This is a genomic window from Streptomyces sp. NPDC001750, assembly GCF_042892615.1.
Classification (GTDB): Bacteria; Actinomycetota; Actinomycetes; order Streptomycetales; family Streptomycetaceae; genus Streptomyces.
Window position 1 is genome coordinate 52,787 of the sequence record NZ_JBIAUE010000021.1, and the last position, 54,960, is coordinate 107,746.

Sequence of the window (54,960 nt, forward strand, 5' to 3'; positions counted from 1 at the left end):
CAGCGGCCTGAAGGTCAACCCCGACGCCGAGACCACCGCGGCCTGACCCCCGGCCAAGGGGGCACCGCAGGCAGCGCGGTGCCCCCTTGGCCACCTAAGCCCCGTTCAGGCAGCCACACCACCAACCCCACGAAAGGCACCCATGCACATCCCCAGCGGCATCTACGACGTCCTCACCGACCCCCGCACGGTCATCACCGGCGACCGGGTTCAGATCCCGTTCGAGCTCGACCGCGCCCTGTACGAGCGGCTGAACAACATGCTCAGGGAGCTCGGCGGCCGGTGGGACGGCCGCAACGCGGTCCGCGCCCATGTCTTCCCGTTCCCAGTGGAGGAGTTCATGCGGGCGTGCCTTGCCACCCGCGAGTTCCCCAGCCGGTACGAGCAGGGCTGGTACCCGACGCCGCCGCGCATCGTGCACGACATCCTGGAGCACGCAGGCATCAGAGAGGGCATGAGCGTGCTTGAGCCCTCTGCCGGTACCGGCTCCATCGTGGGCCCGGCAGCCGGGCGCGGCGCGGTCGTCGACTGCGTGGAGATCGACCAGCGACGTGCGCACGTCCTCCGCGAGCAGGGCGCCGCCCGCCACGTCGAGCACGCTGACTTCCTCGACCTCGACCCGCTCGACCTCCCCAACGGTTACCGGAGGGTGCTGATGAACCCGCCGTTCTCGACAGCTGTCCGGCACGTCACCCACGCGTTCGGGTTCCTCGACGACGACGGGACGCTCATCGCGGTCATGCCCGAGACGGTCTTGCTGTCCGGCGATCGCGCCACGATCGAGTTCCGTGAGCTGATCGCGCTTGCCGAGGGCGTGTTCACTCCGCTCCCCGACGAGTCGTTCGTGCCGTCCGGCACCAGGGTGCGCACCGTGCTCCTGGTCGTCGACGCCGAGCGCGGCGGGCCGCTGGCGACCCATGGCTGGCTCCAGCGGCAGCCCCGGCAGCTCGACCTGTTCGCGCTCGGCTGACCTCTACTTTTTGCGATTCTTTTACCAAATTGACTTGCTAAAACTGGCTAGGGCAAGTCGTTTTGGAAAGAATGAAAGCAGTTCAACCCGCCCCATCAGAAAAGGACAAGGTAATGGAAAACACCCAGGGCATCACCAACCAGACCGGCACCGAGGACCTCACCATCACCTTCACCCGGGAGGAAACGGCCCTCCTCCTTCCCTGGCTCCGGGAAACCCTCACCAACCAGGAAAAGAGGGAGGGGAACGGGGGCCTCTGCCAACTGTTCAGCAGGGTTATGAGGCTCTCCAACCGGCAGTACGGCACCGAGCCGTTCACCCCGGACCACTGCATCTGCTACGGGGACTGACACCCCACAGGGGGGCCGTCCAGGCGGCCCCCCTGTACCACCAATCACCAGAAGGACGGGAATGCAAGTCCAACTCGCTACCTGCACCTACCAGGAGTTCACACCCCCCATGGGCGCTCCGATCCGCACCACCGCGGGCGCGCCCCGCTGGCCGCTCAGCTACCAACTGGCCGGCCACGCCAGGCTCGTCACACCAACCCGCGAACTGCTCGCCGCCAACCTCCCCGAAGACGCCTACGAGTTCACCTACCGGCGCATCCTGAACGGCCACGGCATCGACCGCATCCACGCCGAACTCGCCACCCTGGCCGCCCGCACCGGCGGCGCCCGCCTCGTCCTGCTCTGCTTCGACAAGCTCGACAAGCCCGGCAACTGGTGCCACCGCACCCACCTGGCGCGCTGGTACCTGGAGCAGACCGGCGAGGAGGTCCCCGAGCTCGGCGCCACGCTGCCAGCCCCGCCGCCCTCCCTCTTCTGACACCCCTGACCAGCCCTTTCTGACGGGCGGGACGCACGACGTCCCGCCCGTCACCCATGCCCGGATGGAGTGAAAGAACCCCATGACCAACCGAAAGCCCATCGAGACCCATGACGCCCAGCCCGAGAAGAAGCCGTACGACCACGGCCGCGACGCGCTCAGGGAAGGCGTCCGCAAGGCCGGTGACATCCTCCGCGAGCTCGTCCCCAACGCCACCGCAGCCAGCCTGGTCATCGAGGACGACCACCCGCGCCTGATCTCGGTGACCGCCGACGGCGAGATCGTCTGGACGGACGACGACCAGGACAGCGGCCTGTTCGACTACGAGCGGATCGGCGGGGCGGACGCAGTCCTGCACCAGGCGCTGCGGCTCAGCACCGGCCCCGAAGCGCTCCGGGCGGCCGGATGGAAGCCCCTCGAAAACGACCGGGGCCTTGAGGCGTACGCGATCGAGTTCCCGCCCCCGCTCCCAAAGCAGTAGGCACCCCGGCCGGGCGGGCGGCGACCCCTGCCCGCCCGGCCACGCACCGACCGAACCCACAGAGAGATTCGCCATGCCCTACATCGACTCCACCACCCGCTCTTGGGCGGCAGCCTCCTCCGAGGCCAAGGCCCCCAAACGGGTCCGCGCGTACAAGCACGACGGCGGCGACCTCGGCCTCATGGACTGGTTCTGCGGCGCGGGCGGCAGCTCGCAGGGCGCCCACGCGGTTCCGTTCCTGCGCGTGGCCCGCGCAGCGAACCACTGGCGCCAGGCACTCAAGTCGCACCAGTTCAACTTCCCGGAGGTCGCGCACTACATGGGCGACATCCGCAAAGCCCCGGTCTGGGCCTGGCCGGTCTGCGACATCCACTGGGGATCGCCGGAATGCACGAACTGGTCCATCGCGAAAGGGCAGAAGCGCTCCTTCGCCAAGGCCGTGCAGGGCGACCTGCTCGACCTCTACGCGGACGTGGAGGAGGAGAAGTTCAAGACGGCCGACCAGGAGGACAACGGCCCCACCGAGGAAGAAGAGGCGTCCCGGGCGCTGATGGAGGAGATCCCGCTCTACCTCCGCGGGGTGATCGAGCGCGGCGGCCTGGTCAAGGCCGGTGTCGTTGAGAACGTGATCGACGTCCGTTCGTGGGCTGAGTGGGACCGGTGGCTCAAGGAGTTCCACAAGATGGGCTACCACACGAAGGTCATCGCGCTGAACTCGATGCACGCCGACCCGCGCAGCGTGCACCGCGCCCCGCAGTCCCGCGACCGGCTGTACGTCGCCTACTGGCACAAGAGCCTCGGCCGCCACCCCAACTGGGACAAGTGGCTCCGGCCGAACGCCTACTGCCCGTCCTGCGATGAGGTGGTGGCCGCCATCCAGGTCTTCCGCAAGCCCGGCCGCGACATGGGCCGCTACCGCCAGAGCTACGACTACCGGTGCCCGCGCAAGTCCTGCCGCTCGCTGGTCGAGCCCGACGTGCTCCCGGCCGCCGCCGCGATCGACTGGTCCATCAAGGGCACCCCGATCGGCAGCCGCCCCAAGAGCAAGGAGTGCCCCGAGGGTCTTGCCCCGGCGACGATGGCCCGCATCCGCGCCGGGGTCACCCGCTACTGGCCGCAGCCTGGCGGCCTGGTCGGGCAAGGCAGCCTGTTCGACGGCGACCAGACCGGCGACCGAGTCGCTCCGCTTCTCGTTCCGACCGGCGGCACCTGGCGCAGGGACGCGACCAGTACGGACGTCCCGATGCCGACCCGCACGACGGTCGAGAGCGATGGCCTGTTGATTCCGCCCCTGCTGATTCCCTGCGAGGGCCGTGACGGGAAGAAGGCCATGCGCGTGGACGAGCCGCTGCGCACTCAGACGGGGCGGGCCGAGACCGCCGTCGCGTACGTGCCGTTCGTGGTGCCCATGCGGGGAGGCGGCGACAAGGAGAAGGCGCGGCACATCGGCCACCCGGTCCACACCGTGTCGGCCGGAGGGAACCATCACGGCCTGGTCACCGCCCCGAGCCCGCTCCTCGTCCCCTACTACGGCAACGGCCAGGCCCGGCTGGCCAGCGAGCCGGTGGGCACCCTGCCGACCCGCGACCGGTACGCGCTGATCGACGGACACGGCAACTACGACGTCTCGAAGATCCTGTTCCGGATGCTCCAGCCCAAGGAGATCCAGCGCGCGATGGCTTTCGCGGACAGCTACCGGATCTTCGGCTCGAAGCGCGAGCAGATCAAGCAGCTTGGGAACGCCGTCACCCCGAACGCGGCGGAAGTCCTGCTGTGCGCGCTCGTCGAGTGCATCACGGGCGAGGAGATCGACCGGTACGCCCTGTCCGCCTGAGCCGACTTTCTTGGCGATTTCTTTGCCAAATCAACTTGTTAAAACTAGCTAGGGCAAACGAATTTGGACAGAATGAAAGTAGTTCAAAGCACACCAACCACACGGGAGTCCGTCATGAACACCACCACCAAGACCACCGACCTCAACAAGCTCTGCGAGGTCCTGGCCACGGCCGGCATCACCCCCATGGCCCCCGCCCCCGGCACCGAGAGCCACCGTGCGCACCTCAACGGCCTCACCTGGGACGTCAACCACACCGGCACCCCGGACCTGTGGATCCTGACCGGCCCCGGCATCAAGAACGGCATCGGCGTCCTCACCGGCGACACCGCCGCGGTCATCACCTCCCTCGCCACCATCGACCACACCTGATCAACGCCCCGGCCGGGGGCAGGCAGCGTCCCCGGCCGGCTCGTTCACCACCCCTACAGAGAGGACGGGCCTCATGACCGAGACCCTGCACACCGACCCCGCCACGGCCGCCCACTCCAAGGCATTCGAAGACGCCTACCAGGCCGCCAGTGTGGCCCGGCGCACCCTCTACTCCCACGCGGTCGCATACGCCGCCCACCTTGTCCGTACGCACCTGCCCGAAGCCGCTGCGCTCACCGTCCGCGTCCAAGGGAAGGAGCTGCATGAGGTGCTGGACGCCAACGGCAACACCCTGTGGCACGCCCCGAGCGCCGCAGGCCACGGCCTGTCCGACGGCATCGCCGACGAGGTCGACGGCCTCCTGAGCGACGCGATCTCCTTCGGCAGCCTCGCTGGAGCGGCTGGCTGGCGGATCGCCCCGCAGGGACTGCCCTTCCGCACCGTCCGCCTGCCGGAGCCCCCCGAACCCGAGGCGACCAGCCACGAGGCGTTGGCCGTGACACAGACCGCGCGCAGCTCCTTCCCCACCCTGGAGGGCCTGGTCGAGGTACACGCCGAGCTTGCGCCGGGGGAGAACACCTTCACGCTCACCGGCCCGAACCTGGAGTACGTCCGCGAGACCCGCGACCGGATCCGCGCCGCGGTCATCAACGCGGGCTACAGGCTCCCGGACGGTGCGCTGACGGTGACCGCCGACGGCCCGCCCGTCACCCCGGCCGCCGCGATCGACCTCCCCCTGGCCGTCACCGTCCTCGCGGCAGTCGGCGCCATCAGTGGGAAGGCCCTCCCGGAGAAGGTGGCGCTCATCGGCGAACTCGGCCTCGACGGCCGGGTCCGGCCCGTCGGCGACATCAACGAAGCCATCCGCACCGCCTACGCCAACGGCTACCACACCGCGGTCGTCTCCGAACCCGACCTCGACAACGTCGACGTCGCCGGCATCGGCATCTACGGCGCCAAGGACCTGCGCCAGGTCCTCGCCCTCCTCAAGGCCATCGCCTCGAAGAAGTAGCCAACCCCGCCCAGGCGGGGCGGGTGGCAGGCAGCGCCACCCGCCCCGCCTGGGCCAACACCCCAACCCGACACAACGAAGGGGGCCACAGCCCATGCCCGCCGACAAGGCTTTCTTGACCGAATTCTTCAACGACGCCTATGAGGCCGCCGCGAGGAAGAGGCGCGAGGTCATCGACCGCGGCCTGCTCCTCATCGCCCACGTGATCCGCGAGGAACTGCCCGCCGCCACCGCCATCACCGTCCAGCGCACCAGCGCCCAGCTGGCCGCCGTGCACGACGCCAAGTCCACGATCTGGAGCGCCGCCGACAAGGCCACGCACAGCAGGCTGAGCAACAGGGCTCTGCTCGACGTCGAGGACACGATTCTCGACATCCTCTACTTCACCCGGACCGCCCACCCGCTCCTCGCCGCCGACTGGAAGCGGGCGAAGGACCGGGCCGGCGCCTACCACGTCGAACTCCCCGAGAACCCCGACCGCGAGGAGCAGCCCCCCGCCCCCGCCCCGGCTGCCGACGAGCCGCACGGGACGCCGGGGGAGACTGCCGGGAACTGCGCCCAGTGCGGGCGGCTGCTCATCTGGGACGGGTCCGGGAAGCGCGTGAACGACGAGTGGGGCGAGTACCTCTGCTACGCCCCCCGCCCCGGCGGCACCCGGTCCGCCACCCACGTCCTGGCCGCACCGGACACGGCCGCGCAGAGCTGACCGTTACCCGTCCGCCAGCAGGCCGGGGGACAGGCAGCGTTCCCCGGCCCCGCCACCCACCCAGCCTGAGAGAGGCAGCCGTGAACGACTTCCCGCCCGACGTCCACCTTGTGATCTATGGACCAGGCCGTTTCCCCGCCCATCTGCCGTTTGGAGAGAACGGCTACCTGTTCACCGTCCCCGGCAGCTACGCAGCGGACACCCCGGCCGAAATGGCTGTCTACTGCACCACCGACGACTGCGACGAGTGGGAGGTCCGCGACGTCGACGGCAGCCGGCGCGTGTGGGGCACCGGCAACAGCCGACGTGAAGCGATCAGCCTCGCTTTCCTGGAGATCGCCCGCCTGCGCCGCAGCCAAGCAAACGAGATCGGCAGCGAGGCCATCGGCCCGACGGCGGAGAACCGCACGTGATCCGCGCCGACAGCAGGGGCACCCTGCGCCACGGTCTCGGCCGTTCCTGACATCGCGAGTGAGGGCCGGGGAGCAGGCAGCGCTCCCCGGCCCTCTGCTGTTCTACCGCGCCCACTCAGCGCCGACCACCACCACCCCCGACCCAGCAGCGAAAGGACGCCACAGATGGCCACAGGTTGGACGATCCGCCCGATCCGGCTCCCCGACGCCCACCTCCCGACCGGCCCCACCGAAGCAGAGTGGACGTGCCGGACATGTTCCACGCCCTGGCCGTGCGCCACGGCCGCCGAACACCTGACGGTCAACCGGTGCAGATGCGGCGCCGCCAGCTACTGGGAGAAACGCGGCCCCCGGAACTGGCACCTCGGCCCCTCCTGCTACACCGCGGCCGACGTCGTCCTCCAGCAGGCCGCCGACCTGCGCGCCTCCCAAGCCCACCCGCACTACCCGCCGAGCCACTACTACCCGCCGAAGCCACGCCGCCCGAAGTGGCCGAAGCCGACCCACCGGCACACCCCGGCCGGGCCCGGCGACATCCAGCCCGGCACCTGGACCTGGGTCAAGCCCGGCGGCCTCCACCCCGGATGGGGCGACATCCACCACCTCGCCATGGTCATCAGACCCGGCCTGCCCAAGTCCGCGGTGTGGCTGATCCTCGACGGCACCGTGCACGACGTCCGCGCCGACCACCTCATCCTGTCCGGCCAGCCCCGGAAGGACCCCGCGCACTGGTGGCGGTGGACGGTCGCCCAGCACCTCGAACACGCCCAGCCCAGCCAGCCGGCCGAGGACCGTACCGCGGACCAGCTCGACCTGTTCCCCGGCCTCAAGCCCGCCTAAGCCGTTCAACCCCCCGAGCCTCACACCACCCCAAGGCCCCGCAACGAGACAGCCACTGGCGGAACCACAGCCCCTACCAGCCGGTTCACTGCACCACCCACCACCCACAAGAGCGGCACAGCATGTACTATCCGGAGTGCTTGATCGTTTTCAGCAGCAACGCGATCACGCCGCGCGTCGGAGGTGTAACAGTCGCACGGCCCCCTTCCAGGGGGACGGACCACGTTCAAGTCGTGGCCGGCGCTCCACACGAAGGCCCCCGCCCACCCCAGGGCGGGGGCCTTCCGCATGCCCTCCCACTCTTGGAACCGGAAGAAAGCCGCAGGTCGGCTACCATCTCCGCCCGCCAAGTCAAGGAGCGGCCCATGTTCCACGGATCGATACCCGCACCCCTCCGCTCGATCATCTACGAGCACGCAGGGACCTGGCCCGAGACCGACATCTACATCGGCTGCTCCGGCAACTTCACCATCGAACGCGTACTGCACAGCAGGTTCGGCAACACGCGCCCGGTCCACGGCAACGACATCACCGCCTACAGCTGCGCGCTCGGCTGGTACCTCGCCGGAGAAGAACTGCCGTACACGCTGCGCCCCGAGTACGAAGACTCCCTGGGCTGGCTCGCCCCGTACATGGAGGACCGTGCCGACCGCCTCGCGACGCTGATGCTCGGCACCCGCTTTCTCCAGTACGTAGGGAAGGAAGGCGCCTACTACCGGCGGATGCTCGACGCCACCCAGGACCAGTGGCCGCGCATGCACGAGAAGACCGCCACAAAGCTCCGCACCCTGGAAACCCGCCTCGGCAGCTTCTACGCCGGCGACGTCCGCACGTACCTCCGCGAAGAAGTCCCCGACGGGGCGCCAGTCGTCATGTTTCCACCTTTTTATGCTGCGGACTATCAGGCCCAGTTCGCGTCCATCGACGCCGCGTTCGACTGGCCCGAGCCCGACTTCAGCGAACTCACCGAGGACGGCAAGGAAGAGATCATCGCCCAGGTCCAGGACCGCCCCCACTGGGTCCTCGGCCTGCACATCGAGCGCCCCGAGCTCCGCGACCGGCTCGCCGGTGTCGTCCAGACCGCGAACCGCGGCCTGCCGATCTACGTATACGCCGCGGCGGGCCCGCGCCGTATCGTCCGCCCCCGCCAGCCCGTCGAGCCGATCCCCATGCGGAAGATTGGCGTGGGGGAGGACCTGGGCGACACGATGACGCTCCACGTCCTCACCGGCGGCCAGTTCGCTGGCATCCGCTCCCAGTTCATGTCCAAGTCGATCAAGCCCGGGTCGCCGCTTCTCGCGTGCGGCGTCGCAGTCGACGGCGCGCTGATCGGCGCGTTCGCATACCTCCCGCCGAAGTTCGACCCGGCCACCGCCTACCTGATGTCGGACTTCCCGGTGTCATGGACGAAGTACCGGCGCCTGGCCAAGCTCATCGTCATGGCCGCCTCCACCTCCGAGGCGCAGTTGCTGCTCCAGCGGTCGCTGTCGAAGCGCCTCACCGGCTGGGCCACCACGGCGTTCACCGACCGGCCCAACAGCGCGAAGTACGGGCGCGGCATCCCCGGCGTGAAGCTCCAGAAACGCACCGAGGCGAGCAGCAAGGACCCCGGCGACGGCATCCACCGCTACCAGCTCCAGTACGGCGGCCCTCTCGGCAACTACACCCTCGCCCAGGCCCTCGACCTGTGGAAGCAGAAGCACGGCAGCGACATGAAGAAGGACGACCCCCGATGAGCGACAGCACCCCGACCCCGCCCGCGCAGACGATCCGGCCCCGCCTCGTCCGCCGCGACCCCCGCACCCTGACCCCCCTCGACATGAACGCCCGCTTCATGCGGAAAGAGGAGTGGGACCGGCTCGTCGCGAACATCGCCGCCGACGGCTGCCTCACCTCCGTACCCCTGATCTACGGCGCGGGGGAGTACGAGGAAGGCCGCGAGCTCATCCTCTCCGGGAACCACCGCACCGCGGCCGCCATCGAGGTCGGCCTGCCCGAGATCGACTGCATGCTGATCGACGACCCGCAGCAGAAGGACGAGCTCCTGGCCCGGCAGCTCTCGCACAACTCGATCGCCGGTCAGGACGACCCCGCCACCCTCAAGGCCCTGTACGACCAGATCGAGGACGTCGACTGGCGCGCGTACTCCGGCCTCGACGACGACGTCCTGGGCCTCCTCGCCGAAGTCTCCCCAGAGGGGCTCAGCGAGGCGAACCTCGACTTCGCGACCGTGTCCCTCATCTTCCTGCCCAACGAGCTGGAGGCCGCCCGCAAGGCCTTCGACGACGCCCGCCTCGGCCAGAACGAATCCTGGCTCGCCGCACGCGCCGACTACGACCAGACCCTCGACACGCTCGCCTCCACCCACGCCGCCCACAAGGTCGGCAACGTCGCCACCGCCCTCCACGCCATCCTCGGCATCGTCGAGAACCACCTGGGCGACCTCCAGACCGGCTACACCTCCCCCCAGGGCGAACCCCTCCACACCGGCCAGGTCGGACTCGAAACCGTCCTCGGCGCCCGACACCTCCCCGCCCCAGCCGCCGTCACCATCAACAAAGCCATCGCCGCAGCAGAAGGACGCGGAGAGATCGAGCAGGGGCAGGGCTGGCGCCTCCTCGAACGCCTGGCAGGTGAGTACCTGTCCGGCCCCAACCACATCCCCAGTGACCCGGCATGACCACCCGCCCACCCATCACCCTCGCCCCCAACCTGGACCCGTGGGAACGCCAGCCCAACGAGACCCCCCACAAACACGGGCAACTCGTCACCTACCGGGACCTCGGCAGAACCCGCACCCTGACCGAAGCTGCCCAAAGGCTGACTCTCGCGTACGGGCACGTGAAGAACCTCGCCGCCCAGTACCGGTGGCGAGAGCGCGTCGAGGCGTACGACAGGCACCTGGACCGCCAGTACGAGTCGATGTGGCTGGAGGAGCGCCGGAAGGCCGCCGAGACCGACGCGAAGATCCTCGGCGCGGCAATCGGGAAGCTGGCGCAGCGGCTCACCACGCTGAACGCGGCCGAGCTGAACCCGGGCGACTTCATCCGCCTCATGGACGTCGCCATGCGGCACCGCCGGGTCCTGTTCGGTGACCCCACAGAGACGATCGCCGTCACCAGCGAAGGCACCAACGCGCTCGCGCAGCACTTCGCCGACTTCGCGGAGATGAGCCCCGAGCAGCGCCGGGCCCGACTGGGTGAGCTGGCGGCGTCGGTGAACCAGCGGATCAAGGCCGTGGACGGCGACGACGACGAGACTGAGGAGGGGTAGCCGTGACGGTGGCCGTGGACGAGCTGGAGCACCTGGACGACGCCGAGGTGTACCGGCAGCTGGAGGCCGCGCGCCGGGCTATGAGCGCCGACCTGCTGCGGGACCCGGTGACGCTCGCCCGCGGCCTGGACCGCCGGTTCCGGATGCGCCCCCACCTGAAGGTGATCGGCGATGCCCTCGCGGAGGTCGGCAGGGGGGAGCAGGACCGGCTGCTGATCCTGACCCCACCGCAGGTCGGCAAGTCCACCACCGTCGCCGAGTGGTTCCCGTTCTGGTGGCTGTGCACGTACCCCATGGACAAGGTCGCGGTCACCTCGTACGGCGACGACCTGGCGCTGCGGCGCGGCAAGCGGATCCGCGCCTACGTCGAGGAGTACGGCGACGAATGGGAGCTGCGCCTGCGGGCCGGCTCCGGGGCGATGCAGCACTGGGAACTCACCCAGGGCGGCGGGGTGCGGTCCGTGTCGGTCGGGAAGGGCCTGACCGGCTTCGACGTGAACCTGCTGATCATCGACGACCCCCACAAGGACCGGGCCGACGCCGAGTCCGAAGCCGCCCGCCGCACTCTGCATGACTGGTACTCGTCGGCCGCCCTGTCGCGTCTCCAGCCGGACCGCAGCGCCGTGGTGGCGATCCAGACCAGGTGGCACCCGGACGACTTCGCCGGGCGCCGTATCCAGGAGGAGGGGCGGGTCGAGGACGGCGGCCGGTGGAAGGTGATCCACCTCCCCGCGGTTGCCCATCCGAAGTTCGGGGCGGACCCGCTCGGCCGCGAGCCGGGGGAGCCGCTGCCGCACCCGAAGATCGCCACCCGGGACACCGCCCGGTTGCGCGCCTGGTGGGACAACAAGAAGGCCACGTCGATCGTGAGGGACTGGCACGCCCTCTATCAGGGCGACCCGCAGCCCGCTGAGGGTGCTCTCGTGTCCGAGGAGCTGCTGCGCCTGCTCCGTGACACCACCACCGCGGTGGAGCCGCAGAAGATCGCCGTGTCGATCGACCCAAGCGGTGGCGGCCGGGACGTCGCCGGCGTCATCGGCGGGTTCCTCGGTGACGATGGCCGAGTCTGGGTCACCGACGACGTGTCGGCGCCGATGTCGTCGGCGGAGTGGTCCACCCAGGCGTGCCTCCTCGCGCACCGCACGAACGCGTCGATCATCTACGTCGAGTGGAACTTCGGCCGGGACATGTGCGTCCTGGCCATCCAGACGTCGTGGGAGAAGCTCCAGAACGAGGGGACGATCCCAAGAGACGTCCTGATGCCGGCGATCGCCCCGGTCCGCGCGAAGCAGGGCAAGCTGCTCAGGGCGGAGCCGATCGCGCAGCTGATGGTGCAGGACAAGGTCCGCATGCGCGGGGTGTTCACGGACATGGAGCGGGAGTGGGCGACGTGGCAGCCCACCGACCCGGACTCGCCCGGCCGTATCGACGCCTCCTGCGTCCTCACGTACGGGCTGATCCCCGAGGCGAACCAGGGCGCCATCGTCCACGCCCCGCTCCCCACGGCGCCGCAGCCGTCCAGCGGGCGGCCGGGCGGTCCGGCGTCCATGTACGGGCGGAGAATCGGGAAGTGACGTCAGCTGTTGAGTACGGCGCGGGGGACGAACAGCGTGCCGCCGTCGGCGTAGCGACCGTCCTCCTCGGGCCGGTAGAACAGCACGTGAAGGCCGTCCTCGTCCTCGACCTGTACGGAGTGGACCGTGGGAGTGGGGCGAAGGGCCGCGAGCAACTCGGCGTTGAAGGCATTGTCCATGAGCCAACGGTACGAGGGCGACGGCCCCAGCGTGGGAAACTGCCCGCATGGACCAGCCGATCACTGGACAGATCATCTGTGAGCACCTGGACGCCAACCCGGAATCGGGGCGGGCGCTGCTCCACGACCCGCAGTACGCGGCGGAGACACACCGGTTGCGGATGGTCCTCAACCACCTCGACGAGGCCCTGGCCGACGAGGGTCTGACCGGCGAGGCCCGGCACCGCGTCGGTGCCCGCCTCGCAGCCGCCTGGCTCGGCACCGACGCGGCGCACGCGCGGGTCCAGTTCGCGAAGCAGCTCATGGCCCAGGGCGAGGTCCGGGTACCGGCTGAGTTCCTGTAGCGGCACCCGGGCGGCGCGGCGTCCATGTGCGGGCGGAAGATCGGGAAGTGACGGAGGCGAGCGCCTGGCCCTGCCCCCGGTGCCCATGGTTTCCGCCCGCTCTCGGGCTGCCCCACCAGAGCATCACCAACACGAAGGAGCGGCACTCATGCCGAAGCCCCGCCCCACCGTCGACGAGCACACAACGTTCGGCCGGCGCCTTGCTGGCATCCATGCCGAGCTCGTTCACCTCAGTACCGAGCTTGCCCACCACTATCCGCAGAGCGGACGTGAGGCCGCCCCTCAGCGGCACATCGACAAGGCCCGCAAGGCTCTCCTCGACGCCTGCTACGGCCTCGAGAACCTCGCGATCGGCGAGCATGGCGACGCGATTACGACCAAGGCGTACTTCCCGTGCCCGGAACACCGGCACGTCGTCGTACCCGCGGCGCCCGATCCGGCGGCACGCCCCAGCACGGCGGGAGGATCAGGGTATGAACGCCACGGCTGACTACGATGCCGTCTCCCGGCCCGAGGACGCCCCGGCGGGATCACGGTGGAGCCTGGACGACATCGGCATGGACCGCGAGAGGGCGGTAGCCGCCCTGATCAAGCGGGCGATGCACTGGGACGAGACATCGGCGGAGCAGTGGCTGACGGAGATCCTGCAAGGCCAAGCCGACCCAGAAGTCCCGCGCCTGCTGCAGAGCTCCGAAATCCTCTGGGACGAGTCCTCAACCGTGTGTCCAGGGATGTGGTTCTGCATCGTCCAGGACGGGCAGACACCCCCCGAACCGGCCGCTGCACCGGAAGCCGGACGGTGACGCTGTGAAATGCGCCGCGCTGGACGACGCCCAGACCATCGCGAAGGGCATCCGCCTCGGCGGCTCCACCAAGATCGTCACCGCGCTGGAGGCCGCGCTCACCGAAGGGCCGCTCACGCCAGACCGCATCGAACGGCTCGCCCACCCTGACTGGGACCGCGTCCAGTTCGAGGTGCAGGGCAGCGAACTGCTATCCGAGCACGGTGAGCCGGTTGGTCTGGCATGCCTCTATGGGCCCGCGCAGGGCGGTTGGGCGGTGGCTGCTTCTTGGTACGGGCTCGGGTGGCTGGCCGGCATATACGCGAGCCGCGAGGCGGCGCTCCTCGCGTACGGGTACGTCCTCGGTGGGGAAGGCCGTGGGGGGCTGGAGGAGCTACGCGACCAGGTGTTCCACGGCGAGCGCCGCCCCATCACGCCGGCCGACCTGGTCGCCTTCGCCGAGCGTTGATACGACGCGGGGCCGGGCGCCGGTCACAGCTTCCTGACCCACCCGGTCACTGGGGGCCGCTCTCCGACCGCAGCGATGTAGGCGACCACGTCACCGATGCGCTCGGCTTCGTCGTGCTCGCCGTCCCCGTCGAGCCCGGAGAACAGCATCCCCAATGCCGTGAGGAGGTCGTACGTGATCTCGCCTGTGGCGTATAGGCGGCTGATGGGGCCCATCGCGGTGCGGCCGGAGGATGGTGCGCACGTCCTCGTCGCTCACATACGTCGTGCCGTCAGGGTAGGGACGCACGGGTGCGGGCGGCGGGGGATTCGAGGTAGTGCCGTCCGTCAGTCCCGTTGGTCCCGTGAGGCCGTGACCGCCTGCGGGTGTGCCCCTAGCTAGTGCCGCATCAGGCGCTGTATCAGGTTTGAAACAAGGACCGGACCGCAACGCCGTCGAGCGCTGCAACAAGATCAACGAGTGGCGGGGGCTCGCCACTTGCTATGACAAGGGCCCCCGCCGGCTACGTTGCCGGACTCTACTTACGCGGCGCCGTGATCTGGCTCCGCAGCCTCCGGCCCATGTGACCCCCTAGTACCACAAGTACAGGTGGTACTTGAACTTCCCGTCAGTACCCAGGCCGGGCTCGCACGTCGCTGTCCAACTCGGGTGCTGGCTCAACCAGTAGCTTCCTTGGGCCTGGCATTCCGCAAGGGTCCAGTGGCTGCTGTAGAAGTGCTTGACCGCCTGCACGCTCTGGGTGCCCACGACACCCTGAGTGCCAGCCGAAGCGACGGGTGAGGCCGAGGGAGCTGCCTGGGCAGGTGCCGCCATGAAGCCCAGTCCGACGGTGGTTCCGAGAGCGAGTCCTACGATGATCTTGCGGGTGCGCATTAGTACCCCTTTCTCCAGCGAAGGTCGTGCCCGGAGCGCCCGGCCCTCCGCACCTGTTCGGCAGCCACCACCTTGCTCACGCAACCTTGGCCAAACCTTCGAGAAAGCTTGAATTGGCTGGTCGGAGCCGTTGGACCCGGGATCTGCCGCATGATGTGGGCACCAGCAGGCCTGCCTGGCTGAGGAGCGCGGCGGCTCGGGCGTCGTTGCATCGGTAACGCCGTTCGTCAGTCCCGTTGGTCCCGCGAGGCCGTGGCCGCGTGCTGGGTGCGCCCATGGCGGCCGGGGCGCAGCGGCGGCACGATGAGTAATTGATGGAATTGCCGTGGAAAGCGCGGTCGGGAATTCGCCGTAAATCCCCTCGATTAATTCTCGAATTCGCGGGATCCAGTTGGAATTCAGACGTGAATTCGATTAGTATTAGTATTGTCAAGAACAAGAAATACTCTAACTCAACAGGGGATAGTTATGGAAATCGAATTCCAGGGCAAGATTTACTCCTTCGCCACCGATGACGACTACAACGGCCCGAAAAGCACGGCATACCAACTGACCGTGGAGGCCGTCCAGAACGCCAGGAAGTCCCGGGAACAGGGAAACACCGAGGACGCCGGCCACTGGACCTTCACAGCTGAATGGCTCCTCAAGGAATTCTGGTTCAGCAAGGAAGACGAGGAAGACGAACTGGCGGCCGTGGAGGCCGCAATCGCCCAGGTCGGCCTCGACCCCCGGTAGTAACCAGAACAAAGGCCCGCAGGGAACCTCCCTGCGGGCCTTCAGGCTGTGGGCGGATCGCTTGGCAGCGCGCAGCCGCCTTTCCGAGCGACGGGCTGAGCGGTCCGAGGCAGGCGACGAAGACGGGCAGGGGCGAGGCGCAGCAGCGGCGCGCCTGTGCCAGACCCCCGCGGGGCCACCCCGGGCCCGGCGAGGCGGTGGCGCGGATCTGACGGACAAGCGACGGCGCATTCGGCCACACTGGTCGGATGATGAAGCTGCCGCGTGTCACGTGCCCCGAGTGCGATCGGGCGGTCGCGGCCAGGCCCGTAGCCGGCACGCTGTCCAAGGGCCACGTATGGCGACACGACGCCCCCGACATGCGCGCCAAGCACCCCGACGAGCTCGTCTCCTGCGCCGGGTCTCTCGAAATCGTGGACCTGCCCGTCGGGCAGATGGAACTCCCCGTCGACGATCCGGAGGAGACGGCCCCCGCAGGGGCATCCGACAACGCCGACGGCGCGCCGACACTCTTCTGACCGGCACCCTGCCCGACGGCACGCCCCAGGGCAGGTGGCGATCCTGGTGTAGGGTCCCCCGCTCATATCGCCCCCGGAAGGACGTCAACATGAGCGGCGGCAGCTACAACTACCTCTGCGCGGCCCTGGACCTGCCCGACCTGAGCCAGCAGCAGTGGCAGCTCCAGAAGATGAGCGACCGTCTCTCCGGCCTCGGCTACGCGGCCGACGCCGCCCGGGAGACGGAGGAACTGCTCGTCCTGCTCCGGCAATGGGAGACCCGCGCCATGGTCCGGGTCGAGCGCTTGAGCGACCTGTGGAAAGCCGTGGAGTGGTGGGACTCCGGCGACACCGGCGAGGAGGCCGTCAAGGACGCGTTGGAGAAGTACCGCGGCGACAGCTGAGACGAGACGGCCTGCGCGGCACGTCGGCGCGTAGTCCAGGGAGGGCGGTCGTCGGCGGCTGGGGTTGAGCGACCCCCGCCTTCCGGACTCTGTAAGCGGCATAGCCGCCGACGACCCACCCGAAGCCACTCCTTTCCAGGGAGCGCACGCACACTCTAGCTGCGCGCCACTGCGCGCGCACTGTGCAGACAGTGGTGCGCAGTATCCTTGCCAGCCGTTCCTGACCTGGGGTTCTTCCGGAGGCGGCTCGTGATCTCTCTGACCATGCTCATACTGCTCGGCACAGCCGCGTACCGTTTGACGCAGCTCGGCGTCCACGACTCGATCCTCGACCCGCCCCGTCACCGGCTCGCCGCCTGGCACGCGAAGAACTTCGACTCCAAGCCCCGCAGCTTCCTGATGCAGCTCATCAGCTGCACCTACTGCCTCGGGTTCTGGCTGTCCGGGGCGACCCTCGGCGTCTACCTCGTCATCCACGGTGCCTGGGACAACACTTCCTGGCTCGGCCACGGCATCGAGTGGCTGGCCGTTGCCGGCGTACAGGCCCTCCTCAACCGCCTCGACGACACCTTCGGCGGGTGACGCGATGGGGCTCCGACAGCTCGTCTCGGCCGCCACCCGGTACAGCGTCCAGCTCGCCAAGAAGAGGTCGAGCAAGGTCGATGCCGGGTGGCAGGACGACGCCTGGAAGCGCTTCAAGACCGTGCCCGAGGTCCGGTTCGCCGGCACATGGGTCGGGAGCGCCATGGGCGGCGCCACCCTGATCGCCGGGCGCCGTACCGACTCCGGGGCGATCGAGCCAGCCCCCGATGACCACCTGGCGGCGCAGATCGTCCGGGAGATCGCGGGCGGCCCCGACGGGCAGTCCGCCATGCTGGAGGACTGCGGCCCGCAGCTCGTCGTCGCCGGTGAGGGCTGGATCATCATCCGCCCCGTCATCGGTAAGACGGGCGAGGTCGAAAGCTACAAATGGCTGGTCCGGTCGACACGTGAGGTCTCACAGAAGGGCGGCGGGAAACTCGTCGCCGAGATCGACGGCGAAGAGGTAGAGATCCCGCCGTACGACCCGGACGCGGAGCAGGACCCGTCCGCCCCCATCGCGATCCGTGTGTGGAAGCCGTCCCCGGACCGGCACATCGAGGCGGACAGCCCGGTCCGCGCCAGCCTCGGCCTCCTGGAGGAACTGGAACTGCTGAACGCGGCGGTCGCCGCGATCGCCCGGTCCAGGATCACCGGCCGCGGTGTCCTCCTCGTCCCCAAGGGCACAAGATTCCCGACCGCCCCGGGGCAGGCCGGTAACGCGCAGGACGACGTGCTGGAGGTGTTCCTCGAAGTCGCATCGACCGCGATCCGGGAACCCGACAGCGCCGCGGCGACCGTCCCGATCATCCTCGAAGTGGCCGCCGAGACGATCAGCGACATCAAGTGGCTCAGCTTCGAATCGAACTTCGACGAGCTCGCGCTGAAGCTCCGTGAAGAGGCCATTCGCCGCTTCGCGAACGGCCTGGAGGTCCCCGCCGAGATCCTGCTCGGCCTGTCGGACGCGAACCACTGGTCGGCGTGGGCGATCTCGGCCGAGGCGGTCCGTGTCGGTGCGGTGCCGCGCCTCCAGCTCGTCTGCCACGCCCTGACCACCCAGTGGCTGCGCCCCCTCCTGGAGGACGCGGAGGTGGAGGACGCCGACGACTGGCTGGTCTGGTACGACACCAGCCAGCTCCGCGTCCAGGCCAACCGCCCGCAGATCGCCCTCGAAGCGTTCAACTCCGGCCTCATCTCCGCCACAGCCGCGCGCCGCGAGACCGGCTTCGACGAGACCGACGCACCCGAGACGCCCACCCCCACCGAGGACGCCCCGGACCCCGACTCCGAGGACGCCCAGGACCCCGCCGACGAGGAGACACCGAGCGACGTGACTGCCCTGCCCGTAGGTGAGACGACCAGCATCCCCAACACCCTCCCCGCAGCCGCTGTTGCCCAGCACCCCGGTCTCGACGCCGTCGACGGCCTGATCTGGGCCGCGCTGCAGACGGCCGGCGAACGCCTGAGGAACAAGCCGGCCTGCCCCCGCAGCGAACGCGCCCGCGCCCGCGACATCCAGCCCGCTGAACTCCACACCGTGTACCCCGTCGAAGCGTCCATGGTCGACACCTGGCACCTCCTCGACGGGGCATGGGCCCGCGTCCCCGAAGTCGCCCGCCGCTACCAGTTCGACCCCGACTGCCTCACCGACGTCCTCGACGACTACGCGCGGGCCCTGATCGCAGCCCGCCACCCGCACACCTACGAGGACACCGGGCGGGTGCTCCTCGCCCCGTGCCTGGCCGGGGAAGCGGCATGAGCAGCCGTGAGGTCCACACCACGGTGGTCGTGGCCACCGGCATACCGCGGCCCGGCTGGTGCCCGTCCTGCAAGGCGAACAGCGCCCTCACCGCGAGTGTGTGCGCCCTGTTCCCGACCGGTGTGACGAGCCTCGGCACCGTCACCGTGTGCGAGATCTGCGACGACCCCGACACCCCGCTCCCGGCCCGAAGGACGGCCCCACATGCGTGAGATGATCGCCGACTTCCTCACCCACACCTTGCAGCGCATCCACCAGGATGCCGCCCAGGCCCTGGCCGACACCCCCGGGGCCGAAGGGGTCATCGTGCACCCGGTCCTCATCACCCCGACCGGACAGGTCCCCCTGGAGCCCATGGCGTTTGCCCGCGCCCCGGAGGCGTCCCGTGGCTGACGTGCACAGCAAGATGGCGGACGCGGAGACCGCCGTCGCCACCGAGGTCCGCACCATCCTGGACGAGGTCGCCGCCGAGACCGCGGCCGGCCTGAAGGACGCCACGGAGATCGTGGCCGCCAGGTTCTCCCTCTCCGAGATCGGCCGCCGCTGGACCGCGCGCATGCCCCGCCTCATGCGCCGCCTGCTGCGCGTCGCCGAGGACGCCGGGCAGGCCGCCGCGGACACCACCGGTACCGAACTCCCGGAAGGGTGGGACAACCTGCCCGGCCTCTACGACTGGGGAGAGCCGCTGCCCGCGTCTCTCGGCTCGTACGTCACGAGCACCGAGCACCTGCTGCGAGCCGTCGGCGACCGGCTTACCGAGGCCGCCGTCGCGGAGCTCGCGGCGGGCCTGGACGCCGGGGACGACATCGACGCCATACGGTCCCGGCTGCGGGCCCTGTTCTCCCGGGACGGCTCCCAGCTCGGCGCCACCCGGGAGGAACGCATCGCCCGGACGGAGAGCAACCGGGCGTGGAACGCCGCGACGCTCGCCGCCGCCGAGGACCTGACGGGGGAGGAGCGGCCCCTGGTCAAGCAGTGGGAGTGCCGCCGCGACCCGAAGGTGAGGGAGGCGCACGACGACGCGGACGGGCAGTTGCGGCTCCTCGATGAGGCGTTCACCGTCGGCGGGGTCGCGATGCGGTACCCCGGCGACCCTGCCGCGCCCCCCGAGCTCACCGTGAACTGCCGTTGCATCCTTCGTTTGCAGCGTGCGGAGGCGTCGGCACCCGAGCAAAGTCAGGTGTCCCCGTCGGTGGGATTTTCAGATCGAAGGAACGAGACCGCTGCGGGGGACGGGAGCCACCTCCAGGGCGGCATGATCGCGCTCCTGCCGCGCTCCGAAGACGCGGACTTCCTCGCCCTCCCCGACGGCGAGAGTTCGACGGAGCTCCACTGCACCCTGTGGTTCCTCGGCGACGACGCCTCCGACTGGACCGCCGACCAGCGCAACGAGCTGGTCGACAGCATCCGCGCCCAGGCCGCCGAACTCCCCGGCCCCATCACCGCCCGCACGTTCGGCGTGAACCACTGGAACCCCGATTCCGACTGGCCGGCCTGGGTGTGGGCCGTCGGCGACGACCGCGACAGCGACAGCCCCACCCTCCACGACGCCCGCGCCATCGCCGTCCAGGCCCTCGAAGGCACCCACGACCGGCCCGACACCCCCGCCCAGCACTCGCCGTGGGTCGCCCACATCACCGGCGCATACACCGCCGACACCCACCCCTTCGAGCCGATGTGCGAACGCCTCGGCGCGGTCGTGTTCGACCGCATCCGGGTCGCGTTCGGCGGCGACCACTACGACATCCCGATCGGCCCCGAGCAGGAGGAACCCATGGGCACGCCCGTATCCGCGGCGCAGGACACCCCGCCGCCGCCCGTCCGTACCTGGTCCACCCCCGGCATGACCGCCCTCGCGTTCGAGGACGAGCAGACCGGCGACGGCCGGGTCTTCGGCCCCAACGCCCTGTACTGGGACGGGGACGGCCCCTGGCCGCTCCAGTACGCCGAAGCGATGGGTCAAGGCCACGAGGGCGCCGAGCTGGCCGGCGCCATCCACACCATCGGCCGGGACAACCCCCGCATCACCGGGAGCGGTGTCCTCTACCTGACCCAGTCCGCCGGGTACGACGCCTGCACGCTCCTCGACCAGGGCGCACCGCTCGGCGTGAGCGTCGACCTGGACGACGCGGACGTACAGCTCGTCGACACCACCTCCAGCCCCGACGACGGGGATGGTGTGGTGCTGGAGGCGTCGTTCGCGTCCGCCAGCGCCATGCGCCTCCCCGACGGCACGTGGATGATCACCGGCCGCACCGGGGCCGACTGGACCGCGTCCGGTACCGAGATGTCGCAGTCCGCCCGCACCTTCATGATGTTCACCCGCCCCGGCGGCACCATCACCGCCGCGACCGCCCGCCACGTCTTCGGTGACCAGCTCACCGCGGCCGCCGGCGACTCCGACCCGGCCGAAGGTGTCGTCTTCCACGAGGAGCGGTCCGGGGACTTCCTCGTCCGGATCACCCGGGCCCGGCTGCGCGGCGCGACGCTCGTCGCGATGCCGGCCTACGACAGGGCCCGCATCGTCCTCGACCCGCCCGGCCAGGAACAGACCGCTGCTGCGCCGGTCGCCGCGTCCGCCAGCGACGACTACGACCAGGTCGTCACGTACATTCGCAGCTCCCCGGTCCCGGTCAGCCCCCGCGAAGCCGCCGACAGGCTGGGCCTGGCCCTGGAGGACGTCCGCGCGCACATCATGCAGGCCCTGAAGGACGGCTCCGTCCTGCGGATCGCCCGCGGCCTGTACATCGGCTCCAGCACCATCCCGGCGGGCCACGCAACAGCCGCCGCCGAGCCCCTGGGCGACCTGTACGACGAGCGCGGCGCCGAACTCATCGCGTCGGCCTGGCAGGTCATGCAGGCCGAGAAGCCGATGCCCGCCGCCTGGTTCCGCGAACCGACCCCGGAGGAACTGCCCCCGGGCAGCGGCGGCGTCCACATCGTCGACGGCCGCGCCTACGGCTGGGTCGCCCAGGCCGGCGTCCCCCACGCCGCGCACGGCCGGAAGGTCACCATCGAGAAGCTCGCCGCGCGCGGCCTTGACTACTCCCACTTCCTGCGGGCGAAGTTCCGCCTCGACGACGGGACCGAGGTCCGTGCCGGGGCGATGACGATGAACGTCGGCCACCACCGCGACGGGTACGAGTGCGAGACCGCGGTCTGCCAGTTCGACGACACCCGCACCGTCGGCGCCGTCGTCACCGTCGGCATGAACGACGGCGGGATGTGGTTCAGCGGTGCTGCTGCGCCCTGGCTGTCCGCTTGGGACCGCACCGTGTTCCAGGCGTGCCAGCCCAGCTACCACATGACGCAGGGCCAGGACGGGCGTTGGCAGCTCAAGGCCGTGCTGTCCGTGCCGGTCCCCGGGCACTCCTCGCCGCTCACCGCCGCCGCCGTCATCGACCGGGCCAACCTGGCGCTCACCGCCGCCGCAGCAGCCGCCGAGGAGCCCGCCAGCACGCCGGAACCGGAACCCGGCACCGCCCCCGGCCCCGGCGACGCCCTGGCCCCGGACGTCGTCGGCCAGATCACTGCGGCGTTCCTCCAGCCCGCCTTCCTCGAACGGTTCGCCGACGCCTTCAAGGCATTCGAGGAGCTGCGGGCCGCCGCCGCCCAGGCCGAACTCCAGGAACTCACCGCCCGGCTCGCGCCTGTCCGCGCCGAGATCTCCGCCGCCAACACCGTTTTTTAGCAGCAGAAAGGAACAGCACCATGGCGTGTGCCTGCAAGAAGACGAAGTACGAGGTCGTAGACGCCGCTGGGAAGCGGGTGTTCGGTCCGACCCCGTACAAGACGACCGCCGAAGCCATGGCCAAGCGTGGTGAAGGCCGCACGGTCCGCGAAGTCCCGAAGAAGTAACTCCCGGGAGAGGGGCGTAGCCCTCATGGGCACGGCGGTGGTCCCGCGACGAGCTTGGTCGTGGTCCGCCGCCCCTCTCAGCACCATCTGAAACCCGCAGTACGGGCAGCCGGCCACCATGAACGGCAGGAACCGCCCGTGCGGCTAAGATTCTTTTCCGACTGCTGGTTTAGGGCCGAGTCTCCTTGATCTCCAGGAGACAGCAGTCATGCCCGAGCCGTTCGAGCTCCCCGAAGACCTCAGCACGCTGGACGACGAGCAGCTTGCTGCCGCTCTGACCGACGCCGTCGAGGCGTTCGATGCCAAGGCCAAGTCCAACCTCGTCACCACCGACGACATCACAGCCCTGCGCGCCCTCACCTCCGGCATCGAGGCGATGCGGCAGGAGCAGCACGACCGGATCACCGCCGCGAAGGCCACCGCGGCGGAGATCGAGGAACTCGCTGCGAAGGTCCGGGGCGAGGACCCGGCCCCGGTGGTGGAGCCGGCCGCCACGGAGCCGCAGAGCGCCCCCGAGCCGGAGTCGGAGCCGCAGGACACACCGGCTCCGGAGGCTGCCGCGTCCGCCGCCGTGGTGAAGCGGCACGCCCTCAACCTGGCCTCGGTGCGGGCCGTGCAGCCGCGTGTGCTGCCCGAGCCGCCCGCCCCGACGACCGTCATCACCGCGGCCGTCGACGTTCCCGGGTACACGCCGGGCGCGGCCCTGGAGTTCGGGCAGATCACCTCCGGGATCATCTCCCGCGCCAACGCCCTCAAAACTGCGGGCGGCGGCGTCGGGCAGGTCATCTCGTACCAGCACCCGTTCCCGCAGGACCTCATCGTCACGGACTCCTCGTCCGCGCCGGAGGGCACCACGGTCACGCTCGCCGCGTCGAACCAGCGCCGCCTCCCGGAGCAGGAGCTGATCGCGTCCGGCGGCTGGTGCGCCCCTTCGGAGACGGTCTACACGCTCACCGACACGGCGTGCCCGGACATGCTGTGGGACGCCCCGGAGACGCAGCTCGCCCGCGGCGGGCTGCGCTACTACAAGCCCCTGTCGCTGGACGTGTCGAAGCTGACGTGGGTGCACACCGAGGCCGACGACATCTCGGGTGCAGAGAAGCCCTGTTACAAGATTCCGTGCCCGGACCCGACCGAGGTCCGGTGCCGTGCCATCGGTGTGTGCCTCGAAGCGGGCATTCTGACGCAGCGGCACTTCCCCGAGCTGGTCTCCTGGTACCTGCGCAACAGCATGGTCGCCCACGAAATCCGCCTCAAGCAGGAGCTTTTCCAGGACGCCCTGAACAGCGCGACGACGGTCACGATGCCGGAGTCGTTCGGCGCCGTGTCCTCCGTGTTCGAGGCCGTGGCGCTCCAGGCCGCCGACATGATCGAGCGGCACTCCCTGTGCGAGTCCACCGCCCTTGAGGTCGTGTTCCCGTGGTGGAGCCGCAACCTCTTCCTGACTGACCTGGCGCGCCGTAACGGCATCTCCCCCAGTGACGTGACCCCGCGCATGGTGCAGGACCTGTTCAGCCCGCTCGGCGTGCGTATCCAGTGGGCGCGCGGCCTGGCCCCGGCCGTCCCGACCGAGATCGGCGCCAAGACCCCGGCCACCGTCTGGCCCGAGACCGTCAAGTTCCTCATGTACCCGGCCGGCAGCCTCCAGATCGGGCGCGGCGAGGAGGTCAACCTCGGTGCGATCCACGACTCGACGAAGTTCCGCACGAACGACTACACGGCCCTGTTCACCGAGGAATGCAGCACGCTCATCGACCGGTCCGTGGACACGCGGCTCGTGACCGTGCCGGTCTGCCCCAGCGGTGAGACCGGTGCGCAGACGCTGATGGTCTGCGGCGCGGGCAGCTGACCCCCTGAACGTGGCGGGCCCTGGTTGGGGGCTTCCCGGGGCCCGCCACCTCCCTCATCACACACATGGAGGTGGGCGATGCCGCCCGCAGGTCTGAGTAAGGCGGTCCAGGCCATCCCGGGCAGGCCGCTTCCCCATGGCATCCTCGGCGGCTGCGCCTCGGTGGAGGAGGTCAAGGACCCGCATGAGCTGATGGGAGTTGAGTGGCTGGCTCTCGGCTGCTGCCCGGTACTCGACTGGCAAGACCCCTGCCTCACGGAGGAGTCCCTCGGCGACGAAAGCCCCGGGGCCTCGCAGGAGAAAGAGTTCTGCCGCCCCCAGACGGAGCACGCCGCCCCGTTCACCGTGTACGCCGGTTCAGAGTGCTCCGCGCTCGGCTGGTCCTACAAGGAGGCGCGGGCCCAGGCCGTAGCTTCCCTTGAGCTCGGGGAACAGGCCGCGATCGAGGCCGGGTTCATGCGGCTGAAGCTCACCCGGGACGCCGTCGACCTGACCCCGCCCGAGGGGCCGCTGTCGATCGCCCAGGGCGTTGCCGTCCTGGAAGGGTGCCTGGCCGAGTCGTACGGCGGCATCGGCACCCTGCACGTCCCCGCCGGCGCTGCTGCGCTCCTGGGGTGCTGCAACCTCGTACGGGAGAACCCGGAAACCGGGAACCTGCGCACCCTCGCCGGGAACTGCGTCGTCATCGGGGCCGGTTACTCGGCGATGAACGCCGGCCCGGGTGGCATTCCTGCGGAGCCGGGCACGGCGTGGCTGTACATCACCGGCCCGCTCCTCATCCGCCGCGGCCCGGTCGACGTGATCCCGGACCGGCCCGGCCCGTCGGTGAACATCCGCAACAACGACCGCCAGGTCCTCGCCGAGCGAACCATCGTCGTCGCCACTACGTGCACCGTCTGCGCGGTGCAGATCCGAGTCTGCGAATGATCCAGCTGATCCGTATCCGCCCGACACCGGCCCTGCTCGTCGAGTTCGCGAAGTGGGCGGTCGCCCAGCGGCCGAAGGTCGACACCGTCGGCCTCCACGAATTCGGTGTCCCCCCGCGGCTGTTCGCTGGCATGCCGGAACGCCTCCTCATCGGCTCGACCGTCGACGGGCACCGGTACGTCTCCCCCGAGGAGGATGCCACCCTGGGCCACCCGGCACCGGGCGCCAGTGGCCCGGTGGTCCCACCCGTTGCGACTTTGGTGGAGGAGAGCGGGCCGGAGACCATCATTCCGCTCCACCGCCCCGACCGCTCCCGCCAGCTCGCCGAGACTTCGGGCCTTGAGCAGCTGCTCGGCACGGCCGTACCCGAGCCCTCCACCGGCGCAGCCACCCCGAACAGGGACCGAAGTGACTCAAGTCCCGAAAAGGACGAACCGCCGTACGAGTGCGGCTCCTGTCCCCGCGAGTTCACCACCGAGCGCGGCAGGGACCACCACCGACGCCTGAAGCACCCGGAGGAGCCGGATGCCGGTTGAGCCTCTGCCCTGTGAGCCGGGCGGCGGCACCGGGGAGCCATCCTCGTCCTGCTGCGCCCCTTCGATCACCTCGGTGCCGCTGTGCCGCGAGGACGGCACCCCGCTGCTCCTGGTCCTCCGCTCGTCCTGTGTGTGCGACGGCGCCGCAGCGACGGACCCGGAAGTCGCTGGCTGGATCGATCCGGCCACCGGCACCTACACGGCCGGCCCCGCTCCGGCCGGTTCGGGGCCGTGCCCGTCGAGCGACTGCGCGAGCGTCTCCGTCCTGCAGCTGTGCGACAACACCCCCGACGGGCAATGCAGCCCGTTCCTGCGGCACATGGTCCACGACTGCGACGGGCAGGTCACGACGGCCACAGACACCGCCCTGGACGGCACCCCGTACACACCGGCCGGGACGGTCGGGGACTGCGACGACTGCCGTTGCCCGGACATCCCCCTTTGCCCTCAACTCCTGGGCCTCTCGGGGCCGGAGCTGTGGACCATGCCGGTGGGCACCGAGTCCCTCGCGGTGACCATTGCATGCGGCCCGGTCACCATCACGGACTGTGCCGGTAACGCGACCGTCGTCAATGAGTGTGGGGCTTCCTTTTCCTGGGCGGCGCCGCCGGCCGAGTGCAGCCCCGGAACCCTGTGCGGCCCGGTCACGATCGACGTCGCCGAGGGCGCAGCCGCGTATCTCAACTTCCTTACTCCGTGCGCTCAGGGCGACGCGTCTTGAGCCAGATCACGAACAATGCGATGGGGGCTGGCCATGGCCGTCGGCGGTAACTTCACATCCTGCAACTGCGGGCCCGACAGTGCGGCCTGTACATCCCCCACCGAGCCGGTCGCGACCGTAGGCCTGTGCCTCGCCGACGGGACACCGATCGCCGTCACAGTCGTACGCGACTGCGCTGGCACGGTCACCTCCGAAGGGTGGCTCAACCTCACCACCGGGACGTGGTCGGACGGCGCGCCCCCGGCCGGGACGATCGCGTGCGGCAACCCCCGCAGCATCGCCGTGAGCGGGACCTTCTGCGACGTCGACCCGGCCACCGGCGAAGTCCTCGGCCTGGTCCTGATCGAGTACTCCTATGCCGCGGACGGGTCGATCGCCGCGGTGCGCCTGGTCGACGCGGTCACCGGCGCCACGTACACCCCGCAGGGGGAGGTGACGACGTGCCCGGCCGGGGTGGAGCAGCCCGAGCGGGACATGGTGCAGCTGTGCGACCTCACCGACGCCGAGTCCGGCGCAGACCCGATGCCGGTGGCGTTCCTGCGGGACTACCAGCGCGACGAGAACGGCCAGATCACCGGGCACTCCGACTACACGCTGGACGGGGCCCCGTACGTCCCGACTGGCACGGTCGGCGTCTGCCACCCGCCCGAGGCGGAGCCGTGCGCCTCCACGGTGCAGACCGTGAAGCTGTGCGACCTCAATCCCGACGTGGCTCCGGACGAGGACGGCCGCCGCTGCGCCGTGCCGTTCCTGCGACACATGGTCCATGACTGCACCGGCGCCCTCGCCGAGATCCGCGACACCGCTATGGACGGCACCACGCCGTACACCCCAGTTGCGGTCGTCGACTGTGGGAGCGGTGGCGTCCCCGCCCTGTCCGAACTCCTGTGGCCGCAGTCAGGCATCGCCGAGGACCCGGCCGGCGTGGCGCGGCAGGACTTCATCTACACGATCACCAACCCGCAGACGCAGGACGTCGCGGAGGTGAGGCTGCACGCGAGCAGCCTTTCGCCCGGCGGCTGTGGCACGTATGACCCGGCTGCCCCGGTCTTCAACAACCCGACCACATACACGCTCACCCTGGACGCCGCGGCGCAGGAGATGAGCACGTTCCGGCTCGACCTGCTGGACTTCGACACCTTCGAGGGCGTCACCGGCCTCAACCCGGTCCCGTCCCGTGTCGAAGGGGATGTGACGTGGTCCGGGACGACGATCACGGCGAACGTCAGCAACATCACCGCCCATGTGTACTGGGACAACCCTCCTGAGAAGATCAGCTACCGGTACGGCAACACCGGCGGCGGACGGGCCTGCTCCGGCGTCGCGTTCCAGGGCATGACCCTTATCCCCGGGGGCTGTTGCGGCTGCGGCTCCGGGGCGCAGGAGCCGTGCCGGGACACCAGTGCACTGCTGCTGTGCGACGTCACCGGCCGACTCCTGACCAACGACATCTTCGACTCCGCGCCACTGGCCACCGGCCCCACCCGTGGCACCCTGCCGAACGGTGTGACCTGGTCCGTCAACTGCGGTGTATGGGCCGGGTCGTCCAGGCACTACATCTTCGGCACCGGGAAACCGTTCCCGGCAGGCCCCCAGGTATGGACTGTCGACAGGCCGGCGGCGCTGCGCTTCGGTGTGGCCAACGTCGACAGCGCGTCCCTCGCGGAATGCATGCGGCTCCCGGCGACCGTTGTACCGGAGTCCATCCACCCCAACCACGTGTGGGACCCGGCGCAGCGCACGCTGTGCGCCACCGGAAGCACCGCCGGGTCTGACGTCTCGGTCTTCACCACGACCGAGCCGGTCACGTCGCTGGAGCTGGCGTCCGTCAACCAGGCGTCCGGCATCGGTACTTCGTTCATTCAGGTCACGGTCGAGGAGACGCCGCAGCAGTTCTTGCGGACCGTCGTCACGGACTGCGAGACCGGCGAGATCGTCTCCGTCACCGACGCCACCCTGGAGGGCGACCCGTACACGGTCGTCGGCGAGGTTGGCCAGTGCCAGGCCACGGGCGGCGGCAGTACGTCGCCGGAGCAGCGTGTCGACGTTGAGACGGCGCTTCTGTGCATCCGCGACGAGACCACCGGGGACGTCCTGGGCCAGGTCCTCGTAGAGCGGGTGTATGACGACCAGAGTGGCGACCAGGTCGCGCAGCGGATCACGGACCCGACGACCGGCGACCCGGTCGAGCTGCCAGCCGGGGCGATCCTGGCACGCTGCCCGTCTCCGGACCGCATCACCCGGCAGATCTGCGTCGTGTCTTCCGGGCAGACCGAGTTCCTGACCAACGCCGGTAACGCGACGACGGGGCAGGACACGGATTGGCAGTGGGCTCCGGACCTCTCCGGTACCTGGTACCCGATGTACGAGGTCGCCCCCAACGGGCTGTGGACCGTCACCGACCCTGCACCGAACAAAGCGCATTGGGTGTCACCGCACGCGAACAAGGGCGTCTGCTCACCGAACCCGGCCGCGGCCCCGAACGTGACCGCGACCTGGTACACCCGCGCCTCCTGGAACCTGCCGACGGATGTCGACCCGGAGACGATCCGGATCGCCGCGACGGTCCTCAATGCGGACAACGACGTCGTGCAGTGGCGCCTCAATGACGGGCCGTGGCAGCCGGTTGCCGGCGGTCAGTTCGGCCCACCGGCCTGGGGTTTCCCGCCGACCGCCGTTCCTGGTGGCCGGGCTGGGCAGAACGAGGTCATCGTCCAGATCCTGGAGACACAGCCGCCGTCCTCGGTGCCGTGCCCGAACGGGAATCAGGCCGGGATGATCCTCCACGTCGTGGCGACGTACGACCACGGGCCGCGCGTCTGGACGCAGGTCATCGAGGACGGCCGGGTCTACTACCTGGACGAGACCGGTACCCGGCAGGACGCCATCCCGGACGGGCAGCGCATCGTCCCCTGCGGTGGAGGGGCTGGCGGGGAGTGCTGCCCGCAGCCCGAGTGCCGCGACAGCACGACGCTCCTGCTGTGCGACGTGCCGGCAGACGGTGAGCCCGAGCCCACGGTCACGGACACTGCGCCCGGCCCGTACTACCCGTATCCGACCGGCCTGGCCATGGCGGGTGCACAAGCGCTGTGGGACGGCGGCGCCCTCACCGTCCCGCCGGGCACCGGGCCGCAGGCCGGTACGACCGGGACCGTGCGCACCCTGGCCGCGACGCTGCAGGCCCCGCGCCCGGCGTGCGACACCGGGACTGCTCACGTGACGGTGTCGGTCGACGTCAAGCAGCTCGGCCCGGACACCGGATGCGCCGTCACCGGCGCTGTACGCCTCTTCAACGGCACGACACCGGTCGCTACCGTCCTCCCGCCCAATAACGCCGCGGTTGGCTGGTCGGGCACGCTCACCGTGGAGGCGGACGTCCCGGCCGCCGACCTGGCCGCCGGGAACGTCACCTTCTTCGTGGCGCTCGACACCTACGACGACTCGCCGCAGGCATGCCCCGGCACCCCGCGTAAAACGTCGTGGGAGCTGTCCGGGGTCACCGCGGCTGTCGCCTACGAACAGACGGGCTGCGCCCCGCAGTTCCTTCGCACCGTCACGGTGGACTGCGAGACGGGTGCAGTCCTCACCGTCACGGACACCACTCTCGGCGGCGACCCGTACACGGTCACCGGAGAGGCCGGCGAGTGCACAACTGGCGGCGGCTGCTGCCCGACGGAGAAGTGCCGCGACACCAGCACGGTCCTGCTGTGCGACCTCGACCCGGAGTGCCAGGCCGGCATCGAGCCGACCGCGACGGACGAGCCGAACCCGGCGAGCTACAACAACTGGCGTCCCGGCACCGTGCCGACCTGGTGCCACCTGGACACGCCAGGGCAGGGCGCACCGGTATGGACCGGCGGGTCCGTCGTGCTGGGCCCCGACACGAAATGCGCGACCGCCTCGGGCGGTGACACGCACCGCGTGATCGGTGTCCACCTCGCGGCCGGGTCTCCGTCGCTCACGGGCACGGTGGACGTGACGGTGTCGCTGCGGGTCACGAACCAGGGGCCCAACCCCGGCTTCCATGGCGACGGCATGTTCGGGCTGTGGGACGCGTCCGCCGGACCGTCCCGCATCAAATACGTCGCTGTGCCGGGGAGCGCTCCGGTTGGCGCGGTCTACACCCTGACCCTGACCGCGGCCGTCCCGGCGGCGGCGCTCGCGGCGGGTGACATCGTCGCAATTCTGGACCTGGAGACCTACCACGGCGCCGGGCCCAAGGCGTGGAAGGTCGACCAGTTCACATGGTCGGCGGAGGTTCCGGCGGTCGAGTGCGAGGCGCAGTTCCTGCGTACGATCGTCAAGGACTGCGCCACCGGGGCCACCGTGTCGGTCGTCGACACCACCCTGGACGGCGAGCCGTACGAGGTGACCGGCGACGTCGGCCAGTGCACCCCGGCAAGCGGTGGTGAGACCCCGCAACCAGACCTGTGCCAGGCCACCAACGTGATCGAGGCATGCAGGTGCGACGACACCGACGGCGACGGCGTAGCGGACACCGACTACGTCGAGCTCCTGGCCGTCGACTGCGAAGGCGCCCTCACGAGCATCGGCACGTACACGCCGGACCTGTCCGCCCCGTACACGCCGGTCGCACCCGTGCCGTGCGAGATGGGCGGCGCGCCGTCAGCCACGGGCGTCCAGCCGCGCCGCGTCGAGCTCACCGCGGGCGAGACATGGAACGTGCTCGCCTGGCCGACGCTCCAGTCCGTCACCGCTGTCGCCCGAGGAACCGGCACGATCACCACCGCCGACGGCACATCCAGCCTCATGACAGGGGAGAGCGTCACCTGGTCCGTGGCCCGGGATGATGACGCGCTGCTTACCGGCCCGCTCACGATCACCGCCGACACCGGCACCATCGCCGTGTCCTTCACGACGGGAACGACTCTCTAATGGGCGATTGCTGCTGCTCCGCAGGCGGTACGCGGGTGTACCGGACCGATCCGACGGTCGACCCGGACCCGTGCAATGCCGTCTCCCTCACCGCGGACGGGCTTCTCGCCCCGCGCACCGAGCTTGCCGGGATCGCGCCCGGCGGAGCCGCCGGGGCTGCCAGGTCCGTGGATATCGACGTCACTGCCCCGGCCGATGGGACGTGCCCGCAGGCGTGGCAGGTCGGGGCCCGGCTCACCCCCGTGATCGGGCAGACATCCGGCGTCGTGGCCCTTCAAGATGCCCCCTACGACACGTGGGTCCCGGTCACCGGGGCCGAGCTGACGCTGCCGGAGGCAGGCGTCTACGAAGTGATCGCCGACATGCAGGGCGGTGTAATCATGGTGGGCAGTGTCTCCAACGCGATCCTCCAGGCCAGGCTCTTCGACGTCACCGCCAACGCCGCGGTCCCGCTCAGTACGCGGAGCATCCTCCTCTTCGCTGCCACGCCCGCCGACGGCGTCACACACACCCTCCACAGCAACGCCTCGGCAGCGGCGCTCTACCAGGTGGCGGGGAGTACGCCGATTCGAGTTGAGGCACTGAAACGTGTCGACAGCGGAACCACGACCGCTGAGGCCGTCTGGGCCACGAACTTCCGCTTCAAGAAGGTCTCGGACTGATGGCCCGGGGCGTGGGCCCCATGACAACCGCATGGCGTGTCACCTCCACCCTCACTCTCTGACTCCAGCGGTCGCCCCACCACGGGTGCGGCCCCTTAAGGAAGGACCCGAGCCCATGGCCGGAACCGTCGGCAGTGTCTCCCTCCCCGACACCGATCCCATCGTCCTGTGCGACGACGACGGCGCAGGGACCGTCACCCCGTTCCTGCGCCGCTACACCCCCGCGGGCGCCGCTCCCGCCGTCGTCGACACGGCACTGGACGGCACCACCCCGTACACCGTGACGGGCACGGTCGGTACCTGTGCGCCGGTCTCCGCACCGGACGCCGAGGTGAGCACTGCCCTGCACCGGTACGCCGCTGCGGCGACCCCGGACCTGAAGGCCATGTATCCGGGTCTGCAATCGGCCACGGTGACCGTGCTCGCGGGGACGGTGGCGGTGACGACCACGGGCGCGGCCGGCCAGCCCGTACCGGCAGGCGTGGCGCTGACCTGGAGCACCAATGACGATGACGACTCGTCGCTGGGCGCGCTGTCGCTGAGCATCCCGGCCAGGGCTGACGTGCTGGTGAGCGCGACCTACAAGGCGAGCACCGCGGGCTGATCCGGCGCCGCTCGCCTGCCCAACCCCTTTCAACGGCCCAGGAGGCCCCTCATGTCAGGTACGGGAGCAGCGCTGTCGCTGGACTGCCCGACCACGCTCTCCAACGAGTGCTGGAAGATCCCCGGCTACCGGTATGTGTCCTACGACAACTCGGCGTCCACGCCGTGCGGTGTCTCGGCGATCAACGGCACGGTGGCCGGGATCTGCGACCGGCCGCATGTGCGCGTCACGTCGTGGATGATCAACGGCAGGAACGTCGTCCAGGATCCGTTCACTGACGGCTGGGACCTGTGCGGTATTCCGTTCCTGTCTGATCTGGCCGCCACGATGAACACCTGGGATCCGTTCGCCGGCGGCTGGACCGTCGCCGCCAGCGACGCCTGCGCGTACTTCGTGCGCTCCCGGGCGCTGCCGCCGACCGGCACGAAGTACGGCGTCCTCACCGCCGTTGACATCGACACCAGCCAGACCATCACGTTCACACCGGTCGATACCGTCGTCGCGGACACCTACTACCGGCGTATCACCGAGGTGGACTGCGACGGCAAGACGACGACACGGTGGACGAACGATGCCGGGGCCACCGTCCAGGCCCCTGACCCGGCCCAGATCGTGGAATGCACCGTCCAGGTCACCCCCGGCGCCCGGGTCACACCGACCCAGCGTGTACGGCCGCGCGTAGCCCGGTACACCGGCACGGCCAGCTCGACGAGCATCGACGCCATGCCGGCCGACGTTCAGTCGATGACCCTCACCGTCCTTGCCGGGGCAGTTCGTGTGCGGGCGGCGGGCTCCGGAGCGACGAACAGCAGCGGCCCGCCGAAGTACGGCGACGACGTCACGGTCCCGGCCGGTATCACCCTCACCTGGGCTGTCGACGGCGACTCCAACGACCTTGCCCTCGACGGGAGCCTGCTCTTCACGGGGACCGCGGCGGGCGCTGACTTCCTCGTCCACTGGACCGAGCATACCTACACGGACGCCGACTGATGGCCACCTCCAGCAGCATCCGCATCACCGGGGACGGGCTTGCTGTCCTCGCAGGCACTGTCGACCTTCAGCCGACCGCGTCCGGTACCTGGACGAACACCGGTTTGGAGCTGACGCTCCCCGCCGCCGGCGTCTACCACCTCGACGCCTCGGTGCGCGGGGCCCTCACTGGCAGCAGCGTCGTCAACACGTGGATCATGGCCCGATTCTGGGACGTCACCGCCGGAGCCATCGTGCCGAACAGCGAGGTTCTGGTGCACCAGATCTCCCTGAATAGCGCAGGCGCGGCGGTCACCGGCGGCAATCAGTACGGGGTGATCAGCATCCGCTACGCCGTGCCAGCCGCACGCCTTGTGCGGCTCCAGGCCGCCCGTGTGAACGGTGCCGGGGCTTCAGCCTCCGCCGCGATCGTGTCCGCCGACAACGGCCGCACGACACTGCGCTACGAGCGGGTCGCATGAGCGCGGCTGGCATGCGCGTCCTCGTGGCCCTGCCGGTGTACAGCGCCCTACCCACGGGGGCGTTCGTCACCAGCCGCGAGTACGTGCAGCACCTGGCCGCGGCCGGCCACCAGGTGCACGTGGTGACCACGATCAAGGAACCCGGCGTCCCCCGCACCGAGGGCGGGGTACGGGTCTGGCCGCTGCGTGACTGGCGGCGCGCGGTCCGGGCCGCGCGGCCCGAGCTGCTGATCACGCATCACGGCGACCGGAAGGCGGCCCGGATCGTGTCTCTCGTGTCGAGCGTCCCGCACCTGCTGATGGTCCACGGCATGGCCGCCGACCGAGACCTCGGCGCTCCAGGGCTGGTGTGGTTCCCGTCCGAGGCATGCCGCGTCCACTACCCCGGCCACGGCGGCCGGGTCCTCGTACTGCCGCCGCCGATCGAACCGGGCCGCTACCGAACCACCCCCGGCACCATGGTCACCCTGAATGGCTCCACGGCCGCGAAGGGCGCCGACGTCCTGGCCCAAGTCGCCGCACGCATGCCGGAGACACAGTTCCTGCTGGTGCGCGCGGCCGGCCATACACCCGGTGCGCTCCCGCCGAACGTGATCGTCGCCGACCGTACCGACCCGCGGCACGTCTACGCCCAGACACGAGTGCTGCTCATGCCGTCCACCACGGAGTCCTACGGCAGGGCCGGGGTGGAGGCCATGCTGTCGGGCATCCCTGTCCTCGCGGCTCCGCTGCCCGGAATGCGTGAGGCGTTCGGAGACGCGGCCACGTACATCCCTCGCGAGGACACCGGCCGCTGGGTGGCCGAGCTCCGTCGGCTCAACGATCCTGCGGTGTACGCCGCGGCGTCGGCCCGGTGCCGTGCCCACGCCGACAGTCTCGACTACGCCGGGAACCTCCGGGCGTTCGAGGCCGCGTGCGGCAGCCTGCGCCCCCGGCGCCCCCGACCCACGGGTCCGGCTGTACGCCCGCCCGCACCGCCCAGGAGCAGGCGGCGGACAACGGTCGCGTGACTGGGGTCCTTGACGGATAGACTCGTTTACGGATGCCGCTGGTTTTGGGCCGGGCCAACAACGTTCTGTTGGAGGCCACCCGTGCCGGCACCCCTCATTTCGAATGCGGCCACTGTCCGCGTGACCCGTGTTGACGGCTGCGGTCGTCCTGTCTGCGGTGACGACGCCAGTTTCGTGACCGAGTGCTTCGCCACCGTCCAGATGGCCGCGAATGTGGAGGATGGCGAGGACATCACGTTCAAGGCGGCGAACGGCAAGCAGTGCGGGTTCAAGAAGGGCTGCCCGACTTTGAACGGGTATGACCTGACTTTCACCTTCTTCCAGGCGTCGCCGGAGCTCGTCGAGCTCATGACCGGCAGCCCCGTGTACTACGACTACAACGGCCGCCCGATCGGCTACGACGACTGCTCGATCCCCTGCAAGTCCGGCTTCGCCATGGAGGTGTGGACGGAAGTCCTCGGCGAGGACGTCTGCGAGGAGGAGGCAGCGGAAGGGGCGTGGGTGTACTTCCTGCTGCCCTGGGTGACCAACGGGATCCTCGGCGACCTGGAGCTCGGGGCCGAAGCGGTGAACCTGGAGCTGACCGGCTCGACCCGGGCCGGTGGGAAGTGGGGCGTCGGCCCGTACGACGTCCAGGCCCAGGACAAGGCTGGCACCCCCGGCCCGATGCTCACCCCTCTGGCATCCTCCTGTCACCGCCGAACGTTCTTCACCTCCGTGGAGCCGCCCGAGCCGGACAGCACGTACATCCCGGTCATGGGCGACTACTGCATGGCGTCCTGATGGCCGAGTACGACCTGGTCGTCCCGGTGCGGGAGGGCGCCGCCAACCGGCAGCTGCGGTACGCGCTGCGGTCGTGGGCGGCGAACCTCCCGCACCGGCGGGTGTGGCTGGTCGGGTACCGGCCGCCGTGGGTATCCGGTGTGGGGCACATCCCGACCCGGCAGACCGGCACCAAGTACGCCAACACCACGGTGGCGGTGCGGGCTGCGATCGAACATCCCGGCGTCACCGAGCGGTTCATCCTGTGCAATGACGACTTCTTCGTGATGGAGCCCCAGCCGGCCGAGCTGCCGGTGTACCACCGGGGCCCGGTGCGGGACGTGGAGGCGTACTACGCGACGCGCGGGAACGGGGCGTACCTCCGGGGGCTGCGTGAGACCCGTGACCTCCTGGTGGGCCTCGGGTATGAGGACCCGCTGTCGTACGAGCTCCACGTCCCGCTCCCTGTCGAGAAGGCGGGCATGCGGCATGCGCTGGATACCGGCCGGCACCTGGACGTGCTGCACAAGCGGACCGCGTACGGGGTGCTCGCGGGGATCGGCGGTGAGCGCATGGCCGACGTGAAGGTCATGGACCGCAGGTCCGCGCGGTTCGGTACGAACACGCGGTTCCTGTCGACGATGCCGGATTCCTTCACCAACGGGCTGGTCGGGCAGCACATCCGCCGGACGTTCTTGCAGCCGTGCGAGTACGAGGGCCGGGGGCGGCGCTGATGCCGGCCCAGGTCGGCCCGTGCGAGCCGTGGCCGTTCGTTCCCGACTGCTGCCAGCTCCCGGAAGGGGTCGAGCAGGAGACCATCGACCGGCAGCGGGCCGTCGCGACGAGCATCCTGTGGGCGCTGTCCGGGCGGCGGTGGGGCCCGTCCTGCCCCATCACGGTGCGGCCGTGCCGAAAGAGCTGCCTCGACTCGGGCTCGTCTGCCGTGCAGGGGGCGACGGGCGGGCCGTGGATTCCGTACCTCGGCCGTGACGGGGTGTGGCGCAACGCGAGCGTGTGCGGCTGCGCCAGCGACTGTTCGTGCTCCGAGCTGTGCGAAGTCCGGCTCGAAGGCCCGGTGCACGACATCGTGTCCGTTCAGGTCGACGGCGAGACCCTGCCCCCGGAGTCGTACCGGGTCGACGGCCCGGGGCTCCTGGTGCGCACGGACGGCGAGTGCTGGCCCGACTGCCAGGACATGGCCGCGCCGTGCGGCGAGGAGGGGACGCTCTGCGTCACCTACCGGATCGGGTTGCCGCTCGACGCCGCCGCGATTGCCGCGGTCAGCGCGCTGGTCTGCCACCTGGTGAAGGACTGCTCGGGCGGCTGCGGCTGCAAGCTCGCATCGAACCGGAACCTGTCCCGCCTGTCCCGGCAGGGAGTCGACCTCGAATTTGCGGACCCGACGCTTCTGTACTCGGAGATGCGGACCGGGATTCCGGCCGTCGACCTGTGGCTGATCGCCGTGAACCCGTACCGGCAGGCGTCGCCGGGCCAGGTTTTCAGCCCGGACTACAAGCGGCCCCGTACCCAGATCTGGCCGTAGGAAGGAACCCCCTGTGCCGCTCCAGCCCCTGGCCATCCACGAGGCCGCGCAGGACCTCCTGGACTGCGTGTGCGTCACCCTCGACGACCTGGCCACCCGGATCAAGGACTATCCGGGCTGCCCGACCGCCAGGCGCTGCCTCGTGCCGGGCCTGCCCGCCTGGGACAGCTGCGAGGACCCGTGCACCGGCGACGCGGGCGGCCAGCTCACGGTCAACCTGTCCCGCATGTACGCCTCGACGGACTTCCCCGCCGAGGACCACAGGCCGCAGAACGTCCGCGGCTGCGTGCGGCCGTTGTCGACCGCCGTGGAGCTCGTCGTCACGGTCTTGCGGTGCGCGCCCGGCCCGACCGAGGACGGCTGCCCGCCGTCGTGCGAAGACCTGGAAGCCGCCGCCACCATCCTCGACATCGACGCCGTCGGCGTGTTCAACGCGATCACGTGCTGCCTGGCCGCCACCGGCGGGCGGCGGCGCGGCCGGCCGTACATTCTCGGCCGCCAGCAGACCCTCGGCCCGCAGGGCGGCTGCGTCGGCGTCGAGCAGCGCGTCACGATCGCGCTCCCCGGCTGCGGATGCCCGCAGGGGGACGTCTCGTGAGCGTCGAAGTGCGGATCGAGCCTGGCCGGATCGCCCGCCTGTTGCGCGCCCGGGGCGGCATCGCCTACCGGAAGATGAGCCAGCGCACGGAACGCGTTGCCCGGATCGCTGAGAGGGAAGCCCCGGGCAGGATGGGCGAGTACATCACCTGGAGGGTCGTCGAAGGGCCGCGCGGCCTGGAAGGCGTCATCAAGTGCAACCACCACGCGGTCCACTACGTCCTGAACGGCACCCGCCCCCACCTGATTAAGCCGCGCCGCGCGAAGGCGCTGCGGTTCGAGGTGAATGGCCGGGTGGTGTACACGCAGCTCGTCCGACACCCCGGCACGAAACCGAACAACTTTCTCGGTAGGGCACTACGCCAGGGGCGTTGACGCCCGCAACGTATTGGTGAAGGCGGGCTGATCAGTCTTCGACGACCCGCGCCGCACCCTGCGGCTTGCCCGCGGCCGGGTAATCGTCCGAGTTCAACGCCCAAGCCCACGTCACCGAGCGAGGAAGAGGAAACGACGGCCTCGCTTCCCCACGGGACGAGGTCTGCGTTGTTGCTGAGGCAAGACGCCTGGAAGAGGCTGATGACCGTTGAGGTGCGCGCGAGCGACCTTAATGAAGATGCCGATCGCATGCTCCAGCTCATTGTGCGCCTCTGTGGAACGGTCCGGATCGGGTTTCTTCTCTTCTCTCTCTGGCCAGTGGCCAGCATTGGAAAGTCTGTCGTGGAGCGCTTCGGCTAGCCTCTCTACCTTCTCTGCCGCCCTGGTTACGCCCCCTACCGGGCCTTCCAGACATACGACCGCGGCGGCCTCCAAGACGGGGGCGGGGGCATTCGCTTGGTTGATCCAGCTGGTCAGCTTGCTCGTAATTTCCGGAATGAGCCCGATCTCTTTCATGGGGACCAACAGTCCCGATCGGTCATCCACATTGAATCCGCCCGCTGGCTCTGCATGCTCATCCAGTTGCTTTGCTGCTTCGAGGACGTGGTGTGTTCGAGCAAGGTAGAGGCGAGTGCTGGAGACGAGTTGGGCGTATGCCTCACGTTGGGGGGCACGTCGGGCCGCCTCCAGAGTGGTCTGGTAAGAGGATTGCGCAGTCTCCAGAGCGGTCTGCTTGGCTGAACGCGTTTGGGATCGGCCTACGTGGTAGGTGAGGGTGCCGACTAACAGCGTGATCGGACCGTTGATGAGTGCGGCTGCGACGACGGGTTCCATGGCGTGAAATCATGCCGTATTCGGTCAGGATGGGGCATGGAAACGGCGCGACTTCCATCGCCGGAACCCCGAATTTGCCAGCAGCATCCCCCTCGGGGAGCGGGGTCGTTCCTCGTCTACAGCTACCCTCGTTGGTACGCCGCTGGTTGTGGGCCGGGCGAGGAGCGGAAGACAGGAAGCCGCCTGTGCGCAAGACATTTGCCCTCAACACCGAGCCCCACGTCGCCGTCATCGGCGAGACGGAGCTCCTGTTCCAGCCGGAAGTCATGGGCGACGACTTCATGGACTCCTACGCCGAGCTGCGGGAGGCCCGCCAGGCCGAAGGCGTCGACTTGGACGACATCGAGGACGCCGACCCTGCCGTTGTCCGTAAGTCGAACCGCGGGCTTCGGGTGTTTTTCGCCCGGCAGATGCTGCCGGAGTCCGCCGTGCTGTTCCTCCGCCTCAACGTCGTCAAGGCCGACAAGGTGCTGAAGTCCTTCCAGGACCTGGAGGAGGCGGAGGCGTACGCGGCGAAGCAGAAGGGGGCGCGCATCGTCGACGAACTGCGGCTGCCGCCCCGCGTCCTGGCCGAGCTGCTGGAGTGGATCGTCGAGCTGTACGGGGGTGGTGACGCCCGCCCTACTACGTCGTCCAGCGGCTCCTCGACAGCATCGCGGCCAGCTGGGACTCGTGGGACGGGGCGCTCGCCCTCCAAGGCATCGACCCGCACACGTGGACGCTGAGGCGGATGCTGAACGCCGCCGAAGCCGCAATGGACCAGGCGGCCGAGGACGACGCCGAGCGGCAGCGGAACCGGGCGAAGCTGTACGCGCCGCCCAAGGGCGTGCGACGGCGGCCGCCAGGCGGCGGGACGCGGCGCAGCACGGCCGGTATCAGCGCGAGCGATGCGCGGGCGCTGATGGTGCAGATGGCGGCTGAGGACGCGCGGTTTCAAGGCCGTGGGTAGCCGATAATCTGAAGATCACGGCAGGTCGTGGGCCTGTCTGCCGCTGGTTTTGGGCCGGGCAACCATCACGCGTTCGTGAGGTTGTTCGGTGGCTGGTGAGGACGAGGATTACGGGTCCGCCCGGATAACGATCAACCTCGACGACTCGGGGGTAGTCGGCGAAGCACGCGATCTGGGGTCGCGGATTCAGCGCGCTCTCGACCGTGCGACGAAAAACATTGGCCGTCAGATCCGGCGGAACATCCAGAACAGCTTGACTGCGGCTGGCGCGGTCAAGGTGAAGGTCGAACCGGATCTCGGCCGGTTCGAGTCCCAGCTCCGGACGGGGCTTCGCGGGCTGACCGCGTCGGTGAAGGTCGAACCGGATCTCGGCCGGTTCGAGTCCCAGCTCCGGACGAGGCTTCGCGGGCTGACCGCGTCGGTGAAAGTCGCCCCGGACCTCGGCCGGTTCGAAACTCAACTGCGGACCGGGCTTCGCGGCCTGGCCGATGCCAAGGTACGGGTGGTCCCGGACCTCGCCCGGTTCGAGAGCCAGCTCCGGACGGGGCTGCGGGGGCTGCCGGACGCCACGGTGCGTGTCACCCCGGATCTCGCCCGGTTCGAGACTCAGCTCCGGGCAGGGCTGCGTGGCCTGACCGCCTCGGTGAAGGTCACCCCGGACCTCACCCGGTTCGCAACCCAGCTCCGGACCGCGCTGCGCGGCCTGGACGCGATCAGGATCCCGATCGCCCCTGACATGTCGCAGCTGAGGCGGCAGATCGAGAACGCAAGCTTCTTCGCGACTGCCGGCGCGGAGTTGAGCGTCCCGGTCACGCCGGACCTTGACGACTTCGTCGACCAAATCCGGGCCGCAGTTGCTGGCGAAGAGATCACGATCCGCGTCGTGCCGGACTTTGATGACTTCGACACGCGGATCCGGGCGCACCACGCCCCGGACATCACGGCAGACGTCAACCTGGATCTCGACAACGACCGCATCGCGCGGGCGTTGGGCGCCGTGGACAGCGCGGTCGCTCGGGCGGTTCCGGCGGTCCTTGGGGCTCTCAAGTTCGGTGCGATCGGGACGGCTGCTGCTGCGGCGAGCTCGGGTGTTCTGTCGCTCAGCGCGTCCCTCGCATCTGTAGTCGGCATCGCCGCCGCTGTTCCGGCAGCGATTGGCGGCATGGTCGTCGCGACCACCGCGCTGAAGCTGGCACTGTCTGGGGTCGGTGATGCGTTCGGTGCGGCACTGACCGAGGACGCGGAAAAGTTCGAGAAGGCGCTTGATGCGCTCTCGCCCGTCGCTCAGAAAGTGGCGCGGGAGCTGCGGGCGCTGCGGCCCGAGTTCGACGGGTTGAAGGACACAGTCCAGGACGCCTTTTTCAGGCCGCTGGTGGGGCAGATCACCGGCCTGGCCAAGGCCCTGGGCGGGCCCCTCAAGAGCGCACTGTCCACTATTTCTGGCCAGTTCGGGACAGCTGCTGCGCAGGTCTCGAAGTTCTTTCAGTCGGCAGACGGTGTCGCGGCTGTCAAGCAGACGCTCACGGGTACGACGGCGGTCACGAAGGGCCTGGCCGCTGCGATCAGTCCGGTAGTCGCCGGGTTCACCAAGCTCTCCGGCGTCGTCTCGGAAGCGTTCGGCGCGAAGCTGGGCTCGGCGATCGAGAGTGCGGGGGAGAAGTTCGGGGGCTTCCTGGCCGACGCGGCGAGCAGTGGTCGGGCGGTGGGCTGGGTTCGGGACGCGGTGTCGGTCCTCAGGGACCTCGGCGGCGTCGTCCGTAACGTGGGCGGCATCCTGCATTCTGTCCTGGGCGCGGCGGAATCCACCGGCGGCGGGCTGCTGAAAACGCTGCGGGACCTGACCGGGCAGGCCGCCGACTTCCTCAAGACGACGGCGGGCAGCTCTGCCCTCAACGGGCTGCTGTCCGGACTCGCCGGCGTCGGTGCGCAGATCGGCCCGATCTTCGAAGCGCTGGTCAAGCAGGTGGGGAAGCTCGCCCCCGCCCTGCTTCCCGTGATCGGCAAGCTCGGCGAGGCGGTCGCCACGCTCCTGGACGGGCTCGACCTGAGCCCGATTGCCAAGGGGCTGGCCCCGGTAGCCGACGGGCTACTGGAGGCGATCAAGCTCATCGCCCCCGTGCTGGGGCCGGTAGCAGAGGGGCTGGGGGACATCCTGGCCTCGGTCTCTCCGCTGCTGCCTGTGATCGGCCGCCTCGTCGCCCTGGTCGGCGATGAGCTCGCCTTCACCCTGAAGCTCCTTGCGCCCGGGTTGAAGCTGCTCGCCGAATGGGCGGCCGCGGCCCTGACCCCGGTCATCGAGCTTGCCGAGGGCGGGTTCCGGCTCCTGGCCAAGGCGGCGCGGGCGGCATGGTCCGTGCTGGGCCCGTTCGTGAAGCTGGTCGGCGAGGCCCTGGTGGCCGCGATGAGGAAGCTCGCGGAGAGCGGCATCATCACGAAGTTCTTCGACCTGCTGGGTCGTGCGCTTCGCACGCTGAAGCCGTTCTTCGACGAGGCCGCCCCGGCCGCGGTCCAGCTCGCCAAGGACCTGAAGAAGCTCGGCCAGGACGTGCTCGCGTGGCTCCTGCCCGCGCTCGGCCGGCTGAAGGCAGAAGTTGCTCCAGCGCTCGCCCCGCTGAAGGAGCTGGGCGGGGACGTCATGCGGGGGGTTGCGAGAGGGGCCGCGCTCGCAGGCCGCAAGTTCGCCGAGCTACTTACGCACGTGGCGCCGCTGGCCCGCGACCTGCTGAAGCTCGTCAAGCCGGTGGCCCAGATTGCGTTCGCGTTCCTGAAGATGCACGTCCTGGACGGGCTGCCGCAGAAGATGGACGCGCTCGCCTCAGGGCTGCGGACCGTGGGCAGCGCTGTCCTGGACGTGATCGGCGATGTGCTGAAGTTCGTCGGGGACGTCATCAACGCGTTCCAGTGGCTGTATGACGTCCTGGTCGGGAACAGCATCGTCCCGGACCTGATCAATGCCATCGTCAGCTGGTTCGCACAGCTGCCCGGCCAGGTCCTCGGGGTCATCTCCGGATTCGTCTCAGACGCAATCAGCTGGTTCGCCCAGCTGCCGGGGCGGATCGCGACATCACTGTCTCAGCTCGGTGTCGTGCTCCAGACCTCGATATCGGCAGGGCTGACGTCCGTCACCATCACCCTCCAGACGTGGGGGGCCGGCGCCCTGGCCTGGTTTGCGTCGCTGCCCACACGGATCTGGGAGGCCATGTCTTCCCTCGGCGGTCTGCTGGCCGGTCTGTTCTCCTCGGCGCTCAGTTCCGCGAGCACGGCCGCAAGTTCCGGACTCGCTCTGCTCACGGGCATGTTCGGGGGGCTCCCTGCCCGGATCTGGACAGCCCTTTCCTCCCTCCCGGGCAGGCTGTCCGCGCTCTTCCAAGCCGCCGGTGCAGCTGCACTCGGCACCGCCAGGAGCGGCGGGTCCGCCGTCGTCGGCTTTTTCTCCGGACTGCCCTCCCGTATCGCCGGGGCCCTGGGATCCCTCGGGTCGAGGATCGCCGGAGCGTTCCGGTCCGCGGTGGGGTCGGCGCTGAGCGCAGCAAATTCGCTGATCAGCAGCGTCGTAGCCCAGTTCGCCAGCCTGCCGGGGCGGATCGTTGCGTCGATGGGCGACATCGGATCCAAGATCATGGGGCGGATCAAGGGCGGCCTTCCCAGCAGCGTGCGGGGGCTGCTTCCGTTCGCGAACGGCGGGATCGTCACCGGCCCGGTCCCCGCGCTCGTCGGAGAGGCCGGGCCCGAGGTCATCATCCCGCTCACCCGGCCCGCCCGCGCCCGCCAACTCGCCGAGCAGTCCGGGCTTACGGACCTCCTGGCCGCGGCCAACGCCCCGCAGACGAAGGGGAGTGCGCCCCGGCCGGGCGCGACGATCACGAACCACTGGACGATCAATGAGGTAGGCGATGCCCACGTGACGGCCCGTCGTGTACTGAACCGCATGGTGATCGCGGCGGGGGTGGGCTGATGTTCACCGACTACCTGAACCTGGGCGGAGTCGAGATCTACAACAGTGCGCGCTTGGCGGCGTACCTGGAGTCGGTCGGCTCCGCGCTCGACAGCGGCGGGCCCTGCGGCTGCCCGACCTTCGACGCCGGGCACGTGGGGGATGAGCCGTACACCACCCCGTGGGACGACGAGGCACCCTGGTGGGATGAGGACGTACCGGAGTCCGCGGACTTCGCCGGCCTGCTCGTCTTGGACGTCGAGGGGATGGACGACCACCCGGTGACCAGGTCGGTCACCAGGGCGGTCGTTGGCGGGGCGGCGATCGGGAAGCCTAGGGTGCAGGCGCGCACGATCACAGTGACCGGGGTGCTCCTCGGCGCGACGTGCTGCGGGGTCGCGTACGGGCTGCGGTGGCTGGCGCAGGCCCTGTCCGGCTGTGCTGACGGGTGCGGCGGGGACTGCCTGACCGTGTACAACTGCTGCCCGCCCGAAGACGAGGACCCGGACAGTTTCGCGGAGCGGCACCGGCGGACACTGCGCCGCGCCGCGCTCACGGACGGGCCGCGCGTCATCGACCGCAACGGGAACGGCTGCACCGGCAGCGGCTCTTGCCAGAACGGCGCCGACCTCTTGACCGTGGAATTCGTGCTCACGGCCGGGCCGTGGCTGTGGGCGGACCCGGTGCCAGTCATTACCGCGCCTCTGCCGGGCGACGACGGGGAATGCATCACCTGGTGCATCCACGGCGGGCCGCCCCCGCCCGTCTGTATCGAGCCGGGGGACGGCCGGTGCGCACCGGGCACGGTCATGGCGCCGCTGACCGACTCGGCGGCCTGTGATGTGGCCTGGCCGGAGACGGAGCCCGTACGGGATCCGTGCGACGCGACATGCCGCCTGGCCGCATGCCCGGACCCGGAGTCCCTGTGCGCGGATGCTACGTGCCGGACCCCGACCCCGCCGCAACTCCCGCCGCCGGAAACCTGTTTCCGGCACGCCCTGGCCGTGAACACGGCGACGTACGAGCTGGACCTCAGCTCCTGGCCGCGCTGGTTCGGGGCGGTGCCGTTGATCGAGGTCAGCGCTGGGAGCAGCGACCTGCGTCGCGTCACCGTGACCCTGTATGAGCGGACGCTGGAGCACGAGGGAATGAGCTGTGAGGAGGTCGTGGAGCTGGAGCGCTGCAACCCGCACAGCACGTACGAGATCGGGTTCGTGGCGGCCGGGGGAACGATGACGCTGGACGGGCAGGTCGGACGCGCGAGCGTGGAGTGCTACGGCCGGTGCGAGACGACAATCGACGCCTACGGGCGCGAAGGCGGCCCCCTCGACTTCCAGTTGCTGAAGTGCGACCGGTACTGCGTCGAGATCGCGGCCGACGCCATCGTGCCGCCAGCCCCGGACGCCTCGGTGACGATCTCACTGTCCGGCCGAGAGTACTGAGGAAAGGGGAACTCTGATGGGTGAGTGCGCGTCGCATACGGCGCAGATCATCGACCGTGACGGGGCGGCCGTCGCGGGCACCGACGTGCTGGTGACCGTGGAGTGGTCCCGCGTCCTGGACGACCTGTCAGAGGCCAAGGCGGTCATCGCACCGGACGCGGACTGCTGCGCCGCGCTCTCCCGGGTCCGGACGTGGCGGCACAAGTTGGCGATCTACCGCGGCACCGATCCGGTGTGGGAGGGGCCGATCACCAGCGTGGAGTGGACCGTCGACGGGGTCGAGATCAGTGCCGTCGACATCCTGGCCTGGCTGGACCGCCGCACCCCGCACACCAGCCAGGAATTCGTGGACCACGAACTCGCCGACGTCGCCGCATGGCTGATCGACGACGGCTTCGCGCCGGACGACCCCGGGCACTCGGTCGAGATCGTGGACCCGTCCGGTATCCGCGGCCGCCGCGCCTACCGGGCCGACGTGGGGCAGATCGGAGATCACCTGCGGGACCTTGCCGCGACCGGGCTCGATTTCACCGCGCTGGGGTCGCGGATCCTGATCCTGCCTGAGGATCACTCCGCGCGCGTCGCATCGCTCAGCGATGCGGACTTCGCCGACGAGCTGGTCGTCGTCGAGGACGGGCTCGCGCTCGCGACCCGGTGGGTCGTCCACGGCAAGGACGGCGTGAAGGGGGTGGCTGGCGGTGTCCACCCCTACTACGGGCTGATCGAGCGCGTGGTGGAGGAGACCTCGATCCTGGACGCTGAGTCGGCGACGGCCGCGGCCCGGAGCCGGCTCGCCGCGTCGTCCCCGGCCCCGGTGTTCCTCGACTCCCAGGAAGCTGTGCTGTCCCCGGACGCGGGCCTGGACGTGGACGCCCTGGTGCCGGGGTGGTGCGTGGACGTCACCACGACGCAGACGTGCCGGACCATCTCCCAGGCCCTGAAAATTTCCACGGTCAAGGTCAAGGAGGACGGGGACTCGGAGACCATCAGCCTCCAGCTCACTCCGGCCGGGGTGGGTGGCTGATGGCGCTGCGAGGATCGGCCGCCCGCCGGTCGCCCGACAACCCGCTCGGGGGTGCGCTCCGTGACTTGGACCGGCGTACGAGGTCGATCGAGAACCAGCCGAAGACTGCCTCGGTGCCGGGCCCTCCGGGCCCGCCGGGCGAGCCCGGCCCGGAAGGCCCGCCCGGCCCAGCCCCGGCCGTCGCAGTCGTCGTCACTGGCCACGACGGCCGCGCCACTTGGGCGCTTGCCCCAGCTCTTCCCGCGCCGCCCGTCATCAGCGCCCTCGCGGTTGACCCCGACCGGGGCACGGATGGGCCGCTGACCGTGACCGCGGAGACGGTCACCGGCGCCGAGGTGACCGTGCGGGTATGGCGGGCTCGGCCTGTCCTCGGACTCGGCCTGCTGCCCGCCGTCCCGGCAGCTGGGGTACATGTCCACCTGACCGCAACCCTGGCCCTGGCGCCCGGTACAGAGGATGACGCGCCGGGCGAGAGTTAGGCTCTTGGGAGTCGCTGGTTATGGGCCGGACTGGATTCCAATGGATGAGGTGAGTCCGGTAGCAAGTGTTTGCGCCTGTGGCGACTACTTCGAAGTCGATAAGACCGGCGAACTGTGCCTGAAGAAGGGCACCATGGGGCTCCGGCGTCAGATCGTCTACGGCACCCCCGGCACCTACACGTTCCGGAAGGCGAGTTATCCGTGGCTGGCCCGGGTGCGGGTCAGGGTCCAGGCGGGCGGCGGTGGTTCGGCCGGGGCCGATGCGGCGGCCAAGCAGTTGATCGCCCGCCCCGGCGGGAGCGGCGGCGGCTACTCGGAGTCCGTGATCGAGGTCGGGGCCCTCGGTTCCGTGGAGTCCATCGTGGTTGGCGAGGGCGGGGCCGGAGGCAGCGGCAACAACCCCGGCGCGGCGGGCGGCGCGTCCTCGTTCGGGGGCACCGTGACTGCGGTTGGGGGCAATCCTGGTACGGACGGCATGACCAGCGGGACATCGAACACGACATCGAATGGGATCAGTGCGCCACCGGCTGGGAAGGGTCAGATCACCAGCGGTGGCGGGGCGGGGGAGGGCGCGCTCCGCATGGGGGTGCGCGGGATGTCCGGCAGGGGCGGCGACTCCGTGATGGGGTTCGGCGGGTACGGGCGCACGACGTCCGGGACCGGCGGCACGTCCCGGGGGCGGGGCGGCGGCGCGGGCGGCGCGTTCAGCTCGGACGGGAAGAAGTACGACGGCGGGCCGGGTGGCGATGGGATCGTGATCGTCGAACTCTACGGGTAGCACGCCCAATCTCGAACGGCTGTACGGGGAGCGGTTACGCTGGAGGTGCCGCTGGTTTTGGGCCGGGCCAACTCTGACTTTGGAGTGGTTCAGTGGCCCGATGCGGGTGTGGCACAGACCGGTGCTCGTGCGTGTACGTCGCGGGCGAAGGCATTCAAATAGACGGCACAGGCAGCCCGTCAAATCCAGTGGTGATCACGGCGAAACCGACCCCGCTCGTCGTCGCCGATAGCAGCTGCATCACCCTGAGCGGCCAAGGCACCACCGCAGCCCCGCTCAGCGCCGCCCCGCGCCTGGACCCGAACCCAGCCAACCTTTTGGCGTGTGGCCCGGACGGCCTGCTCGTGGCGGGGGGCACGGGCGGGACTGTGGCGACCGGGTGCGGGCTGACGGGGACCGGGTCGACGGGTAGCCCGGTGACGGCTGCGGTGAGGACCTGGCCTCACCCGTGCAGCGTCGACGCGGTGGCGGGCGGTGTCTACTGCGATGGGTCTGGGGTACTGAGGTCTGAGCCGCGGACCAGGGTGTCGAACGCCGCGGCCACTGGGGACCAGGTGTACCCGGCCAAGGTGGTCCCGGCGGGGAGCGACGTTGTCGTGTCGACGCAAAAGCTCGCGATGGCGAATCCGGACGCCTGTCGCCCGGCCCTCGCCTGGGTGGTGGCGAGCATCGACGTTGATTTCACCCTCCCCGCGAACTCGTCGGCCGTCGCTGGAATCGGGAACGACGACATGCAGGCATTCGCGAACAGGGGTAGCACCACGGCCACAGCGGTGCACACGCAGGTGACCAAAACATGGCGCCGGAGTATCCCCGCCGGGGGAACCCTGACCGAGCCCTTGGAAATCACGATGGGGCGCGGTACGGGCGGGGCCACATACACCCGAATTCAGTGGTCGCTTCAGGCCCTCATCATCAGCGCCTAGAAGGAGTTGGCTCATGGACGAAACGCATTTCTACCAGCACGCTGACGGCTCGTACTCCACGGTGACGGTGAGTGGGGTGGAGGGCCCGGTCACGCCTCCCGAGGGCGCGGTGGAGATCACAGAGGCCGAGTACAACTCAGGTGTTGCCGCGATCGAGGCGGCGAATGCCGCGCAGGTTGCGGAGCAGGAGGCGGCCCAGCAGGAGCAGGCCCGCCAGGACTACGAGGCCCTGATCGCGGCAGGCATACCGCCGGAGACCGCCGCCCGCATGTCTGGGTACAACCCGCCGACCGAGGCCGCGCCCGAGGCGCAGGGGGAGGGGCGCTGATGCTTACTCCCGAGGACCTGGCCAACCGGTTCACCTACCACGCCCCTTCGACCCCAGAGCGTGCCGCAGCCCACGCCATGATCAGGGGTGCGTGCGCGGGGCTCGCCGCGCAGATCGCCGACCTGTGCCCCGAAGGGCGCGAGCAGGCACTGGCGGTCACCAAGCTCGAAGAGGTCATGTTCTGGGCGAACGCAGCGATAGCCCGCGCTCGGACGACGGAGGACGGCTGATGGCTGACCCGCTCAGCGCCGATCGGCTGCTCCAGGCGCTCCGTGCCGAGGGCGTCCGTGTCGTCGAGGTCGGTAACTGGCGTACGCGCAACCGTAATTCGAAGGGTGCGTGGGGCCCCGTCAACGGGTCGATCGTGCATCACACGGTCACCAGGGGCACCGCGTCCACCGTGGCCATGGTCCGTGACGGGTACTCGTCCCTGCCTGGCCCGCTCTGCCACGGGATGATCGCGAAGGACGGCCGGGTGCACCTGGTCGGCTGGGGCCGCGCGAACCATGCCGGGGGCGGTGACCCGCGGGTCCTGGAGCAGGTGATCGCCGAGTCGTACGGCAGCCGTCCGACCCCGCCGACGAAGGGCAACGCCAACGGGGCCGACGGCAACGCGCGGTTCTACGGCTGGGAGTGCGAGAACCTCGGCGACGGCAAGGACCCCTGGCCCAAGGCGCAGTACGACGCGATCGTCCGCGTCCAGGCAGCCCTGTGCCGGGCGCACGGCTGGTCGGCGAAGTCCGTCATCGGCCACCTGGAATGGAGCTCCGACAAGGTCGACCCCCGCGGCTTCACCATGGTCAAGCTGCGCGCCGACGTGGCCGAGCGTCTGAAGCACCCGGCGAACTGGAACCCGAACGAGGAGGACCCCATGGCGGGGATCACCAAGAAGGACATCTTCGACGCCGTATGGAAGACCGACGCGATCGCCGGCCCGACCGACGCGGCGGACCACAAGACGAACCCGACGTGGCAGGCACAGTCGATCCTCAAGGACATGCAGGCCCGCATCCGCTCCATGGATAAGGCCACTTCCGCGCTTACTGCGCAGGTCGCAGCGCTCGCCGCCGCAGTCGCTGCGCTCGCCCGAGATGGCGGGCTCCCGCTGGCTCAGGTCCAGGCCGCCGCCGAAGCTGGCGCGCAGGCCGCTCTCGACAAGCACCAGGGGGACTGATGCTGCCCTCCGTTTTCCGTACGCTCGTTCCGCTGCTCGCCGGGTGGATCATCGTTGCCCTGACGGGACTCGGTTTCTCCGTCGACTCCGGCAGCGTCCGGACCGCGGTGGCGTTCGCGGTCGCCGCCGCGTACTACCTGCTGTTCAGGTTCGTTGAGCGGGCCGTCGAGAAGCTCGGCGGGCCGGCCTGGTTGAAGGGCGCGGCGGGTGCGCTCCTCGGCTACGCCCGGCCCCCGCAGTACACGTCGACGGACGACGTGGCCGAGCTGATCAGGCAGAGCCGCCGATGAGTACGCCGCCGGAGCCGGAAGCGCAGGCCGTTGCGGTCGAGCTGGAGAGATTGCGAGGGACGGTCACGACGGGGTTCGCTGAGGTCAAGGGCAGCCTGGCTGTCCTCGTCGAGCGGTCCACACGTACCGAGCAGGACCTCGTACGGCTCCGCAACGACACACAGAAGTCCCTGGAGGCGCAGGGGGCCGAGATCGACGCGCTCAAGGCCCGGCGGTGGCCGCTCGGCATGGTCGGAGCAATGGCCGGCGTCCTGGGCGCCGCGACGGGGGCGATCGCCCTGTTCCGGTGAGCTGCCCTTCGAGACTGAGCACCCGCCCTCCCGCTCCGGGGCGGGTGCTCTGCCATGCTGGCGGTCGCGGACGACGGCCGGGACCTCGACGAGATAATCGCGACGGAACGGCTCATCCTCCCGACCGGCCCGGACCTAGTCAGCGAAGCGCTCACTGCGCAGTCGAACGCCCGCGCCCAGGCGTTGCAGGCCCGTATCGAGGCCGCCATCGTGAACCACTGTGCCGAGGCGCATCCCGGCCGCTGACCCGGGCACGGGCGATGTCCGCGCCCGTCTCTACGGTGATCGTGTCCTTTTCCGTATGGCTGCTGGCTGCTTGCTATCGACTGGACCTGACGCCCTCGCTCGACAGTCTGAGCGGGGGCGTCGCACGTCATGCCGTCTGGTCGACGTTGTCCTGTACGAGGCTGGCCCATGCGGTGAGGAGATGCCGGTACTCCTCCGCGCGGTGCGGTGTGGCGGGCTGGCCCATGAGGTCGCGGATTCGGGCGTTGACGTCGTCGAGGGCAAGGGACGCCAGGCCGTCGGGCCGGGGAGGGGTTGGCATACCTGAACAGTACGGGCCGCCAGCCGCGCTACTCCAGGAGCCCGAGCTCGGTGTCCGGGCGGCAGTGAATGCAGGCGCGGACGCCTGCGACGAGGGCCTGGAGCGCCTGCTCCCTGGTGACTCCGCGAGCGTTCTTCGCCATGTGGCAGCCGCCGACGTGCACCGCGACGGGCGGGGCGCCCTGGCCGATGCCGCGTTCGACCATCCAGTCAGGGGTGGGCGGGTGCCGTTCCTCGCCGCGCTTCTGTTCGGCCGCCCGCTGCTCGGCTGTTGAGATCGCCTCGTCCACGGCGCGCAGGCACATGGCATGCCAGGCCCGGAGGGTTCGGAGGCGCGCCAGATCAGGCGGAAGGTCGATCACGTGTTCGATAATAGGCTTGCTCGGTAAGAGGCGCCTCATCGGGCATGGGCGTGCCAGACTGCAAGCGGCCCCGCCGCGTCCCCCGTCGGCGGGGCCGCCCCATTCCTGGCTGCTGGGCGTTAGGGCTCCTCGCCCGGGTCCGCCTCCGGCTGCTGCTGGGCAGCCTCCTTCGCCGCCATCTCCAGCTCGTGCCGATCCTGGCCTGAGGCTTCGGCCGTCACGGCGGCCATGAATTCCTCGGCGGCCTTCCGCCACGCCTCCCAGGTCTCTTTCGTGTACGTGCCGCTCAGCGCCTTCCGCCTGGCCTCTGCGGAGGCGCGCGCCAGCCTGATCAGTTCATCACTCGGTTTCGCCACGCTGCGGATCGTAAGCCTGCCGCGGGCCGGCCCCCCGGTTGGGGGCCGTGCGACGTGGGTCTCCGAGACGTGCCCTCGGCATGCGATGGCCCTCCAGGGGGTTGTGCGCTTGGCCCAGGTCTGCGAGGCGGGGCAAAGCGAAAGGGCCCAACGGCATTAGCTCGTAAGGCCCTTCGCCGGTACTGATCCGCGTCTCGGGAGTACCGTTCCTAGTGGACGCTAGGAATGGAGACAAGCATGCCACGTTGGAGTGAATACACGACCGGCGAGCGCATCAAGATCCTTCGAGGGAAGAAAATCCGGCAGACGGATCTCGCGGAAATGACCGGCCTGTCGCTGGTCACGATTCAGGCTGCTGAGCAGGACAAGCGGCTCACCTTGCAGACGCTCATGAAGATCGCTGCTGCGGTGCGCGTGGACACCTCCGTCATTCTCGGCCAGCAGGAGCCGCGACGGGCCATGGACGTCGAGGACCGGGTCACCATGCGTGAACTGTCCTGCGCCGTCCACGACACGGCTGTTGGGCTGCTCCCGGCCGGGGTTACCGCGCCGGGAGCAGCAGAGCTCCGGCAGGCCACGAACCGGTGCTGGGGCCTGTACTGGGAGGGGTCCTACGTGGAGGCCGGTGCGGTCGCGGCGATGCTCCTCGCGGAGGCCAGGGCCCACGTGCACGAGCAGCCTGCTGACGCGCAGTCCGAGGGATGGGGGTTCGTCGCCGACGCCTACCGGCTCGCCGCGTACGTAGCGAACCTCATGGGATCCAGGGACCTGGCGTATGCGGCGATCGGCCACGCGCAGCAGGCAGCGGACCGGGCGGCAGACGGCATGCGGGCAGCCCTGGTGACGTCGGGCCGGTCCTGGATCTACCTGCGGGACGCGCGGCTGGACGAGGCGCTCGTCCTGGCGGAGAAATCGGCCCTCGACATCGAGCCCCGGTTCTCGAGGGCGACGGTGGACGAACTGTGCGCGTACGGCAGTCACGTTAACTTCGCGGCGGTCGTCGCCTCGCGGATGGGTAACGGGGACCGGGCCGCGGACTATCTGTCGCAGTCCCACGCGACGGGTGCCCGCATGGGGGCCGAACGTCGAGCCCATGGCACGCTCTTCGGCCCGGTGTCGGCGACGACGCAGGCAGTCGGCGTGAACGTGGCTCTCGGACAGACCGGGAAGGCGCTCGCGCTGATCGACTCGATCAAGGACGTGTCGGAGCTCTCCGGCGCAGCTCGCAACCGGTACGCCATGGACAAGGCGATGGCGCAGGCAGACGCGAAGATGTACGACGCGTCGCTGGACACCCTGGAGGAGACTCTGCGTGCTGCTCCCGGGTGGGCGCGTCATCAGACGCTGCCGTCCGTGATCGTGCAGAAGGTCGGGCGGGCCAGTACGGCTCGGCTGCGCCGGGTGTCGAAGCTGATCGGCTTAGTCCCGGCAGGGGTGGGCAGTTACATGCCCGCCACCGCAAAGACGGCGCTGTAAAACTCGTACGTCCCGTACGAGTTGTGACGCACGGTCCCTCTTCGTCACCGCGCCCCGTACGACTCGCTGCCTGATGAATCGGCAGAGTCGTACGGGGCGCTTCTTCATGCCAAGGCCCTTTGGGAGGACGGTATTTACATGAACCGGACCCCACAGCAACGGGCTCGCCGATCGGCTATTGCGGAGGCCGCAGACAGCGGACTTCGTGAGGCGCCTGGCGCGCGTATCCCCCGTGTCCGAGTCGTGCTGTACGACTGCCAGCCGACGCCCCGAAGCGGCCGGTCGCTGGTTTCGCACCGCAAGTTCGCTGCGGCGCGAGACTGGACGATCGTCGAGGAACTCTCCGACACGGCGCCCCTCGGAACGCCGGCGATGCGGGCGCCTCTCTGGCCGCGCGTAGCCGAGCTGATCGATTCCGGTCAGGTTGACGGGGTCGTTACCTCCGCCTGGGGTGCCAACGACGAGGTTCAGGGCTGGCTGCTGGAGCGCCACGCCTTCACCGCGTGCATTGGCGCGGTGCCCAACGCCTCGGTCAGCCTGCCGGAAGCAGGCTGACGTGAGCCGATCCGCGATGAGCTTCCACCACCCCGACTCCAGTAGACGTCCCGTGTTCGTGCACTCCAGGAGAGACCGGGAGTTGGCGGTCAGCCACTGGCTGCTCAGCGCGGCTCCGGACCTGGGTGAGGCCCGCGCCCAGTGGGCGAAGACGGGCATCGCGCTCCTGCGATGTGGCGGAGTGTTTACCGCGGTCCGTATCGAGGCTGACATCGTGCAGGCTGCCGCCGGCACCGAGGACCCCGAGCGGATCGGCGTCTATCTGAAGCGCTGCCTCCAGGGCGGTCCCGTGTTCATCGACACGTCCTCTCGGCGGTACTACGTGCTCGTCCCGGCGAGCACGCAGTGGGTCGGCCGTGTGGTGCCGGGTGTCGAATGCCTCGGCCCCGGTTGCTTCCTCGGCGTCCCGCACCCGCAGCGGACCGAGCCGGACCTGTCCCGCTCCTACTGGTGTGTGCCGATGGACGGCCCCGGAGCCCTGTGCAGCCCGGATGCTGTCTCG

65 protein-coding genes (2 of these 65 only partly in view) are annotated in these 54,960 nt (G+C 69.7%); 59 read left to right on the forward strand and 6 right to left on the reverse strand.

The features are described from left to right. The 15 genes from ACFYY6_RS28020 to ACFYY6_RS28090 all read left to right on the forward strand — a co-directional run. A protein-coding gene (locus ACFYY6_RS28020) for a ParB/RepB/Spo0J family partition protein (RefSeq protein ID WP_389196121.1) crosses the window boundary here: on the forward strand, positions 1-46 show its 3' portion. The gene continues 1,130 nt to the left of window position 1, outside the view; only the last 46 of its 1,176 coding nucleotides appear in the window; its start codon lies off the left edge, out of view; its stop codon occupies positions 44-46. Between the two features lie 96 nt (positions 47-142). After that, complete coding sequence (locus tag ACFYY6_RS28025) at positions 143-970, forward strand: class I SAM-dependent methyltransferase (RefSeq protein ID WP_389196124.1); 828 nt, start codon at positions 143-145, stop codon at positions 968-970. Positions 971-1,083: 113 nt separating this feature from the next. Beyond that, positions 1,084-1,320 carry a hypothetical protein gene (locus ACFYY6_RS28030; RefSeq protein WP_389196127.1) on the forward strand — a complete coding sequence of 79 codons (237 nt, stop codon included), beginning with the start codon at positions 1,084-1,086 and terminating at the stop codon, positions 1,318-1,320. Between the two features lie 61 nt (positions 1,321-1,381). Next, the gene (locus ACFYY6_RS28035; RefSeq protein ID WP_389196130.1) at positions 1,382-1,798 is read left to right on the forward strand and encodes a hypothetical protein; all 417 of its coding nucleotides are present in this window, start codon (positions 1,382-1,384) and stop codon (positions 1,796-1,798) included. Positions 1,799-1,880: 82 nt separating this feature from the next. Beyond that, entirely contained in the window at positions 1,881-2,279 is a 399-nt protein-coding gene (locus tag ACFYY6_RS28040; protein WP_389196133.1) for a hypothetical protein, read from the forward strand. 73 nt (positions 2,280-2,352) lie between these two features. Further along, positions 2,353-4,113 carry a DNA cytosine methyltransferase gene (locus ACFYY6_RS28045; protein WP_389196135.1) on the forward strand — a complete coding sequence of 587 codons (1,761 nt, stop codon included), beginning with the start codon at positions 2,353-2,355 and terminating at the stop codon, positions 4,111-4,113. A 114-nt stretch (positions 4,114-4,227) separates the two neighbouring features. Then, entirely contained in the window at positions 4,228-4,485 is a 258-nt protein-coding gene (locus ACFYY6_RS28050) for a hypothetical protein (protein WP_389196138.1), read from the forward strand. A gap of 73 nt (positions 4,486-4,558) precedes the next feature. Then, entirely contained in the window at positions 4,559-5,497 is a 939-nt protein-coding gene (locus tag ACFYY6_RS28055; RefSeq protein ID WP_389196141.1) for a magnesium chelatase domain-containing protein, read from the forward strand. Between the two features lie 94 nt (positions 5,498-5,591). Next, the gene (locus ACFYY6_RS28060; RefSeq protein WP_389196143.1) at positions 5,592-6,203 is read left to right on the forward strand and encodes a hypothetical protein; all 612 of its coding nucleotides are present in this window, start codon (positions 5,592-5,594) and stop codon (positions 6,201-6,203) included. An 80-nt stretch (positions 6,204-6,283) separates the two neighbouring features. Beyond that, a complete protein-coding gene (locus tag ACFYY6_RS28065; RefSeq protein ID WP_389196145.1) occupies positions 6,284-6,616 on the forward strand; it encodes a hypothetical protein in 333 nt (110 codons plus the stop codon). Between the two features lie 165 nt (positions 6,617-6,781). Then, the gene (locus tag ACFYY6_RS28070) at positions 6,782-7,456 is read left to right on the forward strand and encodes a hypothetical protein (protein ID WP_389196147.1); all 675 of its coding nucleotides are present in this window, start codon (positions 6,782-6,784) and stop codon (positions 7,454-7,456) included. 365 nt (positions 7,457-7,821) lie between these two features. Continuing rightward, positions 7,822-9,192 (forward strand): hypothetical protein, encoded by a 1,371-nt coding sequence (locus tag ACFYY6_RS28075; protein ID WP_389196149.1) that lies wholly within the window; start codon positions 7,822-7,824, stop codon positions 9,190-9,192. Continuing rightward, positions 9,189-10,136 carry a ParB N-terminal domain-containing protein gene (locus tag ACFYY6_RS28080; RefSeq protein WP_389196151.1) on the forward strand — a complete coding sequence of 316 codons (948 nt, stop codon included), beginning with the start codon at positions 9,189-9,191 and terminating at the stop codon, positions 10,134-10,136. The genes ACFYY6_RS28075 and ACFYY6_RS28080 overlap by 4 nt, the downstream gene beginning before the upstream one ends. Beyond that, positions 10,133-10,729 carry a hypothetical protein gene (locus ACFYY6_RS28085; RefSeq protein ID WP_389196153.1) on the forward strand — a complete coding sequence of 199 codons (597 nt, stop codon included), beginning with the start codon at positions 10,133-10,135 and terminating at the stop codon, positions 10,727-10,729. The genes ACFYY6_RS28080 and ACFYY6_RS28085 overlap by 4 nt, the downstream gene beginning before the upstream one ends. A 2-nt stretch (positions 10,730-10,731) precedes the next feature. Next, positions 10,732-12,303, forward strand: coding sequence for a terminase large subunit domain-containing protein (locus ACFYY6_RS28090; RefSeq protein ID WP_389196155.1), 1,572 nt, complete (start codon positions 10,732-10,734; stop codon positions 12,301-12,303). A 2-nt stretch (positions 12,304-12,305) separates the two neighbouring features. Here the strand turns inward: ACFYY6_RS28090 and ACFYY6_RS28095 are convergent, their stop codons facing one another. Then, a complete protein-coding gene (locus ACFYY6_RS28095) occupies positions 12,306-12,482 on the reverse strand; it encodes a hypothetical protein (RefSeq protein WP_389196157.1) in 177 nt (58 codons plus the stop codon). Positions 12,483-12,529: 47 nt separating this feature from the next. Here ACFYY6_RS28095 and ACFYY6_RS28100 point away from each other — a divergent pair, with 47 nt between their 5' ends. The 4 genes from ACFYY6_RS28100 (at position 12,530) to ACFYY6_RS28115 (ending at position 14,077) form a co-directional block, all read left to right on the forward strand. Beyond that, positions 12,530-12,826: a hypothetical protein gene (locus tag ACFYY6_RS28100; RefSeq protein WP_389196159.1), complete on the forward strand. Its 297-nt coding sequence runs from the start codon at positions 12,530-12,532 to the stop codon at positions 12,824-12,826. 148 nt (positions 12,827-12,974) lie between these two features. Further along, positions 12,975-13,316, forward strand: coding sequence for a hypothetical protein (locus ACFYY6_RS28105; protein WP_389196161.1), 342 nt, complete (start codon positions 12,975-12,977; stop codon positions 13,314-13,316). Further along, positions 13,300-13,629 carry a hypothetical protein gene (locus ACFYY6_RS28110; protein WP_389196163.1) on the forward strand — a complete coding sequence of 110 codons (330 nt, stop codon included), beginning with the start codon at positions 13,300-13,302 and terminating at the stop codon, positions 13,627-13,629. Before ACFYY6_RS28105 ends, ACFYY6_RS28110 begins: the two co-directional genes overlap by 17 nt. Before the next feature lie 4 nt (positions 13,630-13,633). After that, positions 13,634-14,077 carry a hypothetical protein gene (locus tag ACFYY6_RS28115; protein WP_389196165.1) on the forward strand — a complete coding sequence of 148 codons (444 nt, stop codon included), beginning with the start codon at positions 13,634-13,636 and terminating at the stop codon, positions 14,075-14,077. Between the two features lie 23 nt (positions 14,078-14,100). On the opposite strand, the gene ACFYY6_RS28120 is transcribed toward ACFYY6_RS28115, so the two are convergent. Next, on the reverse strand, positions 14,101-14,292 hold the full coding sequence (locus tag ACFYY6_RS28120; RefSeq protein WP_389196167.1) for a hypothetical protein: 192 nt from the start codon (positions 14,290-14,292) through the stop codon (positions 14,101-14,103). 1,126 nt (positions 14,293-15,418) lie between these two features. Between ACFYY6_RS28120 and ACFYY6_RS28125 the strand changes: the two genes are divergently transcribed. From ACFYY6_RS28125 to ACFYY6_RS28240, 24 genes are all read left to right on the forward strand, one after another. Continuing rightward, positions 15,419-15,685 carry a hypothetical protein gene (locus ACFYY6_RS28125; protein WP_389196169.1) on the forward strand — a complete coding sequence of 89 codons (267 nt, stop codon included), beginning with the start codon at positions 15,419-15,421 and terminating at the stop codon, positions 15,683-15,685. A 248-nt stretch (positions 15,686-15,933) separates the two neighbouring features. Then, positions 15,934-16,203 (forward strand): hypothetical protein, encoded by a 270-nt coding sequence (locus ACFYY6_RS28130; protein WP_389196171.1) that lies wholly within the window; start codon positions 15,934-15,936, stop codon positions 16,201-16,203. Between the two features lie 89 nt (positions 16,204-16,292). Next, a complete protein-coding gene (locus ACFYY6_RS28135; protein WP_389196173.1) occupies positions 16,293-16,586 on the forward strand; it encodes a hypothetical protein in 294 nt (97 codons plus the stop codon). Positions 16,587-16,835: 249 nt separating this feature from the next. After that, on the forward strand, positions 16,836-17,168 hold the full coding sequence (locus tag ACFYY6_RS28140) for a DUF1360 domain-containing protein (protein ID WP_389196175.1): 333 nt from the start codon (positions 16,836-16,838) through the stop codon (positions 17,166-17,168). Between the two features lie 4 nt (positions 17,169-17,172). Beyond that, a complete protein-coding gene (locus tag ACFYY6_RS28145) occupies positions 17,173-18,924 on the forward strand; it encodes a hypothetical protein (RefSeq protein WP_389196177.1) in 1,752 nt (583 codons plus the stop codon). Then, complete coding sequence (locus ACFYY6_RS28150) at positions 18,921-19,136, forward strand: hypothetical protein (protein WP_389196179.1); 216 nt, start codon at positions 18,921-18,923, stop codon at positions 19,134-19,136. The genes ACFYY6_RS28145 and ACFYY6_RS28150 overlap by 4 nt, the downstream gene beginning before the upstream one ends. Beyond that, positions 19,129-19,317, forward strand: a complete 189-nt coding sequence (locus tag ACFYY6_RS28155) for a hypothetical protein (RefSeq protein WP_389196181.1) — start codon at positions 19,129-19,131, stop codon at positions 19,315-19,317. Before ACFYY6_RS28150 ends, ACFYY6_RS28155 begins: the two co-directional genes overlap by 8 nt. Next, positions 19,310-22,615: a phage minor head protein gene (locus tag ACFYY6_RS28160; protein ID WP_389196183.1), complete on the forward strand. Its 3,306-nt coding sequence runs from the start codon at positions 19,310-19,312 to the stop codon at positions 22,613-22,615. Before ACFYY6_RS28155 ends, ACFYY6_RS28160 begins: the two co-directional genes overlap by 8 nt. Before the next feature lie 20 nt (positions 22,616-22,635). After that, the gene (locus ACFYY6_RS28165; RefSeq protein ID WP_389196185.1) at positions 22,636-22,782 is read left to right on the forward strand and encodes a hypothetical protein; all 147 of its coding nucleotides are present in this window, start codon (positions 22,636-22,638) and stop codon (positions 22,780-22,782) included. A gap of 208 nt (positions 22,783-22,990) precedes the next feature. Beyond that, the gene (locus ACFYY6_RS28170) at positions 22,991-24,631 is read left to right on the forward strand and encodes a major capsid protein (RefSeq protein ID WP_389196187.1); all 1,641 of its coding nucleotides are present in this window, start codon (positions 22,991-22,993) and stop codon (positions 24,629-24,631) included. Positions 24,632-24,709: 78 nt separating this feature from the next. Continuing rightward, complete coding sequence (locus ACFYY6_RS28175; protein WP_389196189.1) at positions 24,710-25,558, forward strand: cupin; 849 nt, start codon at positions 24,710-24,712, stop codon at positions 25,556-25,558. Beyond that, positions 25,555-26,094 (forward strand): hypothetical protein, encoded by a 540-nt coding sequence (locus tag ACFYY6_RS28180; RefSeq protein WP_389196191.1) that lies wholly within the window; start codon positions 25,555-25,557, stop codon positions 26,092-26,094. The genes ACFYY6_RS28175 and ACFYY6_RS28180 overlap by 4 nt, the downstream gene beginning before the upstream one ends. Continuing rightward, positions 26,084-26,815 (forward strand): hypothetical protein, encoded by a 732-nt coding sequence (locus ACFYY6_RS28185; protein WP_389196193.1) that lies wholly within the window; start codon positions 26,084-26,086, stop codon positions 26,813-26,815. Before ACFYY6_RS28180 ends, ACFYY6_RS28185 begins: the two co-directional genes overlap by 11 nt. A gap of 33 nt (positions 26,816-26,848) precedes the next feature. Next, positions 26,849-31,711, forward strand: coding sequence for a hypothetical protein (locus ACFYY6_RS28190; protein WP_389196195.1), 4,863 nt, complete (start codon positions 26,849-26,851; stop codon positions 31,709-31,711). Between the two features lie 35 nt (positions 31,712-31,746). Next, positions 31,747-32,373, forward strand: coding sequence for a hypothetical protein (locus ACFYY6_RS28195; RefSeq protein ID WP_389196197.1), 627 nt, complete (start codon positions 31,747-31,749; stop codon positions 32,371-32,373). A 115-nt stretch (positions 32,374-32,488) separates the two neighbouring features. Then, positions 32,489-32,977, forward strand: coding sequence for a hypothetical protein (locus tag ACFYY6_RS28200; protein ID WP_389196199.1), 489 nt, complete (start codon positions 32,489-32,491; stop codon positions 32,975-32,977). A 51-nt stretch (positions 32,978-33,028) separates the two neighbouring features. Beyond that, on the forward strand, positions 33,029-33,967 hold the full coding sequence (locus tag ACFYY6_RS28205) for a hypothetical protein (RefSeq protein WP_389196201.1): 939 nt from the start codon (positions 33,029-33,031) through the stop codon (positions 33,965-33,967). Then, positions 33,967-34,428: a hypothetical protein gene (locus ACFYY6_RS28210; RefSeq protein ID WP_389196203.1), complete on the forward strand. Its 462-nt coding sequence runs from the start codon at positions 33,967-33,969 to the stop codon at positions 34,426-34,428. Before ACFYY6_RS28205 ends, ACFYY6_RS28210 begins: the two co-directional genes overlap by 1 nt. Next, the gene (locus ACFYY6_RS28215) at positions 34,425-35,438 is read left to right on the forward strand and encodes a glycosyltransferase family 4 protein (RefSeq protein ID WP_389196205.1); all 1,014 of its coding nucleotides are present in this window, start codon (positions 34,425-34,427) and stop codon (positions 35,436-35,438) included. Before ACFYY6_RS28210 ends, ACFYY6_RS28215 begins: the two co-directional genes overlap by 4 nt. A gap of 120 nt (positions 35,439-35,558) precedes the next feature. Beyond that, positions 35,559-36,221, forward strand: coding sequence for a hypothetical protein (locus ACFYY6_RS28220; RefSeq protein ID WP_389196207.1), 663 nt, complete (start codon positions 35,559-35,561; stop codon positions 36,219-36,221). Then, positions 36,221-36,934 (forward strand): hypothetical protein, encoded by a 714-nt coding sequence (locus ACFYY6_RS28225; protein ID WP_389196209.1) that lies wholly within the window; start codon positions 36,221-36,223, stop codon positions 36,932-36,934. Before ACFYY6_RS28220 ends, ACFYY6_RS28225 begins: the two co-directional genes overlap by 1 nt. Beyond that, positions 36,934-37,743, forward strand: coding sequence for a hypothetical protein (locus ACFYY6_RS28230; RefSeq protein WP_389196211.1), 810 nt, complete (start codon positions 36,934-36,936; stop codon positions 37,741-37,743). The genes ACFYY6_RS28225 and ACFYY6_RS28230 overlap by 1 nt, the downstream gene beginning before the upstream one ends. 13 nt (positions 37,744-37,756) lie before the next feature. Continuing rightward, on the forward strand, positions 37,757-38,341 hold the full coding sequence (locus ACFYY6_RS28235) for a hypothetical protein (protein WP_389196213.1): 585 nt from the start codon (positions 37,757-37,759) through the stop codon (positions 38,339-38,341). After that, on the forward strand, positions 38,338-38,715 hold the full coding sequence (locus ACFYY6_RS28240) for a hypothetical protein (RefSeq protein ID WP_389196215.1): 378 nt from the start codon (positions 38,338-38,340) through the stop codon (positions 38,713-38,715). Before ACFYY6_RS28235 ends, ACFYY6_RS28240 begins: the two co-directional genes overlap by 4 nt. A 111-nt stretch (positions 38,716-38,826) precedes the next feature. Here the strand turns inward: ACFYY6_RS28240 and ACFYY6_RS28245 are convergent, their stop codons facing one another. After that, complete coding sequence (locus ACFYY6_RS28245) at positions 38,827-39,549, reverse strand: hypothetical protein (RefSeq protein WP_389196217.1); 723 nt, start codon at positions 39,547-39,549, stop codon at positions 38,827-38,829. Between the two features lie 185 nt (positions 39,550-39,734). Here ACFYY6_RS28245 and ACFYY6_RS28250 point away from each other — a divergent pair, with 185 nt between their 5' ends. From ACFYY6_RS28250 to ACFYY6_RS28310, 13 genes are all read left to right on the forward strand, one after another. Beyond that, on the forward strand, positions 39,735-40,274 hold the full coding sequence (locus ACFYY6_RS28250) for a hypothetical protein (RefSeq protein WP_389196219.1): 540 nt from the start codon (positions 39,735-39,737) through the stop codon (positions 40,272-40,274). Between the two features lie 5 nt (positions 40,275-40,279). After that, positions 40,280-40,498: a hypothetical protein gene (locus ACFYY6_RS28255; protein ID WP_389196221.1), complete on the forward strand. Its 219-nt coding sequence runs from the start codon at positions 40,280-40,282 to the stop codon at positions 40,496-40,498. 253 nt (positions 40,499-40,751) lie between these two features. After that, entirely contained in the window at positions 40,752-44,453 is a 3,702-nt protein-coding gene (locus tag ACFYY6_RS28260; protein ID WP_389196223.1) for a hypothetical protein, read from the forward strand. Beyond that, entirely contained in the window at positions 44,453-45,874 is a 1,422-nt protein-coding gene (locus tag ACFYY6_RS28265) for a hypothetical protein (RefSeq protein WP_389196225.1), read from the forward strand. The genes ACFYY6_RS28260 and ACFYY6_RS28265 overlap by 1 nt, the downstream gene beginning before the upstream one ends. Before the next feature lie 16 nt (positions 45,875-45,890). Next, entirely contained in the window at positions 45,891-46,898 is a 1,008-nt protein-coding gene (locus ACFYY6_RS28270) for a hypothetical protein (RefSeq protein WP_389196227.1), read from the forward strand. 528 nt (positions 46,899-47,426) lie between these two features. After that, positions 47,427-48,155: a hypothetical protein gene (locus ACFYY6_RS28275; protein ID WP_389196229.1), complete on the forward strand. Its 729-nt coding sequence runs from the start codon at positions 47,427-47,429 to the stop codon at positions 48,153-48,155. 596 nt (positions 48,156-48,751) lie between these two features. Beyond that, complete coding sequence (locus tag ACFYY6_RS28280; RefSeq protein ID WP_389196231.1) at positions 48,752-49,081, forward strand: hypothetical protein; 330 nt, start codon at positions 48,752-48,754, stop codon at positions 49,079-49,081. A 13-nt stretch (positions 49,082-49,094) separates the two neighbouring features. Then, positions 49,095-49,409: a hypothetical protein gene (locus tag ACFYY6_RS28285; RefSeq protein ID WP_389196233.1), complete on the forward strand. Its 315-nt coding sequence runs from the start codon at positions 49,095-49,097 to the stop codon at positions 49,407-49,409. Next, positions 49,409-49,639, forward strand: coding sequence for a hypothetical protein (locus ACFYY6_RS28290; protein WP_389196235.1), 231 nt, complete (start codon positions 49,409-49,411; stop codon positions 49,637-49,639). The genes ACFYY6_RS28285 and ACFYY6_RS28290 overlap by 1 nt, the downstream gene beginning before the upstream one ends. Further along, the gene (locus ACFYY6_RS28295; RefSeq protein ID WP_389196237.1) at positions 49,639-50,583 is read left to right on the forward strand and encodes an N-acetylmuramoyl-L-alanine amidase; all 945 of its coding nucleotides are present in this window, start codon (positions 49,639-49,641) and stop codon (positions 50,581-50,583) included. The genes ACFYY6_RS28290 and ACFYY6_RS28295 overlap by 1 nt, the downstream gene beginning before the upstream one ends. Further along, on the forward strand, positions 50,583-50,873 hold the full coding sequence (locus tag ACFYY6_RS28300; RefSeq protein ID WP_389196239.1) for a hypothetical protein: 291 nt from the start codon (positions 50,583-50,585) through the stop codon (positions 50,871-50,873). The genes ACFYY6_RS28295 and ACFYY6_RS28300 overlap by 1 nt, the downstream gene beginning before the upstream one ends. Continuing rightward, positions 50,870-51,163 (forward strand): hypothetical protein, encoded by a 294-nt coding sequence (locus ACFYY6_RS28305; RefSeq protein ID WP_389196241.1) that lies wholly within the window; start codon positions 50,870-50,872, stop codon positions 51,161-51,163. Before ACFYY6_RS28300 ends, ACFYY6_RS28305 begins: the two co-directional genes overlap by 4 nt. Positions 51,164-51,217: 54 nt before the next feature. Further along, the gene (locus ACFYY6_RS28310; protein ID WP_389196243.1) at positions 51,218-51,409 is read left to right on the forward strand and encodes a hypothetical protein; all 192 of its coding nucleotides are present in this window, start codon (positions 51,218-51,220) and stop codon (positions 51,407-51,409) included. 127 nt (positions 51,410-51,536) lie between these two features. Here the strand turns inward: ACFYY6_RS28310 and ACFYY6_RS28315 are convergent, their stop codons facing one another. From ACFYY6_RS28315 to ACFYY6_RS28325, 3 genes are all read right to left on the reverse strand, one after another. Next, the gene (locus ACFYY6_RS28315) at positions 51,537-51,710 is read right to left on the reverse strand and encodes a hypothetical protein (RefSeq protein ID WP_389196245.1); all 174 of its coding nucleotides are present in this window, start codon (positions 51,708-51,710) and stop codon (positions 51,537-51,539) included. A 28-nt stretch (positions 51,711-51,738) separates the two neighbouring features. Next, positions 51,739-52,071 carry a DUF6233 domain-containing protein gene (locus tag ACFYY6_RS28320; RefSeq protein WP_389196247.1) on the reverse strand — a complete coding sequence of 111 codons (333 nt, stop codon included), beginning with the start codon at positions 52,069-52,071 and terminating at the stop codon, positions 51,739-51,741. Positions 52,072-52,190: 119 nt separating this feature from the next. Next, on the reverse strand, positions 52,191-52,427 hold the full coding sequence (locus ACFYY6_RS28325) for a hypothetical protein (RefSeq protein WP_389196249.1): 237 nt from the start codon (positions 52,425-52,427) through the stop codon (positions 52,191-52,193). Positions 52,428-52,664: 237 nt separating this feature from the next. Here ACFYY6_RS28325 and ACFYY6_RS28330 point away from each other — a divergent pair, with 237 nt between their 5' ends. From ACFYY6_RS28330 to ACFYY6_RS28340, 3 genes are all read left to right on the forward strand, one after another. Next, entirely contained in the window at positions 52,665-53,903 is a 1,239-nt protein-coding gene (locus tag ACFYY6_RS28330; protein WP_389196251.1) for a helix-turn-helix domain-containing protein, read from the forward strand. A 243-nt stretch (positions 53,904-54,146) separates the two neighbouring features. Next, positions 54,147-54,458, forward strand: coding sequence for a hypothetical protein (locus tag ACFYY6_RS28335; protein ID WP_389196253.1), 312 nt, complete (start codon positions 54,147-54,149; stop codon positions 54,456-54,458). A gap of 1 nt (position 54,459) precedes the next feature. Continuing rightward, positions 54,460-54,960 carry the 5' portion of a hypothetical protein gene (locus ACFYY6_RS28340; RefSeq protein ID WP_389196255.1) on the forward strand. Its footprint extends 81 nt past the window's final position, so the window shows 501 of its 582 coding nt (coding positions 1-501); its start codon is at positions 54,460-54,462; its stop codon lies off the right edge, out of view.

Bases quoted from the DNA above. Each gene is read 5' to 3' on its own strand.
- ACFYY6_RS28130 (WP_389196171.1), top strand. From the start codon at position 15,934: ATGATGAAGCTGCCGCGTGTCACGTGCCCCGAGTGCGATCGGGCGGTC.
- ACFYY6_RS28085 (WP_389196153.1), top strand. From the start codon at position 10,133: ATGACCACCCGCCCACCCATCACCCTCGCCCCCAACCTGGACCCGTGG.
- ACFYY6_RS28030 (WP_389196127.1), top strand. From the start codon at position 1,084: ATGGAAAACACCCAGGGCATCACCAACCAGACCGGCACCGAGGACCTC.
- ACFYY6_RS28125 (WP_389196169.1), top strand. From the start codon at position 15,419: ATGGAAATCGAATTCCAGGGCAAGATTTACTCCTTCGCCACCGATGAC.
- ACFYY6_RS28165 (WP_389196185.1), top strand. From the start codon at position 22,636: ATGGCGTGTGCCTGCAAGAAGACGAAGTACGAGGTCGTAGACGCCGCT.
- ACFYY6_RS28290 (WP_389196235.1), top strand. From the start codon at position 49,409: ATGCTTACTCCCGAGGACCTGGCCAACCGGTTCACCTACCACGCCCCT.
- ACFYY6_RS28210 (WP_389196203.1), top strand. From the start codon at position 33,967: ATGGCCACCTCCAGCAGCATCCGCATCACCGGGGACGGGCTTGCTGTC.
- ACFYY6_RS28285 (WP_389196233.1), top strand. From the start codon at position 49,095: ATGGACGAAACGCATTTCTACCAGCACGCTGACGGCTCGTACTCCACG.
- ACFYY6_RS28150 (WP_389196179.1), top strand. From the start codon at position 18,921: ATGAGCAGCCGTGAGGTCCACACCACGGTGGTCGTGGCCACCGGCATA.
- ACFYY6_RS28215 (WP_389196205.1), top strand. From the start codon at position 34,425: ATGAGCGCGGCTGGCATGCGCGTCCTCGTGGCCCTGCCGGTGTACAGC.
- ACFYY6_RS28270 (WP_389196227.1), top strand. From the start codon at position 45,891: ATGGGTGAGTGCGCGTCGCATACGGCGCAGATCATCGACCGTGACGGG.
- ACFYY6_RS28080 (WP_389196151.1), top strand. From the start codon at position 9,189: ATGAGCGACAGCACCCCGACCCCGCCCGCGCAGACGATCCGGCCCCGC.
- ACFYY6_RS28295 (WP_389196237.1), top strand. From the start codon at position 49,639: ATGGCTGACCCGCTCAGCGCCGATCGGCTGCTCCAGGCGCTCCGTGCC.
- ACFYY6_RS28255 (WP_389196221.1), top strand. From the start codon at position 40,280: ATGCTGAACGCCGCCGAAGCCGCAATGGACCAGGCGGCCGAGGACGAC.
- ACFYY6_RS28070 (WP_389196147.1), top strand. From the start codon at position 6,782: ATGGCCACAGGTTGGACGATCCGCCCGATCCGGCTCCCCGACGCCCAC.
- ACFYY6_RS28310 (WP_389196243.1), top strand. From the start codon at position 51,218: ATGCTGGCGGTCGCGGACGACGGCCGGGACCTCGACGAGATAATCGCG.
- ACFYY6_RS28190 (WP_389196195.1), top strand. From the start codon at position 26,849: ATGGCCGTCGGCGGTAACTTCACATCCTGCAACTGCGGGCCCGACAGT.
- ACFYY6_RS28315 (WP_389196245.1), bottom strand. From the start codon at position 51,710: ATGCCAACCCCTCCCCGGCCCGACGGCCTGGCGTCCCTTGCCCTCGAC.
- ACFYY6_RS28055 (WP_389196141.1), top strand. From the start codon at position 4,559: ATGACCGAGACCCTGCACACCGACCCCGCCACGGCCGCCCACTCCAAG.
- ACFYY6_RS28075 (WP_389196149.1), top strand. From the start codon at position 7,822: ATGTTCCACGGATCGATACCCGCACCCCTCCGCTCGATCATCTACGAG.
- ACFYY6_RS28180 (WP_389196191.1), top strand. From the start codon at position 25,555: ATGATCCAGCTGATCCGTATCCGCCCGACACCGGCCCTGCTCGTCGAG.
- ACFYY6_RS28110 (WP_389196163.1), top strand. From the start codon at position 13,300: ATGAACGCCACGGCTGACTACGATGCCGTCTCCCGGCCCGAGGACGCC.
- ACFYY6_RS28330 (WP_389196251.1), top strand. From the start codon at position 52,665: ATGCCACGTTGGAGTGAATACACGACCGGCGAGCGCATCAAGATCCTT.
- ACFYY6_RS28095 (WP_389196157.1), bottom strand. From the start codon at position 12,482: ATGGACAATGCCTTCAACGCCGAGTTGCTCGCGGCCCTTCGCCCCACT.
- ACFYY6_RS28145 (WP_389196177.1), top strand. From the start codon at position 17,173: ATGGGGCTCCGACAGCTCGTCTCGGCCGCCACCCGGTACAGCGTCCAG.
- ACFYY6_RS28135 (WP_389196173.1), top strand. From the start codon at position 16,293: ATGAGCGGCGGCAGCTACAACTACCTCTGCGCGGCCCTGGACCTGCCC.
- ACFYY6_RS28170 (WP_389196187.1), top strand. From the start codon at position 22,991: ATGCCCGAGCCGTTCGAGCTCCCCGAAGACCTCAGCACGCTGGACGAC.
- ACFYY6_RS28300 (WP_389196239.1), top strand. From the start codon at position 50,583: ATGCTGCCCTCCGTTTTCCGTACGCTCGTTCCGCTGCTCGCCGGGTGG.
- ACFYY6_RS28025 (WP_389196124.1), top strand. From the start codon at position 143: ATGCACATCCCCAGCGGCATCTACGACGTCCTCACCGACCCCCGCACG.
- ACFYY6_RS28100 (WP_389196159.1), top strand. From the start codon at position 12,530: ATGGACCAGCCGATCACTGGACAGATCATCTGTGAGCACCTGGACGCC.
- ACFYY6_RS28175 (WP_389196189.1), top strand. From the start codon at position 24,710: ATGCCGCCCGCAGGTCTGAGTAAGGCGGTCCAGGCCATCCCGGGCAGG.
- ACFYY6_RS28245 (WP_389196217.1), bottom strand. From the start codon at position 39,549: ATGGAACCCGTCGTCGCAGCCGCACTCATCAACGGTCCGATCACGCTG.
- ACFYY6_RS28265 (WP_389196225.1), top strand. From the start codon at position 44,453: ATGTTCACCGACTACCTGAACCTGGGCGGAGTCGAGATCTACAACAGT.
- ACFYY6_RS28045 (WP_389196135.1), top strand. From the start codon at position 2,353: ATGCCCTACATCGACTCCACCACCCGCTCTTGGGCGGCAGCCTCCTCC.
- ACFYY6_RS28185 (WP_389196193.1), top strand. From the start codon at position 26,084: ATGCCGGTTGAGCCTCTGCCCTGTGAGCCGGGCGGCGGCACCGGGGAG.
- ACFYY6_RS28205 (WP_389196201.1), top strand. From the start codon at position 33,029: ATGTCAGGTACGGGAGCAGCGCTGTCGCTGGACTGCCCGACCACGCTC.
- ACFYY6_RS28225 (WP_389196209.1), top strand. From the start codon at position 36,221: ATGGCCGAGTACGACCTGGTCGTCCCGGTGCGGGAGGGCGCCGCCAAC.
- ACFYY6_RS28155 (WP_389196181.1), top strand. From the start codon at position 19,129: ATGCGTGAGATGATCGCCGACTTCCTCACCCACACCTTGCAGCGCATC.
- ACFYY6_RS28060 (WP_389196143.1), top strand. From the start codon at position 5,592: ATGCCCGCCGACAAGGCTTTCTTGACCGAATTCTTCAACGACGCCTAT.
- ACFYY6_RS28305 (WP_389196241.1), top strand. From the start codon at position 50,870: ATGAGTACGCCGCCGGAGCCGGAAGCGCAGGCCGTTGCGGTCGAGCTG.
- ACFYY6_RS28200 (WP_389196199.1), top strand. From the start codon at position 32,489: ATGGCCGGAACCGTCGGCAGTGTCTCCCTCCCCGACACCGATCCCATC.
- ACFYY6_RS28230 (WP_389196211.1), top strand. From the start codon at position 36,934: ATGCCGGCCCAGGTCGGCCCGTGCGAGCCGTGGCCGTTCGTTCCCGAC.
- ACFYY6_RS28035 (WP_389196130.1), top strand. From the start codon at position 1,382: ATGCAAGTCCAACTCGCTACCTGCACCTACCAGGAGTTCACACCCCCC.
- ACFYY6_RS28040 (WP_389196133.1), top strand. From the start codon at position 1,881: ATGACCAACCGAAAGCCCATCGAGACCCATGACGCCCAGCCCGAGAAG.
- ACFYY6_RS28050 (WP_389196138.1), top strand. From the start codon at position 4,228: ATGAACACCACCACCAAGACCACCGACCTCAACAAGCTCTGCGAGGTC.
- ACFYY6_RS28120 (WP_389196167.1), bottom strand. From the start codon at position 14,292: ATGGGCCCCATCAGCCGCCTATACGCCACAGGCGAGATCACGTACGAC.
- ACFYY6_RS28105 (WP_389196161.1), top strand. From the start codon at position 12,975: ATGCCGAAGCCCCGCCCCACCGTCGACGAGCACACAACGTTCGGCCGG.